Annotated in this window: 38 protein-coding genes and 1 other RNA gene; 24 read left to right on the top strand and 15 right to left on the bottom strand. The window is 44.7% G+C overall.

Annotated features, from left to right (window positions below):
* The first annotated feature begins 680 nt into the window (after positions 1 to 680).
* A complete protein-coding gene (locus F0364_RS08710; RefSeq protein WP_153797388.1) occupies positions 681 to 2,759 on the top strand; it encodes an aldehyde dehydrogenase family protein in 2,079 nt (692 codons plus the stop codon).
* Between the two features lie 276 nt (positions 2,760 to 3,035).
* Positions 3,036 to 3,536, top strand: a complete 501-nt coding sequence (locus F0364_RS08705; protein ID WP_153797387.1) for a hypothetical protein — start codon at positions 3,036 to 3,038, stop codon at positions 3,534 to 3,536.
* A gap of 44 nt (positions 3,537 to 3,580) precedes the next feature.
* Here F0364_RS08705 and F0364_RS08700 read toward each other — a convergent pair whose 3' ends face one another.
* The 3 genes from F0364_RS08700 to F0364_RS08690 all read right to left on the bottom strand — a co-directional run bounded on the left by F0364_RS08700 (position 3,581) and on the right by F0364_RS08690 (position 7,186).
* Positions 3,581 to 4,237, bottom strand: coding sequence for a protein-L-isoaspartate(D-aspartate) O-methyltransferase (locus tag F0364_RS08700; RefSeq protein ID WP_153797386.1), 657 nt, complete (start codon positions 4,235 to 4,237; stop codon positions 3,581 to 3,583).
* Between the two features lie 474 nt (positions 4,238 to 4,711).
* Positions 4,712 to 6,439: a phospho-sugar mutase gene (locus F0364_RS08695; protein ID WP_153797385.1), complete on the bottom strand. Its 1,728-nt coding sequence runs from the start codon at positions 6,437 to 6,439 to the stop codon at positions 4,712 to 4,714.
* Positions 6,440 to 6,736: 297 nt separating this feature from the next.
* Positions 6,737 to 7,186 carry a hypothetical protein gene (locus tag F0364_RS08690; protein ID WP_153797384.1) on the bottom strand — a complete coding sequence of 150 codons (450 nt, stop codon included), beginning with the start codon at positions 7,184 to 7,186 and terminating at the stop codon, positions 6,737 to 6,739.
* Positions 7,187 to 7,413: 227 nt separating this feature from the next.
* Here F0364_RS08690 and F0364_RS08685 point away from each other — a divergent pair, with 227 nt between their 5' ends.
* On the top strand, positions 7,414 to 8,100 hold the full coding sequence (locus F0364_RS08685; protein WP_153797383.1) for a hemerythrin domain-containing protein: 687 nt from the start codon (positions 7,414 to 7,416) through the stop codon (positions 8,098 to 8,100).
* Between the two features lie 312 nt (positions 8,101 to 8,412).
* On the opposite strand, the gene F0364_RS08680 is transcribed toward F0364_RS08685, so the two are convergent.
* The gene (locus tag F0364_RS08680; protein WP_153797382.1) at positions 8,413 to 9,642 is read right to left on the bottom strand and encodes an ROK family transcriptional regulator; all 1,230 of its coding nucleotides are present in this window, start codon (positions 9,640 to 9,642) and stop codon (positions 8,413 to 8,415) included.
* 491 nt (positions 9,643 to 10,133) lie between these two features.
* Here F0364_RS08680 and F0364_RS08675 point away from each other — a divergent pair, with 491 nt between their 5' ends.
* The 4 genes from F0364_RS08675 (at position 10,134) to F0364_RS08660 (ending at position 17,343) form a co-directional block, all read left to right on the top strand.
* On the top strand, positions 10,134 to 13,223 hold the full coding sequence (locus F0364_RS08675) for a SusC/RagA family TonB-linked outer membrane protein (protein WP_153797381.1): 3,090 nt from the start codon (positions 10,134 to 10,136) through the stop codon (positions 13,221 to 13,223).
* A gap of 42 nt (positions 13,224 to 13,265) precedes the next feature.
* Positions 13,266 to 14,891: a SusD/RagB family nutrient-binding outer membrane lipoprotein gene (locus F0364_RS08670; RefSeq protein ID WP_153797380.1), complete on the top strand. Its 1,626-nt coding sequence runs from the start codon at positions 13,266 to 13,268 to the stop codon at positions 14,889 to 14,891.
* Between the two features lie 197 nt (positions 14,892 to 15,088).
* Positions 15,089 to 16,408, top strand: coding sequence for a vanadium-dependent haloperoxidase (locus F0364_RS08665; RefSeq protein ID WP_153797379.1), 1,320 nt, complete (start codon positions 15,089 to 15,091; stop codon positions 16,406 to 16,408).
* A gap of 56 nt (positions 16,409 to 16,464) precedes the next feature.
* Complete coding sequence (locus F0364_RS08660; RefSeq protein WP_153797378.1) at positions 16,465 to 17,343, top strand: AraC family transcriptional regulator; 879 nt, start codon at positions 16,465 to 16,467, stop codon at positions 17,341 to 17,343.
* Between the two features lie 443 nt (positions 17,344 to 17,786).
* Here F0364_RS08660 and F0364_RS08655 read toward each other — a convergent pair whose 3' ends face one another.
* Positions 17,787 to 21,074, bottom strand: coding sequence for a VCBS repeat-containing protein (locus tag F0364_RS08655; protein ID WP_153797377.1), 3,288 nt, complete (start codon positions 21,072 to 21,074; stop codon positions 17,787 to 17,789).
* A gap of 371 nt (positions 21,075 to 21,445) precedes the next feature.
* On the opposite strand from F0364_RS08655, the gene F0364_RS08650 reads away from it, so the two are divergent.
* Positions 21,446 to 22,060, top strand: coding sequence for a hypothetical protein (locus F0364_RS08650; protein ID WP_153797376.1), 615 nt, complete (start codon positions 21,446 to 21,448; stop codon positions 22,058 to 22,060).
* A gap of 471 nt (positions 22,061 to 22,531) precedes the next feature.
* On the opposite strand, the gene F0364_RS08645 is transcribed toward F0364_RS08650, so the two are convergent.
* Positions 22,532 to 24,133, bottom strand: coding sequence for an FMN-binding glutamate synthase family protein (locus F0364_RS08645; protein ID WP_153797375.1), 1,602 nt, complete (start codon positions 24,131 to 24,133; stop codon positions 22,532 to 22,534).
* Between the two features lie 303 nt (positions 24,134 to 24,436).
* Between F0364_RS08645 and F0364_RS08640 the strand changes: the two genes are divergently transcribed.
* Both F0364_RS08640 and F0364_RS08635 read left to right on the top strand, forming a co-directional pair.
* Complete coding sequence (locus tag F0364_RS08640) at positions 24,437 to 25,201, top strand: hypothetical protein (protein ID WP_153797374.1); 765 nt, start codon at positions 24,437 to 24,439, stop codon at positions 25,199 to 25,201.
* 13 nt (positions 25,202 to 25,214) lie between these two features.
* A complete protein-coding gene (locus F0364_RS08635; RefSeq protein ID WP_153797373.1) occupies positions 25,215 to 25,496 on the top strand; it encodes a hypothetical protein in 282 nt (93 codons plus the stop codon).
* Between the two features lie 127 nt (positions 25,497 to 25,623).
* Here F0364_RS08635 and rnpB read toward each other — a convergent pair.
* An RNA gene (gene rnpB / locus F0364_RS08630) (RNase P RNA component class A) lies at positions 25,624 to 25,971 on the bottom strand.
* Positions 25,972 to 26,170: 199 nt separating this feature from the next.
* Here rnpB and F0364_RS08625 point away from each other — a divergent pair.
* Both F0364_RS08625 and F0364_RS08620 read left to right on the top strand, forming a co-directional pair.
* Positions 26,171 to 26,815, top strand: a complete 645-nt coding sequence (locus F0364_RS08625) for a DnaJ domain-containing protein (protein WP_153797372.1) — start codon at positions 26,171 to 26,173, stop codon at positions 26,813 to 26,815.
* A 59-nt stretch (positions 26,816 to 26,874) separates the two neighbouring features.
* Positions 26,875 to 27,558, top strand: coding sequence for a DUF3291 domain-containing protein (locus F0364_RS08620; protein ID WP_153797371.1), 684 nt, complete (start codon positions 26,875 to 26,877; stop codon positions 27,556 to 27,558).
* A 25-nt stretch (positions 27,559 to 27,583) separates the two neighbouring features.
* Here the strand turns inward: F0364_RS08620 and F0364_RS08615 are convergent, their stop codons facing one another.
* Positions 27,584 to 27,844 (bottom strand): hypothetical protein, encoded by a 261-nt coding sequence (locus tag F0364_RS08615; protein WP_153797370.1) that lies wholly within the window; start codon positions 27,842 to 27,844, stop codon positions 27,584 to 27,586.
* Positions 27,845 to 28,409: 565 nt separating this feature from the next.
* Between F0364_RS08615 and F0364_RS08610 the strand changes: the two genes are divergently transcribed.
* The 3 genes from F0364_RS08610 to F0364_RS08600 all read left to right on the top strand — a co-directional run bounded on the left by F0364_RS08610 (position 28,410) and on the right by F0364_RS08600 (position 31,791).
* Entirely contained in the window at positions 28,410 to 29,000 is a 591-nt protein-coding gene (locus tag F0364_RS08610; protein WP_153797369.1) for a hypothetical protein, read from the top strand.
* A gap of 258 nt (positions 29,001 to 29,258) precedes the next feature.
* Positions 29,259 to 29,912 (top strand): YceH family protein, encoded by a 654-nt coding sequence (locus tag F0364_RS08605; protein ID WP_153797368.1) that lies wholly within the window; start codon positions 29,259 to 29,261, stop codon positions 29,910 to 29,912.
* Positions 29,913 to 30,000: 88 nt separating this feature from the next.
* A complete protein-coding gene (locus F0364_RS08600) occupies positions 30,001 to 31,791 on the top strand; it encodes an ABC transporter ATP-binding protein (RefSeq protein WP_235921034.1) in 1,791 nt (596 codons plus the stop codon).
* Between the two features lie 214 nt (positions 31,792 to 32,005).
* On the opposite strand, the gene F0364_RS08595 is transcribed toward F0364_RS08600, so the two are convergent.
* On the bottom strand, positions 32,006 to 32,566 hold the full coding sequence (locus tag F0364_RS08595) for a UbiX family flavin prenyltransferase (protein ID WP_153797367.1): 561 nt from the start codon (positions 32,564 to 32,566) through the stop codon (positions 32,006 to 32,008).
* 611 nt (positions 32,567 to 33,177) lie between these two features.
* Between F0364_RS08595 and F0364_RS08590 the strand changes: the two genes are divergently transcribed.
* Together F0364_RS08590 and F0364_RS08585 are read left to right on the top strand one after the other, a co-directional pair.
* On the top strand, positions 33,178 to 33,318 hold the full coding sequence (locus F0364_RS08590) for a hypothetical protein (protein ID WP_153797366.1): 141 nt from the start codon (positions 33,178 to 33,180) through the stop codon (positions 33,316 to 33,318).
* Positions 33,319 to 33,393: 75 nt separating this feature from the next.
* Positions 33,394 to 34,665, top strand: coding sequence for an ABC transporter permease (locus F0364_RS08585; protein WP_153797365.1), 1,272 nt, complete (start codon positions 33,394 to 33,396; stop codon positions 34,663 to 34,665).
* 5 nt (positions 34,666 to 34,670) lie between these two features.
* On the opposite strand, the gene F0364_RS08580 is transcribed toward F0364_RS08585, so the two are convergent.
* Complete coding sequence (locus F0364_RS08580) at positions 34,671 to 35,141, bottom strand: RrF2 family transcriptional regulator (protein ID WP_153797364.1); 471 nt, start codon at positions 35,139 to 35,141, stop codon at positions 34,671 to 34,673.
* 361 nt (positions 35,142 to 35,502) lie between these two features.
* On the opposite strand from F0364_RS08580, the gene F0364_RS08575 reads away from it, so the two are divergent.
* From F0364_RS08575 to F0364_RS08555, 5 genes are all read left to right on the top strand, one after another.
* On the top strand, positions 35,503 to 36,537 hold the full coding sequence (locus F0364_RS08575; RefSeq protein ID WP_153797363.1) for a DUF4097 family beta strand repeat-containing protein: 1,035 nt from the start codon (positions 35,503 to 35,505) through the stop codon (positions 36,535 to 36,537).
* Positions 36,538 to 36,663: 126 nt separating this feature from the next.
* Positions 36,664 to 39,054: an ABC transporter permease gene (locus tag F0364_RS08570; protein WP_153797362.1), complete on the top strand. Its 2,391-nt coding sequence runs from the start codon at positions 36,664 to 36,666 to the stop codon at positions 39,052 to 39,054.
* Positions 39,055 to 39,448: 394 nt separating this feature from the next.
* The gene (locus F0364_RS08565; protein WP_153797361.1) at positions 39,449 to 41,878 is read left to right on the top strand and encodes an ABC transporter permease; all 2,430 of its coding nucleotides are present in this window, start codon (positions 39,449 to 39,451) and stop codon (positions 41,876 to 41,878) included.
* A gap of 87 nt (positions 41,879 to 41,965) precedes the next feature.
* On the top strand, positions 41,966 to 44,404 hold the full coding sequence (locus F0364_RS08560) for an ABC transporter permease (protein WP_153797360.1): 2,439 nt from the start codon (positions 41,966 to 41,968) through the stop codon (positions 44,402 to 44,404).
* Between the two features lie 366 nt (positions 44,405 to 44,770).
* Entirely contained in the window at positions 44,771 to 47,230 is a 2,460-nt protein-coding gene (locus tag F0364_RS08555) for an ABC transporter permease (RefSeq protein WP_153797359.1), read from the top strand.
* A gap of 96 nt (positions 47,231 to 47,326) precedes the next feature.
* On the opposite strand, the gene F0364_RS08550 is transcribed toward F0364_RS08555, so the two are convergent.
* Positions 47,327 to 47,683, bottom strand: coding sequence for a YraN family protein (locus F0364_RS08550; RefSeq protein WP_153797358.1), 357 nt, complete (start codon positions 47,681 to 47,683; stop codon positions 47,327 to 47,329).
* Positions 47,684 to 47,718: 35 nt separating this feature from the next.
* Here F0364_RS08550 and manA point away from each other — a divergent pair, with 35 nt between their 5' ends.
* Positions 47,719 to 48,933, top strand: coding sequence for a mannose-6-phosphate isomerase, class I (manA, locus tag F0364_RS08545; RefSeq protein WP_153797357.1), 1,215 nt, complete (start codon positions 47,719 to 47,721; stop codon positions 48,931 to 48,933).
* Between the two features lie 39 nt (positions 48,934 to 48,972).
* A complete protein-coding gene (locus tag F0364_RS08540) occupies positions 48,973 to 49,551 on the top strand; it encodes a DUF6580 family putative transport protein (RefSeq protein WP_153797356.1) in 579 nt (192 codons plus the stop codon).
* Positions 49,552 to 49,790: 239 nt separating this feature from the next.
* Here the strand turns inward: F0364_RS08540 and F0364_RS08535 are convergent, their stop codons facing one another.
* The 4 genes from F0364_RS08535 to F0364_RS08520 form a co-directional block, all read right to left on the bottom strand.
* Entirely contained in the window at positions 49,791 to 50,522 is a 732-nt protein-coding gene (locus F0364_RS08535; RefSeq protein ID WP_153797355.1) for a carbon-nitrogen hydrolase family protein, read from the bottom strand.
* A 498-nt stretch (positions 50,523 to 51,020) separates the two neighbouring features.
* Positions 51,021 to 53,021 carry a tetratricopeptide repeat-containing sensor histidine kinase gene (locus F0364_RS08530; RefSeq protein WP_207632576.1) on the bottom strand — a complete coding sequence of 667 codons (2,001 nt, stop codon included), beginning with the start codon at positions 53,019 to 53,021 and terminating at the stop codon, positions 51,021 to 51,023.
* Between the two features lie 47 nt (positions 53,022 to 53,068).
* Positions 53,069 to 54,250 (bottom strand): M20 metallopeptidase family protein, encoded by a 1,182-nt coding sequence (locus F0364_RS08525; protein WP_153797353.1) that lies wholly within the window; start codon positions 54,248 to 54,250, stop codon positions 53,069 to 53,071.
* A gap of 15 nt (positions 54,251 to 54,265) precedes the next feature.
* Positions 54,266 to 54,697, bottom strand: coding sequence for an SPOR domain-containing protein (locus F0364_RS08520; RefSeq protein ID WP_153797352.1), 432 nt, complete (start codon positions 54,695 to 54,697; stop codon positions 54,266 to 54,268).
* Positions 54,698 to 54,980 lie beyond the last annotated feature (283 nt).

The following is a 54,980-nucleotide window of genomic DNA, read 5'->3' as shown; positions in this document are numbered from 1 at the left end:
ATTTAAATTCAAAACGTTGCCATAAATTGCTGGCAAATCATCAGAAATGGATAAGCGTCTTTTCATCCAGTACTGTGGAGGTATCGCTATGCCGGTATTAAGCAGTGTTTTTTTGTCTGCACGGTAACAATACTGAATCTGGATAAGGCTTGTTCCGTCTCTGCGGGTTTTTCGCACATTACAAATTGGTCTGATTGGAAACAACATAATTAGTCGAATTTTTAGTCGAATAAATAGTCGCTACCCTTTGTAAAGTTACAAGGAGAAAAAAATGATAAGTGTTGCAATTATTTAAAAGTCAATCACTTATTAGTAAGATCTATAAGGTAGAGATAAGTAACGACTCGTTTGAGCTTTCCCAGAGGAACATTTTGTGCCATTCCACACATGTATAGGCACAAAGCGTTCCTCCGGAACGCAGGCAGCAGCCTGCAATCTTCTACCCATTAAGTGTTCCGCTGGAACACAGGTTGTGTAATGCGTTTATTAAGCTTGATATAATACATTTTTTAGAATGGCTTATTATTCCTGGCCGGAAAAAGCCTCAGTTCATTCCTGTATTTTTGCGGGGTTAACGGATAGATTTTGCTGCCGCATATAGCGGTGGCGTACAAGAGTGCGACGCAACGGCAGCTAAATAGTAGTAATGCAGCCGGGCCCATAAAATTCCTTTGTAAAAAATGAAGAAAAAAATAGGTATCAGCTATTCGGAAATGTTGTTTGAAAATTATGTGAACTGGTTTACTGCACAGGACCTTGCGGATGACATTGAAATAACAGTACTGTCTTACGAAAAAAACAATGTGCAGGACATCTACTCCTGCGACGGTTTTGTACTAACCGGCGGTGTGGACGTACACCCATCCTATTATAACGGCAGTGCGGATTATGTGAACAGGCCTTCTGCTTTTTCGCTGCAGCGGGACAGGTTTGAAGAAAATATTTACCGTTACTCTCAACTGCAGCAATTGCCTGTGCTTGGTATTTGCCGCGGTATGCAACTGGTAAATGTGCTGGAGGGCGGCAAACTTGTACAAGACCTTGGTAATGGCAACAGCCAGCATAAAAAAGACGTGATTGATAAACAGCATAAAGTAGCGGCAGTAAAGGAAACTTTTTTGCATACTGTTACAGGCGCTGTGGATGGTGCGGTGAACAGCGCCCACCACCAGGCTGTGCACCCGCAGGCTATTGCACCGGGCCTGTTGCCCAACGTGTACGCTGCAGATGACAAAACAATTGAAGGGTTTGAATTTGCGGACAAAACAGGCAAGGGCTTTATGCTTTGCGTGCAATGGCACCCCGAAAGAATGATTGAAAAAGAACAGAACCCTTTTTCTCAGCATATTAAAAACCAGTTTCTTTCAGCAGTAAGAAATACCAACATGAAAAAATTACAGGTAGTTAACCCCGCTACAGAAGAAATTATTACCGAACTGACACAGGACAGCAAAGAAAGCCTTGAGCAAAAATTAGCAACATTGCGTAACCATCATGCTAAATGGGGTGCAGTGGCACTGGCTGAACGGGTTAAGATAATCCAGCGGTTTTCTGAGTTGCTGGAAGAGCATAAGGAGCACCTGGCCGCTGTGCTGACATCGGAAGTAGGTAAGCCATTGCAACAATCACGCAACGAGGTGAATGGCGCCAGGGCCCGTATTAAATGGTTGGCAGGCAACGCTGAAAAATATTTAAGTGATGAAGTGATGGTTGAAGAACCCGGGCTTACGGAAAAAATATCGTATGAACCGCTGGGCGTTATTTGCAATATCTCGGCATGGAACTATCCCTACCTGGTTGGAACCAATGTGTTTATACCGGCGTTGCTGGCCGGTAATTCAGTAATGTACAAACCATCTGAATATGCGGTGCTCACCGGCCTTGAAATAGAAAAATTATTAAAGCAGGCAGGCGTTCCGGAAACGGCTTTCCAGGTGGCTGTGGGCGCCGGCGCTGTGGGCGAAGTGCTGCTGGATTTACCCTTTGACGGGTACTTTTTTACCGGCTCTTATAAAACCGGCAAATACATTTACGAAAGGGTAGCCCCAAAAATGGTGCCCTGCCAGTGCGAACTGGGCGGAAAAGACCCGTTGTATGTTGCGGATGATATTGAGGATATTAAGGGGGTAGCGGCCGCAACAGCCGATGGTGCATTTTACAACAATGGCCAAAGCTGTTGCAGCGTAGAACGTATTTATGTGCATGAAAAAGTGTATGACAGTTACGTGGACGAGTTTGTGAAAGAGGTTGCATCCTGGAAAAAAGGGCTGCCAACAGAAAGCGGCGTTTACATTGGACCGCTTACCCGGAAAGAGCAGTTAAACGTGCTGGACAACCAAATAAACGATGCTGTAGGTAAAGGCGGCAAAGTGCTTGCCGGCGGCAAGCAAATACCTGGCAAAGGATATTATTTTGAGCCTACGGTAGTGGTAAACGCCAGTCATGATATGTTGCTGATGAAGGATGAATCTTTCGGTCCTGTTATCGGCATTATGAAGGTGAACAGCGATGAAGAGGCTGTTAAACTGATGCAGGATACGGAGTATGGTCTTACCGCTTCGGTATATACCGCAAGCAGGAACAGGGCAGAGACTATATTGGGTAAAGTAGACAGTGGTACAGGCTATTGGAACTGCTGCGACTGTGTAAGCGCCGCCTTGCCGTGGAGCGGAAGAAAACATTCCGGATTTGGCTCCACGCTTTCCCATGCAGGCCTGCGAGGTTTTACCAGGCCCAAGGCATATCACTTGAGGGGGTAAAGTGCAGGTGACTGGTCACAAGTTGCAGGTTGCTGGTCTGTAAATGTGTAAGTTGATTCAATTATCACAAATACGGTAGGGTAGCAGTTGCGGGCTTGGAACATAAAAATCGATTACTAATTGATGTTAGTTTAATATATGTAACCATTTGTTTATAAGCCAAAGTAGGATTTGATACTAAACTTTTTCTTTGTGCAGAAGTTTTCAACAATACATTAAAAATGTTTTGGCTGGTTAGCAAATCTGTTTACTTTTCCGGCATAAAATCTCCATTACGTGAGTTCCAAACTTCAGTGGGCGCTAACCACCAAACGCTTCGGTTACCAGGTATATGAGCTTGCAAAAGGAAATCTAAAGCTGTTGTCTATGGCTTTCGATCCTTCCACACAAACAGCAAGGATAGATTTCGCAGAAACCAGGCGGGCCTTCCGCATAGAGAGAAAAGGTTTGCTGAAAAGCAAAATTGTAATGAAGAACGAATATGGCGTTAATATAAGTCAGTTAGACTTTGAAGCCGCCGGCGCCAACAAAGGCTATATCCACCTGGATGATAAGCGCTTTTTGTACAGCGTTGATGAAAGTGACAAGGAACAAATTACCATTTACCATTCTGAAACGGAACAGCCCCTGATAAGCTGCAGCCTTGCCAACAGGCCCGCTGAAACATCTGGCCGCAAAAATGTTGTACAAGCTTATTCTCACCTTTTAATGACGCTTTGCTGGTTTTTGTTTGCGCCGGGCAAAACTGAAAAAGAAGTGATGGAGTTTGGCTTATAATAAGCAACCTGCGCCATTTTAAACTTAATCCCGCACAGCTTTTGCTAACCGTTTTTTCCACCCAGCATGGGTACAAAAGAAAATTGGTCAAAAGCTTCTTCATGCAGTTCGCCTGTTGGCATTTTGGTAAGGCGTAACATGCGTTGTGCACTGCCTTCATCAACAGGAATAACCATATAACCGCCCGTTTTTAATTGCTGTACCAGTTTTGGGGGTATAAAAGGCGCCGCGGCTGTAATAAGAATCTTGTCGAATGGCGCATAGGTAGGCAGTCCTTCAAAGCCATCGCCATAAAAAAATTTAATATTAGGGTACCTGTTCCTTAAAATAAAATTCTTGTTTAGCTCATATAGTTTTTTCTGCCGCTCAATGGTAAAAACCCGGGCGCCCATTTCGGCCAGTATGGTAGCCTGGTAAACGCTGCCGGTACCAATTTCCAGCACTTTCTCATTACGCTTTATTTGCAGCAATTGTGTTTGATAAGCCACTGTATAAGGCTGCGATATGGTTTGCCCTTCGCCAATGGGGAAAGCCCTGTCTTCATAAGCTATCTTATCAAAAGCGGAATCTAAAAAAAAGTGGCGGGGTATCTGTTCTATGGCCTTTAAAACATCTTCATCTGTTATGCCCTTTTCCCTAAGCAGTTTTACCAACTGCATCCTTAAACCTTTGTGCCGGTAATTATCATCGTACTGCCTCATAGATGCGGCAAAGGTAAGGAAGCAAGTACGAGTTACGAAGTTTGAAGTACCTGTTTATGTAAGATGTTATATGTGGGATGTACGATGTAAGCAAGTACGAAAATTGAAGTACGAAGTACCTGTTTTTTGGATGGCTGCAGGAGGGGAGCGTGCAAAGTTCAACAAGCAGTATATTTTTACAGCACATAAAAAAGTGCGAAGCAACTTTATATTACTTCGCACTTCTGTTGAAAGCTTTCCTAAAATAAAAACGTTAAATCTGGGACTTCGTAATTCGTACTTACTTCACACCTCCATTACAGCGTTTGCTTAAAATAAAACCTGTTACACCTGGGTACTTCGTACTTCGTAACTCGTACCTGTCTTACTTCGCACTTCCATTACAGCGTTTGCTTAAAATACAAACCTGTTACACCTGGGTACTTCGTGCTTCGTAACTCGTACCTGTCTTACTTTGTACTTCGTAACTCGTACTTACTTCAGTTTCATATCCTCAATAATCCCTTTAATCCTGTTTTGCAAAAATGCCAGTGTATCATCAAAGGCTTCTTTGCTTTCCAGTTTGGTGTTAACACTAAAGTAGAACTTTATTTTAGGCTCAGTGCCAGATGGACGGGCGGAAATCTTGGAACCATCTTCCAGTATAAACTGCAGTACATTGCTTTTGGGCAGGTCAATGGCGGTGCTGGTGCCGGCTGATAAATCGCGGGCTGTTTTTAATTCGTAGTCCAACAGCTTAACCACTTTGGAGCCGTTGATAGTTGTGGGCGGGTTATCCCTGTAGCCCTGCATCATCTCAGCAATTTCTTCCTGGCCACGCATGCCTTTTTTGGTAATGCTTATCAGGCCTTCCAGGTAAAAACCGTACTGAACATACAATTCAAGCAACTTCTCATAAAGTGTTTTACCGTTGTTCTTCTCATAGGCTGCCATCTCGCACAAGAAGGCCACGGCCGAAATAGCGTCTTTATCACGCAGCTTGTCGCCCACCATCAGGCCATAACTTTCCTCACCGCCAATAACATAGTTTTCCTTGCCTTCTTTCTCTTTAATCAGTTCAGCAATCCACTTAAAGCCCGTTAATACATTGTAGCAGGCCACATTGTTCTGGCGTGCAACTTCATCAATCAGTTCAGTGGTTACAATGGTCTTAATCACCATATCATTGGGCTGGGCAATGCCCTTGGCTTTGCGTGCTTCAATCATATAAGCACAGGCCAGTACAGCAGTTTGGTTGCCATTTACAAGCACCCACTCGCCTTTATGGTTTTTAACGCCAATGCCAACACGGTCGGCATCAGGGTCTGTACCCAGCAGAATATCCGCATCCAGTTCTTTTGCTTTTTTAAGGCCAATGCTCATGGCTTCGCTTTCTTCAGGGTTGGGATATACCACCGTGGGGAAGTTGCCATCCGGTTTGCTCTGCTCATCAACAATGGTAACGTTGGTAAAGCCAAACTGTTTCAACACTTCGGGCACCAATGTAATGCCGGTGCCATGTATGGGTGTATACACTATTTTAAGGTCGTGCTGTTTGGCTATAACGTCGGGGTTAACGCTCAGGCTTTTAACCATGCTTATATAAGCGTCATCAATGTCTTTACCAATAATGGTAATGTTGGCTTCGCCGCCGCTCCATTTTACTTCACTCACACTGGTAATAGCATCCACTTCAAGAATAACATTTTTATCATGGGGCGGTACCAACTGGCCGCCATCGTTCCAATATGCTTTGTAGCCATTGTATTCTTTGGGGTTGTGAGATGCCGTACAAACCACACCGCCCTGGCATTTAAGGTGGCGTATGGTAAACGACAATTCAGGCGTAGGTCTTAAAGCTTCAAACAGGTAAACTTTTATGCCGTTGGCGGCAAACACGTTGGCCGTTGTTTCCGCGAAAAAACGGCTGTTGTTGCGGCTGTCATGCGCAATAGCCACTTTAATTTCCTGGTTGCCGTAAGTCTTTTTAAGATAGTTGGCAAAGCCCTGTGTAGCCATACCTACCGTGTATTTATTCATGCGGTTAGTGCCAACGCCCATAATGCCCCGCAGGCCGCCCGTGCCAAACTCCAGGTTGCGGTAAAACGATTCTGTTATTTCATCAGGATTCTCCTTCAGCAAGCGTTCTATTTCATTCTTCACATCCTGGTCGTAGTTACCACTTAGCCATGTATCAACTTTAGACTGAATTGCAGTTTCCATAATTAGTCGTTTTTAATTTTGGTTGACAATTTTAAGCATATTTACTCACTTTAGGCTATATAAATTACGCCGGGCAAAAAAGGCAGCCAGTTTCAGCTAAAGGATATGTTTCCACATTATTTTTTGGTGTCGGGCTACAGTGCCTTGTGGAGGCTTCGTTGCGTCGCACTACGTTCATCGTTCTGTTCTTTGTGGAGCATTTAAGCGGGTATTAGGGATTTAGTTTTTGCAAGGCGAGAAGAGTATTGGTCACCCAATCTAAATACAATGATGAGATACTGCCGCCTTCATTTCTGCTTAAAGTTTGTGTCTGTATAACGGTTCAGGTGATGACCAAAATTCGTTTTTACCCTTTTCTACAATTTTATGACAGGGTGAATCGTATGCTCCAATAAAGTCTGTTATTTCATATTCTACGGTCTCCCATTCTTCACCGTCTTCATATTTACAAGAAACACTTTTTGCATTATTCCTTTTCCATAGTATTTCTATTCTTTTTTCATCTTCTGGTACATCCCCTCCCCAATGATGCGTAAATCCTTTTCCTTCAGGTAAAAATTCTACTCCGTAGCCCCAAATTGCGTGTAAACCACTGCCGTCATCGGCACCATTTTCCCAGAAGCCAAGCAATTCATCTTTGCTTTCCTTTATCTCATCTTTAACAATGGAACTTTTTTTACTTTTTGAAGTATTATTCTTAAAAGTGTTACTCTTAACGACAAAAATTTGTTTAACGAAACGAAGCATGGCCATGGTTAATTTGCAATATTCATATCAAACGCAATAGCCAAGTTATACTAATTAATGATAGATTCAAAGCACGTGGTGCGGTCTTAGTGAGCGTGTTTTATCACTCACCCCGTCTTTTAGGTCATTAACACAGCCAATTATACAATTCATGAACAACAGGGTTTGTATTGCCTGGCTGACTGCGCAATTTTACCGGTAACATCAATAAACCTAAAAACAAACTTATGCAACAGGCTCGCTACAACATTTTCAACCAGATTCACAAAGGATTAAGGGCAATGCTTTATGATACCGCATTGTTGATACAGCAAACAGATTTTGATAACAGGGAAGACGCTTCTGCAACCATAAAGCAATTGGAAACCCTGCTGCATTACTTTGATGGCCATGCTGAACATGAGGACAAATTCATTCTGCCATGGATTGAAAAATTTGATAAAAAACTGGTGGATGATTTTGAAGCTGAACATGTAACAGACCATGCCCTGTCAAAAAATTTATTTGAATACATTGCGGACTGGAAAGCCGCCGATGACGAGCAAAAACTGGTTGATTTGGGCCGGTTGATTTTCTATGAGTTTAACTTGTTTGTGGCGTTTAACCTTAACCACATGAACAAAGAAGAACAACTGCTGAACCAGGTTTTGTGGGAACATTATACAGATGCGGAAATACTGGGTATGGAGCATGCCATTATAAGTTCTATACCGCAGGATGTATTGCTGGACGAAAGCCGCTGGATGATGCGCTCTATCAATAACGCGGAAGCTACAGCATGGCTGGCAGGCATAAGGAACAATGCACCGGCGCCGGTCTTTGATGTTTACATGGCAATGGCTGAAGAGGAGATGACTTTGCCAAGGTTTACGCAGGTTAAAGCCGGCCTTTCCGAAGGGGTGATGGTGATATGAAGATAAGTTACAGGCTTTGCCTTAAGCCGTAGTACATGCCCATATTAAAAGGTGAATAGTAAAGCGTAACCACCCGGCGGGACCAGCAGTTCTGCCAGGTGGTTACGCTGCTTATGTAAGGAAAGGAAATAATTATCTCGCAGAAGAGTTGCGGAATTCATCTTCTGTCTACCCGGGTCTGAAAAGCCGCCCAATGAACTGAACGATGAACGGATTGCGACGCAACAGCCGATGCCACAGCGTACCAAAGCTGGTATCATAAAAATGCCGCAATTAGTAACCAATAGCCAATGGAACGAACATAGCTTATTGCTATACCAATCCCAATACCTTATCTCTTACCAGCAGGCAGGAGCCCAGCAGGCCCGCCTTTTCGTTGATGGCGGAAAGTACAACCCGGGTATCGTTGCTTACAAGCCCAAGGGAAAACTGGTAGATAGATGACTGTACGGGCAACAACAGCGGGGTGCCTGCACCAGCCAAAATACCACCCAGCACAATAAGCTCGGGATTAAATAGGTTGATGGCAACGGAAAGCCCTTTGCCCAGGTTATAGGCAATGGCCGAAACGGCCTCTATAGCCAGGTTATCCCCCAGGTGAACGGCTTCAACAATATCCTCCAGCTCCAGGTAGCCCTTTTTGGAAAGCGTTTTTTGGAGGCGGCTGGAAACACCCTCCTTCATTTTAGCCGTAATATAATCTATCAGCACATAGCCCGAGGCCTCTGTTTCCATACAGCCTTTTTTACCGCAGAAGCAAATTTTTTCGTTGTTGAAAATGGGGATATGCCCAAGTTCACCGGCGTACCCGGATGCCCCATACACCGGCTTGCCATCAATAAAAATACCGAGGGCCAGGCCATAGTCAATATTAAGAATGAGGGTGGTTTTGGGAAGGCTTTCTTCGCTGAAAAAGTATTCGCCATAGGCAAGGGTGCGGCTGTCATTATCAATATATACAGGCAAATCCAGCGCCTCTTCCAGTATGGTTTTGATATTGATGGGTACATCGGCAAAGTGGTAAATGGTTAGTATCTGGCCTGTTTTTACATTAATACGCCCAGCAATGCTAAGGCCCACGCCCAGGATTTTATCTTTGGAAATGCGTGAACTGTTGAGGAACTCATGGATGTCTTTAATAATGGCATTTACAGATTCGCTGGTGCCGGAAAACGGGAAGGGTATGTTTACGGAAGAAGCGATAACGGTTTTGTCGAACCCCATTAGCGCCAGGTTAACTTTATACTTCTTTATTTCCACCCCCAGGAAGTAACAGCTTTCTTTATTGAGGCTGTACACGGCAGCCTTACGGCCAACGCCATCTGTTTTGCGGCCTGATTCTACTACCAAGCCCTCTTCCAGCAGCCCATTGATGAGTTCTGTTGTCTTGGGGATACTGATGGTTAGCATTTCCGCCAGTTCAGGAATAGCCAGTTCGCCCTTATTGCTAAGGTGGGTAATCAATTTTTTCTTACGTTGATGTTCCTTATAGGCTACTCCCGATAAGTCAGCGTTAAGATTAGAAAACACGGAATACTGCATAACGGGTTGGTTTGAACGATAAAAGATTCGAGAGTACTAATTTATTGATAATTTTTTTTACAAATTGACGTTGTAATTAAAAATTATTTTATAATTTCATCACGATAAATTAAAAATACTAACTGTAACCAAACTAATAGAAAAAATACCCCAGTCTTCATCTGCGGCCTTAATGAGTGTATATACAGAAGTTTATGGTGAGTTTGTTGCCGGTGTGGCATTTGAGTAACCGGCAAAGAATACACCTTTGATGAGCTGATATAATTTATAGTGCGAATTGCCTGATGTGAATTTGTATCCAGCGTGTAAACAAGAGGGCCCTTAACGTAAAACCCTGCTGCGTAACTGCTCAACATGATTTTTGCCTTTTTCAAGGCATAATCATTTCATCCAATATCCGGAAAGCCAAGGAATGTGTAAGCATATAAATACCTGTAACAGGGTATCATTATAGATTTTGCTGCTTATTATTAATTTTAAACTCAACGCTAATGAAAAGGCTACGACTTCTGCTTGTAGTGCTGTTGCTCCATTCTATTGCAATGGCCCAAACGAGACAGTTATCCGGTACTGTAACAGACTCCAAAACCGGGAATCCACTTATTTCAGTAACAGTTAAAGTAACCGGTAAAAACACAGCCGCGGTTACAGGCAATGATGGCAAATTCTCTTTGGCAATTCCATCAGGCGCTGTATCCCTGGAATTTTCTTATGTTGGCTATGCAACAAAAACTGTTGCTGTAGCGGAAGGAGAGACCTCAATAAATGTATCATTGGAAGAGCAGGCGGGTACTACATCTGAAGTAGTGGTAACCGCTCTTGGTATTTCCAAAGCTGCCAGGAAAGTAGGCTACGCGGTTACAACCGTAGGTGGAGACCAGCTAAATAAGGCAAGGGAAACTAACGTTGCTAACTCCCTAAGCGGCCGGGTTGCAGGCTTAAAAGTAACCGGTAGCAGTGGTGGCCCGGGTGGAACAGCTAAGGTTTTGTTACGCGGCATGCCAAGTATGAATTCAGGCGGCTCTCCCTTGTATATTATAAATGGTGTTCCTATGGATAATACCCAGAGAGGTAGTTCTGGCGAATGGGGAGGCTCTGACAATGGAGATGGCATTGGAAACCTGAACCCTGATGATATTGAAACAATGACCGTACTTAAAGGGCAATCAGCATCCGCATTGTACGGTGCAAGGGCTTCTAACGGTGTTATTATCATCACTACTAAAACTGGTAAGAAAGGCAATTTTTCTGTTGATTACAATTCCAACTTCATGGCTGATAAAGCAATGAACAATACAGACTTCCAGTATGAATACGGTCAGGGTACAGGTGGAACGAAACCTTCGGACGCATTGTCTGCCCGAAACTCTAACCGTATGAGCTGGGGTTCAAAACTTGATGGCAGCCAGGTGATTCAGTTTGATGGGAATAGTTATGCTTATTCTGCTGTTAAAGATAATATGAGCCGGTTTTATCGTACAGGTACTACCTTCACAAACACGGTTTCCCTTTCGAACGGCAGTGAATTTGGTTCTTTTAGGCTCTCTTTATCTAACATGGACAACAATTCGATCGTTAGAAACAGCGGGCTTGACAGAAAGACCATTAACCTGAATGCAGAGGCAAAAATTACCCCCAAGTTGACTGTTAACGTAAGCGCCAACTACGTTGATGAAAAATCAACCAACAGGGCCCAGTTAAGCGACGGCCCAATGAACCCCAATAACTTCCAATTCCTGGCGACAAACGTTGATCAGAAGATCTTTGCCCCGGGTTTTGATCCAGTTTCAGGTTTTGAAACACAATTTAGTGATGACGAATATGTAAGTAATCCATGGTTTGTTGTAAACCAATATGTAAACAACCTTGGCAGAAAAAGGCTTATAACTTCTTCTTCTGCACGTTATAATTTTACCGATTGGCTTTATGCGCAAGCAAGGATCGGGTATGACTTATCCAATGATGACTTGTTTAAAGTAGAACCCTGGGGAACTGCTTATACAGCAGACAAACATGGTAACCTACAGGACCTTGCAAAATCAAGCCAGTATGAATTAAATCTTGATGCCTTGGTAGGTGTAACACGTAAACTTACCCAGGATATTAACCTGGATGTTGCTCTGGGTGCCAACAAAAGGAAAAACCAATATGAAAAAACTGCAGTAGGTGGCAGTTACTTCCTTGTACCTTACCTGTACACGCTTTCTAATGTAAGAAACCCCAGAACAGATCCCAATTCCAACTATGACTTCTGGAAAACAGAAATTAACTCTGGTTACTACACTGTTGACCTTGCATACAAGAACTTCCTTACAATAAACACAACAGGCAGGTACGACGCGTATTCAACACTGCCTATTAATGACAATAAAATATTTACCCCTTCAGTTTCTGCGAGCCTGGTGTTCTCTGAGTTGACCAATATCAAGAATTTGAATTTCGGAAAACTCAGGGTTTCTTATGCGCAAACCAGTGGTGAGCTTACCGAAGCATACAAAACAGCGTTGTACTATTCTTTGGGAAGCCCCTTAGGAGGAATTCCTTTGGGTAACTTTAGTACGGATTTGCCTAACCTGTTCTTAAAACCATTCGTAACAACTGAATTTGAAATTGGTACTGAATTACGCTTCCTTAACAGCAGGCTAAACTTTGACGTTGCATGGTTCACCAAGAAAACAAAGAATGAGATCATGCCTGCAACGTACAGCCCGGCAACAGGTGCTACCAGCGGTTTTGTAGGTACTGGCTCTACACGTAACAGCGGCTTAGAAGTGCAGGTAACAGCTACGCCGGTTAAAGGCAAAGACTTTAGCTGGATATCAACAGCCAACTTTACTGCAGTTAGCAACAAGATCCTGCAAACTGATGCCGACAACAAAAATCAGAACCTGGGACAAAACAGAGGTACACTTGGAAATGCGGTTACTTCATACGTAGTAGGTTTTGCCGGCCCGCAGATATTAGCATACGACTATGCACGTTCTGCCAAAGGGGAAATGATAGTTGATGGTTCTGGCTTACCTGTAAGAGGAGACCTGGTAAAACTGGGAAGTGTATTACCGAAATATTATGGCGGTTGGAATAACGAGTTCAATTACAAAAACCTCAACCTTTCTTTCCTGGTTGACTACAATTTTGGCAATAAGATACTTTCTGCAACAGAATACTATGCTCTTAGAAGAGGCCTTCATAAAATGACCCTCGTTGGCAGGGATGGCATAACTACAGGTGTACATGCAGATGGAACCGCTAATACCACCAAAGCCAGTGCGCAAGATTATTATACAGCCCTGGCTAATAATGTAACATCCACCTCTGTGGTAAGCGGCGATTACATCAAATTAAGGCAAATAACGCTGGGCTATACAATATCTGGTGATGCCCTTAAAAATGTACCGCTCTTTAGCGCAATTCAAATATCATTTGTTGCAAGGAACCTTGCGATATTGATGAGAAAGAGCGATAACATTGATCCCGAAGCCAACTTTGCTTCCAGCATCAGGTATGCAGGTATAGAAGGTACTAGTCTTCCTTCAACAAGGTCATTCGGTATTAACGTAAATCTTAAGTTTAAGAAATAGCATTGTATTAGCGTTTGCCAAACAAAAATTAAAAAAACTTATATGAAGAAATCCTTTTTATATATGTCTTTGTGGGGCTTGCTCCTTCTGGGAAGTTGCACCAAAGACTTCGATAAAATAAATACAGATCCAACTCAGGCAAGTCCTGATCAGTTCGACGCCAACTATTTCCTTTCAAGCAGCCAGCGAAACTATGCCTCCGGCATAAGTGGTTATGCAGGCCCTATACTTTTTCAGAGCGGATGGGTGCAAATTTTCTCCATGGCAACAGTTAACGGGGATTATTATACCAATGCGGATAAATATGTAGAATCAAGCAATACCAATTCGTATGTTCAGAGTAGCTGGAATAACTGTTATCGTTCCGGAAGCCTGGCTAACGAAATCTTAGTAAACCATAAGGATGATGCAGATTGGGTAAACATTAATGCCGCAGCAACCATTATGAAAGTTTTGAATGCGCAATACATTACTGACATTTATGGTGATTGCCCCTACACTGAAGCATACAAGGCAAAAGAAGGTATAACGCTTCCGGTGTATGATAAACAACAGGCATTATACACTGCGCTACTTTCAGACTTAGATGCTGCATTAACATCCATGGACGCTTCAAAGCCCAAACCTACTGCGGATATCTCCTCACTAGGTGGTGATGTAGCAAAATGGAAAAGATTTGGTTACTCCCTTATGTTGCGTTTGGCCATGCGTTTAACCAAGGCTGATGCTGCAACAGCAAAAACCTGGGCAGAAAAAGCTGCCGCAGGCGGAACACTTGCCAGCGGAGAAGATGTGTACTTTAAAAATGATGAAGGCAATGGCTATAGCAACCCTAACGTAAGTGCATGGCTGGTTGCTACAGATTTTTACCAGGTTCGCTGGAGCAAAACAATGATTGACTACCTGAAAGCGGCTGATGACCCCCGCTTAAGTATTGTAGCAGAAGTGCCTGCAACAGGCTTGGCTAACAACAATAACCAGGCCTTGGCAGGAGACAATACGGCTAGTGAGCAAATTGGGCAGCCAAATGGTTATGATTTAATTCCCGCCTCTGCTAAAAATATCACAACAGCACCAGGCTATCCTGGCACTTCTCCTGCAGATCCTGCTATTACAGGTGATGTTGCAGCCGCTGTTGGAAAATATTCAAGGCCCAGGAAATCTGTATATGGCGAAAGAAGCAAACCCTTGTTTATTCTAACTTATGCAGAATCTGAATTACTGCTTGCTGAGGCTGCGGCCCGTGGCTACAGTGTTGGCGCTACCGCATCCCAGCACTACAAAAATGCAGTATCCGGTGCATTGCAGGCTCTGGCAGTTTATGGCTCAACAGCCGTTATCAGTGCCGCAGATGCAGATGCTTATGCAACGGCTCATCCGCTGGATGTTTCATCAACAGAAAAATCAATTGAAATGATCAGTACGCAATACTGGGCCACAACAGGTCTTGTATGGAATTTTGCTGAATCATGGAGCAACTGGAGAAGAACTGATTATCCAAAACTTACTCCTGTAAATTATACTGGTAATTTTTCTGGCGGTGCAATTCCTCGCAGGCAGCCTTATCCATCCGGCGAATCCAGCAATAATAGAGAAAACTATCAAACCGCGGTTAGTGGATTAAGTGGTGGCGACAACTGGACTTCCCGCATCTGGTGGGATAAATAAACTCTTTCTTTCGTAGCAGTTTGAGTTTCCTTTTGACAAGACCACCACCTGGTGGTCTTGTCTTTTTTACCAATTCAAATCTTACATTCACAGTAAAGCCAATACCAATGGGGCAGGAGTAAATACTATCTTTAAGCGTAAAATGTATTTGCCAGTTACCCAACCAGCAGCCCCTTTATAACCAGACAAAGCCGAGCATGAAAAAAATTAATTTGTTCATCTTACTGCTTATTGCCGCACAACTGCCAGCTCAGAAAAATTTTAAGGCCGCCGAACAAATTAAACCGGCTGTCTTTTCCCTGTCCATGGTAATGATGCATGATGTAGTTAACCCGCCCGCTGCCAGCCGGTATTATGCTTATTGCCTTATGGGCGCTTATGAAATAGCTTGTTTGCAAGACCCAAAAATGATACCGCTGTCCAGGCTGGTAAAATCTTTTCCGCAGGTTACCCTTACCGCCCCCAAAGAAAGCTACAACTACCAGGCCGCTGCCGTGTACTGCATTTACGAAACAGGCAGGCTTATGCTGCCTTCAGGGTTTACGCTTGAACAGGAGCAGGACAAATACATAAGGCTTTTACGAAAAAATAAACTACCGCAAAAAGTTATAGAGCAGTCCGTAGCAGTGGCTAAGGAAGTGGCACAACAGGTTGCAGGGTTCTCCAAAAAGGATAATTATAACCGCCTTAGCGCCAGGCTTCGTTACACACCCGTTAAAGGCGATGCTTACTGGTATCCAACGCCACCGGCTTATATGGAAGCAGTTGAGCCTAACTGGAAAACTGTAAAACCACTTTTGATTGACTCCTGCAATGAATTTATACCCATCCCGCCGGTAACATTCAGCAAGGATACCGCGAGTGAATTTTATAAGCTTGGAAAAGAAGTGTATGATGTATCATTAAAGCCAACGCAGGAGCAACTGAATATTGCCGGCTTTTGGGATTGCAATCCTTTTGCCGTAAGCAGTTCGGGCCACATGGCATTGGGCTTTAAAAAAATAAGCCCTGGCGGCCACTGGATGAACATTACGTCCATTGCTGCAGAAAAAGCGGCGCTGGATTTTAATAAATCTATTGCCGCACTTACCATAGAAGGCGCTGTTTTGATGGACGCTTTCATCAGTTGCTGGGATGAAAAATACCGCAGCAACCGCATCAGGCCGGAAACTTATATTAACCGATACATCAATCCCAAATGGCAGCCGCTGCTGCAAACGCCGCCCTTTCCTGAATATACCAGCGGCCACAGTGTTATTTCAACCGCTTCTGCGGAAGTGCTTACTTACCTGTTTGGCGATAACTTTACTTACACCGATAACTCTGAGGAAATGTTTGAGCTGGCCCCCCGAAGTTTTAGCTCCTTCAGGCATGCCGCCAACGAAGCTGCCATCTCCCGGCTTTATGGCGGCATTCACTACCGCGATGCCATTGAAAACGGCCAGCAACAGGGGCGGGCCATCGGCAACCACATAGTTACTAAAATTAAACAGGCGGGTGTTACGCCATTGCTTTAACCGGTATCAATAATTTTACGTTACTTGCAAAACTGTTTATTAAAGGAATTTGTAGCATGAAAGCCCTGCAGACAGAAATTACCAACGCATTGCATAGTTATATTGCCGTAATTGAAAGAGACGAACCTTACAGCAAAGCCCCCTTTCATTTTCACCCGGAGTTAGAACTTGTATTTATACAGGAAGGCTATGGCAAGCGCATCATTGGCGACAAGCTGGATAGTTTCAGCGCCGGAGATATGGTTTTCCTTGGCTCCAACCTGCCGCATGTGTGGCTTAACGACGAAATATTTTATAAAGGCTTTGCCAACCTGCGTGCCAAAGCCATCGTGGTTTACTTTAACAAAGAAGTGTTCTCTAAAAATTTTTACGAGCTTAAAGAAAGCAGCAAGATAAACGAGCTGTTTACCAAAGCGGGGCGGGGCATAAAAATCATCGGCAAAACACAAAAACAGGTGGCCGATAAAATGCAGAAGCTTACCAAAAAGAAAAACTTTGACCGTATCATTGGCCTGCTGGAAATTCTAAATACACTCTCTACCTCAAACGAAGTTGAATATATTACTAACCAGGGCTATGGCGGCACCATGCTGCAAAGCAAAAGCGACAGGTTATCCGAGGTTTACAAACACATCAACAACAACTACTTTAATGATATTTCGCTGGAAGATATTTCAAGAATTGCCAACCTTACGCCCACCGCTTTCTGCCGCCTGTTCAAGCAGCGCACCAACCGCCATTTTGTAGAATATTTAAACGAAGTACGCATCTCTAACGCCTGTCGTTTTTTGCAGGAAACCACATTGAATATTTCCGAAGTAGCTTTCCAGTGCGGGTATAAAACACTATCCAACTTCAATAAAATTTTCAAAAAAACCACCGGTCTCTCCCCCAAAGAATACCGTGTTAAAACCGAACCTGAAATACAGAGATAACCCCATATGGTTCCTTTTATAAACCTTCGGTTTATTTTTAGATTTTGGTGACCAGCAACGGTATTTCATGGCATCGCCTGTTGCGTCGCACTACGTTCATCGTTCGGTTCATTGGGCGGCTTTTCAGCCCAGGTACCATTGCATCTTTCCACAACATTAAACTTTCAACAAAAGAACATTGAACAGTTACAACCTGCTAAACATGTCATTAAATTAAACTGTCAGCCTGAGCTTGTCGAAGGCGTATTCGTGAAAAAGCGACTTGTATAACCCGGTTTCGATCCCGAAATTTCGGGACTCAACCTGACATTCGTTTTCTTAACAACAACAACCTGCTGCACATTGCCGCATAAAGAACAGAATGTACAAGAGTGCGACGCAAGTAAAGCCTCATAGTAGTTCACACTGCCGGGCCCATAAGTATCATTCTGCAAATAGCGCAGCTATTTGCCCTGCTTATAAAACACCAGCCCGGTATTTGATATGCCTACCGCAAGGTACTTGCTGCCATTTATATTTAACTCCTCGGCAGATTTTACATCGCCCTTTATGCTAAGGCCAGATACGGGTTGGGAAACATACGTAAAGCCACCTTTGCCATCACCGGCCAGCAGGCAACCATAGTTTGCATCAATGCTGCCCAGCTTAAGCCGGTTGTCAGTATGGTTGCCTAACAACAACACATCGGTTTTTCCATCACCGGTAAAATCGTTGGTAATGATTTTGGTAACCATAGAAAACTGTGCCTGCAAAGGCAGCAAAGTTTTTACAAATTTGCCGCCACGGTTAAGGTAGCAAACTGTACGGTTTTCAGCTACCGTAAGCTTGCCCGCTTTGCTTAATTCAGCCTCGCTGAACAACTGCTGCATGGTAGCGTCTGCATAGTCTTTATAGCTGGTAAATTTTTTACGCATGGGGTAAATCTGCTCATTCAGTTCGTCGCGGCTTACAAAAGGATAGCTTTTGCCCTGCACGTAAAAATTAAAGAAAGGATCAATAGAACCGTTGTCATCAAAATCGGCAAAATACAATTCGCCGGGCTGTTTATCCGATACCTGCACCTGCGAGTTAAGGCCCAGGTTACCGGCTATAATATCCTGCCGGCCATCACCATTCACATCAGCGAATTGCATGGCAAACCAAAAGCCGTTATCCGGCTTATCAAAGTATTCTGTAGTCCTGTCTTCAAACCCGCCGGGCAAATTGATGAATACTTTTACCGGCATAAACTCGCCGCACAGTACAAGGTCTTTGCGGCCATCATTATTAAGGTCGGCCCAGTGCGCATCCGTTACCATGCCCACCTGGTTAAAGGCGGCCGGGGTTGCAGTAAAATGGCCTTTACCATCGTTGGTAAGTAAATAGCTTATCGGCGCTACCGGGTATTTGCCAGGTACAACACGCCCTCCTATAAAAAGGTCAAGGTCGCCGTCGTTATCGTAGTCGCAAGGCTTTATGCAGCTTTTGCTGTTGGCTGTTAAATCGGGCAGGTAACTTTGGTCATATACAAAACCGCCTTTGCCGTCGCTAAGGTAAAGCTCGTCCTGCAATGCTGCCATGCCCGGCTCCCACAAAGCGTAACCGCCTTTGGCCAGGTAAAGGTCTTGCCAGCCATCGCCGTTGGCATCAAAGAAGGCAGCCGCGGCAACGGTGGATACATTTTCATCCACAAAATTCAAATCCAGCGGGGCGAATTTGCCGCCTGCCTGCTGCAAATAAATTTTACCGGCTTTATTTTTATCACCACTTATAAAAATATCATCCAGCCCATCTTTATTGATGTCGCCTTTGGCCATAATGGGCGCCGTTTTGGAATACATGAACAGCATGAGCAACTGGCGTTTAAAATCATTCTCCGTAAACTCTTCATGTTTATACTCAATAATGGCTGGCGCAGGCGTAAAATAGCTTTTGCCGGCGGTTGCTTCAACGGCAGCAGCAGGTGCGTTGCCTTGTTTTTCAACCTCCAGTAACTGGTTGGTCTGCACGGCCGTAAGCAGTTGACTGGACTGATCTGGCCACACGATTTTTACAGAATCAATTTTCTGCATGTTGCCAAGGCCAAAATGCAAAAGTGTAGATACGGAAGAAAGGTAACCACGGTTGGGGTTAACCTCCTGGTATTGCACCATGCCACCGGCATACAAATAAGCCTTGGCGCCAAGGGCGGCGGTATTAGGGGTATTATTTTTTAAACGTAAAGACAGGTAAGCGCTGTTATTTTGCTCCCGGCTGTTATTGCGGTACACAAAAGCTTCCTGGTTAATGTTGTTAATAATAAGGTCTAGGTCGCCATCTTTATCCAGGTCGGCAAAAACGGCCCCGCTGGAAATTTTCGGCTGCTCAAACCCCCATTCTTTTTGTTTGTTGGAAAAAGTAAGGTCGTGGTTGTTTCTGAAAATATAGTTGGGGTAACGCGTAACAGGCATGGCCTTAATCAGGTCCATCAATTGTATGGGCTCACGGTCAACAACTTTTCTCACTTTGTAGTCGCCCCAATACTTCAAAAAATCTTTGTTGGTATAGTCACGCAGGTAACCGTTGGTAACAAACAAGTCTTTATAACCATCGTTGTCAAAATCCGCGAACAAAGGCGCCCAGCTCCAGTCGGTGTTGGAAATACCGGCCACCTGCGCTATCTCGCTAAAGGTACCATCGCCATTGTTCAGTTGCAGCATGTTGCGCATGTATTGCTTCTGCAGGTCCTGGTCAATCATAAGCTGGTATATCTCGTAGTTTTCCTGCAACTGCAACAGTTTTTGCCGGCGGTTATCCTCGGGCAGCATATCCAGCGTAAGAATATCAGGTAAGGCGTCGTTGTTAAAGTCTGCAATATCAACGCCCATGGAAAACTGGGCCAGGTGGCGAAAACAGTCTTTTGTTTTATCGGAGAAAGTACCGTTCTTATTGTTGATGTAGATATAATCCTGCTCCGTATAGTCATTGGTTACATAAATGTCCTGCCAGCCATCCTGGTTAATGTCCGCCGTGGCTACACCCAGCCCAAACGTGAGCGGGTTTTGATGAATGCCCGCTTTTTTAGACACATCCTCAAACCGGCTGCCCTTATTTTCAAAAAGCTTATCACCAGCCAGTTCATCCACATCCCCCCGGTATTTGGCAAGTTCCAGGTTGCTTACTTTAATAACATTGTGGTTAAGCAAAAACATGTCCAGGTCGCCGTCGTTATCCATATCAAAGAATACAGCTTTGGTACCATATCCTGGGTCATCAAGGCCGTATTCCTTTGCTTTTTCCGTAAACTTTAAATTACCCTGGTTAATAAAAAGCTGGTTGCGGCGGGTATCGGCATCTACTTTGCCGGAATAGCAAATGTAAATATCCAGTAGCCCATCGCCGTTTACATCAGCCATGGTTACGCCGGTTTTCCAGCCGCCTTTACGGCCCTGCAATTCCCTGCCTGTTTCTTTGGTAATATCTTTAAACTTAAGGCTGCCCTGGTTAAGGTAAAGTTTGTTTTCGCCCATGTTGGCGGTAAAAAAAACATCTTCCAGGCCATCGTTGTTTACATCGCCAACGGCAACGCCGCCACCGTTATAAAAGTACTCGTAGGCCAGTACGTTCAGGTTCTCTGTTTCATTAATGTTGTTGCTGAAGGTGATGCCTGTTTCACTACCATTAAGCAATTGGAAAAGGGGCTGCTGCGCTATTGTTTTAACCGGGTTACACAACCATACCGCAGCGCAGAACATAACGATGGATAACTTCATTGTAAGGTTACTTGGTATCAAACTGCAATATCGTTTAAAGATAAGCAGCTACCCGAATAATACGGTTAAAAATATTGCGGCTGCCTGCGTTTTTCAACCATAGGCAGTCAGGGTTACCATCAATTTTTTTGGTGACCAGCAACGGTATTTCATGGCATCGCCTGTTGCGTCGCACTACGTTCATCGTTCGGTTCATTGGGCGGCTTTTCAGGCCCGGGTAGAAAATATCGAACAAGGAACAAGGAATGATGAAGTATGAAGCGGATGCCATTTGCACTGGATAGGCTTTAAAATGTCATGAAAACATTGCGGATAAGCTTTATTTTCCCGTTCTATAATATATTGCGTTCATACAAATAAACCCGTATAGTTTGAGAAATATCCTTCCCCTTCTGCTTTTTGCATTTAGCTGTTGTACTACGGCACATGTAAATACAACTTCTAAAATTCCTGTAGACGAACCTTTCCAAAAAATATTTACCCTATTTGTAAAGGGAAATTTTGATTTGCACCGCTTTAATGAAGATGCGTGGCACATGTTTATCAAAAGCTATTTATTGGAAGCTGATAATCTTGATGAGCGTAAACAGGTGGAGGGAATGTTATCTGGTAGGCTTTCTGCTTATGGTACTGCATATAAATCTTCTGACATTGAGGGCATTGAGAAAATGAGCTACAAAGATTTTATGAAAATGGTTACTGAACTGAAGATAGATGCAATACTTCTTGTTGACCTTAGCAAGTACACTTATAATGAACGATATGTTTACTCCCGAAATTCAACCACAAGCGTAAGAATTCCTGACGCATTATTTAAGTATTACCTTATTAAGCCGGAAAGTAAAGAGCCGGTCTGGTCTGCCTTAAGTGAAATAAAAAATAAAAGCATCTACAGTGGCAAGGCTGCGCTGAAAAGGAAAATGGCAGATGAATTAACCAGCAGCCTTGAGCAAGCTGGCTATATTAAACCAATTTCGCAATATTAATTCTACTGCTAAAATAACGTGAGTTTTGGATCTTTTATACTGATATTCAGCTATATACAACTAAAAATCAGGCAGGGCCATTCATTTTAAATGCATCATCAAGTTTAGTATGCCTTGTATAAGAAAATTCTACTGCTGAAATTACAGTAGTACAAAAGCTTAATCAAGGCGAGTGGAAGAAACGTGCTGTATATCGTTTCTTCCTTGACTTTTTTTGTTACTTTTTTGTGTCAAGACAAAAAAGTAAATAACGTTATCCAATACAGGTATGTGCGACACCCAAAGCTCACGTTGAAATAATTCTACTCTTTATCCGGGCCTGTAGATAAGGGCTGCAAAGGCGCCCAATGAACCAACCGTACACGCTGTGCGACGCAAGAGGCGAAGCCATAAAAAACAAAAGCCGGGCTCATAAAGTCCGGCTTTTTACATTTCTGCCGCCGCAGGTGCCAGAAATATCAACCCACACTGTTAGGCCACCGCGTCAAACTTTTCGGCGCAGGATTGCTGCAGGTGTGCTTTATAATCCTGCGGAATACTTTCTTCTGTCAAAAAGCTGCCGTTTGGCACGGTGGGGAATATTTCTTCGTAGCTCTTTACAGAGTTCATAAAAATGCGGCGGTAAATATGCGAACGCCGTATTTTGGAAGGGGAGTCAATACCGGCAGCGCCAATAAGCTCAACAAAACTTTCTACCGTGTTTTTGTGGTAGTTGGCTACACGTACTTTTTTGTCATCTACCACCAGGCCCTTTACCAGGTGCGGGTCCTGCGTGGCCACGCCGGTAGGGCAATTGTTTTTATTACAACGCAAAGCCTGTATGCAGCCCAGCGCCATCATCATGGCACGGGCGCTGTTGCAGGCATCGGCACCCAGGGCAATGGCCCTGACAATATGAAAGCCGGTAAACACTTTGCCGGAAGCAATTAGTTTTATTTTACCGCGTATGCCAAAACCGCGTAAGGCATTATCCGCAAAGGCCAGCGCATCCAGCAGGGGCATGCCCACAAAGTTGGAAAACTCGGGTGGCGCAGCGCCGGTACCGCCTTCAGCGCCATCAATGGTAATAAAATCGGTATAGCTGTTAAGCTCATGCATGGCTTTGCAAATGGCCAGGAACTCGCTTTTAATACCCATGCATATTTTAAAGCCAACGGGTTTGCCGCCGGAAAGTTCACGCAGCTTTTCAATAAACTTTATAAGTTCTACCGGCGTTGAAAAAGCGCTGTGCGAAGGCGGTGAAAAAACCGTAGTACCTGCTTTTACCAAACGTATGGCCGCAACTTCCGGTGTGTTTTTTACGGCGGGTAAAATACCGCCATGGCCTGGCTTGGCGCCCTGCGAAAGTTTTATCTCAATCATCTTTACGCTGGGCTGCCGGGCATTCTTGCTAAAGGCTTCGTCGGAGAAATTTCCATCTTCATTTCTTGCGCCAAAATAACCGGTGCCTATTTGCCATATTAAATCGCCGCCTTGTTTAAGGTGGTGCGGACTTATACCGCCTTCGCCGGTGTTGTGGGCAAAGCCGCCTATTTTAGCGCCGCCGTTTAAAGCCTCAATGGCATTCTGGCTAAGCGAACCAAAACTCATGGCAGACACATTCAGCACGCTTAACAGGTAAGGCTGGCTGCAGCGCCCGTCGCCCACCAGCACACGTGGGTGGTGGTCGGTCATTTTAGTAAAATCAATAGGCTGCAGGGAGTGTGTCATCCATTCATAACCTTCTGTATAAACATTTAGCTGGGTGCCAAAAGGCGTGGTATCTATCTGCTTTTTTGCACGCTGGTAAATAACCGCCCTGTCGTTGCGGCTAATGGGTGTGCCATCCGTGTCAGACTCAATAAAGTACTGGTAAATTTCCGGCCTAATCATTTCCAGCACGTAACGCATACGGCCAATAAGCGGGAAGTTTCGTTTGATGGATTGTTTCTTCTGCAGCATGTCTTTAAAACCCATGAGCATCAGCGGCCCAAACAATACAAATGCGGTAAGCCAGTAAGGGGAAAAGAAATAAGCAAGGGAAATAAACAGTAACGTAATCACAATAGATACGGAAATAAAAATCTGTCGCATACTAAGCAATTTATATGAAAGAATAAGTCACAGCTTAGTTACTATGATAGCTACAGGCAGGCCTTAATGCATACGCCGGCATGTTATATAATTGGTTTCTTATGCGCAGTTAACGGTAATGAAGTTTTACGTGTAAGCTAATGGTACGGCTTCTCGGTAAAATTCTGTATTCAAAAGCCAGCAGCAATCGTTAGTAACACTTGCAAGTTCAGCATTATTTGCAATTTCAAAAAATATTTTACCGGCTGGTGGCTTTGCAAGTGCAGGTTTGGGTTTATCATTTACCTGCTATCTTTAACGGTTATGAAAGCGTTGCTTACCATAGCCATTTTATTTATAGCCGGCATTGCCTTTGGGCAGGATACCGCGATGGTAAACCTGGGCGATTCCTCTGTGCAGGTATTAACGCGGCTTTACCCCGCTGCGGATAGCAACGGGCACAAAGGCATTTATTTTATCCACCTTCACCAGGATGAAACTACGGCACTGCAGGTTGCCCAAAGCCATTTGCAAAGCCGTTATGGCATGTTGGTTACATTGTGGCAAAGCGGGGGCCGGTTTATTTATTTTTCCGTAGGTGGTAAAACCTACATGGTTGACCCTAACCGTATTTTCTCCATGGCCGGGGCCCGCAAAAACATGAGCAAGCTGGCTTATTATAACAGCGCCGCGGGCCGGCAGGTAAAAAAACTGGCAGATACCATTTTGAATAAACTGCATAAGCCCCGCCTTGTAATTGCCATGCACAACAATAAAGATGGCAAACCGCTATCCACCCGCAACTACATTGGCCGTAAAATGTTTAGAACCCATATTAACAAAAGCATGGATAGCGATGATTTTGTGCTTACTACTGAAAGAAAAGTTTTTAATTACCTCAAAGCAAAAAACATCAGCGTTATACTGGAACTGCCCGGCGCCGGTTTTGATGATGGATCACTCTCCGCCTATTGCAACCGCAGAAAAATACCGTACATAAACATTGAGGCCCAGGAAGGCCATGCTGCCGAGCAAGCAGCTATGCTGCAGGCGCTGGATGAATTAATAGCAACTTACAACCAACATTAAAACAGCAGGGTGTATGTTGTTTATTTTTTGGGGTGTCCCCAAGCTGCGCAAGGGGTCGGGCTTTCCGCTCATACTCCGGCACAGAAGCCCTGCTGCGATGGCCTCACCGGGGTATCCGCTGCAATCCCTCACCCGAAAGACAGTTGCCGGTTACAGGTTGCAGGTTGCCGGTCTGTTGATGGGTAAAATGCTTGTAATGTGCTTGAATGATGAAGTGCAGAAGCTCTTCGATACCGCTGCTACATTAAACAGTTACCGGTTACAGGTTGCAGGTTACCGGTCTGTTGAAGTGTAAAAGGTTGATAATTTGTTTAGCTGATGAAGCTGAGGAAAACTTAGTACCTGCTGCATACATTAAACATTGAACAAAAGAACATTGAACAAAACAAAAAACCCGGCACACATTGCTGCATGGCCGGGAATAAGCTGCAAACCCCGTAAGCCGGATTCTGTTTTAAACTATCATTTATCTGGGATAAACATTGCTGTTTACCTCCTGCTGCCTACCCTGGCTCATCGAACGGGCCGTTCTCAGGCGAGCCTATACATGGCATTACAGCACCCAGGGTTTACCCATGCACTGCATTGCTGCCGTGCATCGTGAGCTCTTACCTCACATTTTCACCCTTGTTAAGCCTTGCGGCAAAACGGTTATTTTCTGTGGCACTATCCCGCAGCCTTGCGGCCGGCCGGCTCTTCACCGGTGGGTTGCCCTGTACTGTCCGGACTTTCCTCTCCGCCATAAGCGGAACGATAGCTCAGGCCCGCAGCCGCGCAAAATTAGGCTTAAATGTTTGTTTGATAACCGGGTCTGAAAAGATGCCATAAAAAAGGGGCGATGAACGTAGTGCGACGCAACAGAAGATGCCATGAAACGCTACTGTCCGTACAAAAAAAATACAATGTATGATGAAGGTAATTGGGGTTTTAAGCGATGCGCTTTAATTTCGTTGCAATAGAGCAGCGCCGATGCAGATAAAAGATTACTATGATATTTTGAAGGTTAACCCCAAGGCTTCGGGGATGGATATTAAGAAGGCTTACCGTAAACTGGCCCTGCAGTTTCACCCGGATACCAATGGCAACAGCAGGATAAGTGAGCTGCAGTTTAAAGAAATTAAAGAAGCCTACGAAGTGCTGAGCGACAAAGGCAAACGGGAAGCTTACAATTATGAGCGTTACTTTAAACAGGCTGGCGGCAGAAAAACGGAAAACAATGATGTAACCCCGGCATGGATACTGCAGCAAAGCCAGGAGCTGCAAACCAGGGTAAGCCGCACAGACCCTTTTAGAATTGACCGAGATGCCTTGCAATACCAGGTGCAGCACTTATTGTCAGAGTACAACCAACTTATGCTGCAACAGGCGGATGACAGCGCTAAAACCGCGGTAACAGAAGCGTTGCTGGCTGCCACAAAACCGCTGCTGCCGCAACAAATGAACGTTGTTGCATTACTGCTTGTTAAGGTGGCTGGCAGTAACAACGAACTGATAAAAAAAATACATGCGGAAGTTACTGAAAGAAAATGGGGCCATCTCTGGCAAAAGTATAAGCTGTGGGTTGCCTTATTCTTCGCCATACTGATAAGCTGGATGATTTACCGGTTAAAGTAGCCACATAAGCAATTCAAGCCAACAGCAATACAATCATTGCCCTCACCAATATTTTATTCATGTACTGCATCATTACTATTGTGCGTTACCCTGCATGGTTTGGCTGGGCCGGTTTTTTGTCCATGGCTTTGTTTCGTTTACCGTTATGGCTTAATAAGCAGTTTAGCTTTTATAAGCTGCTGGGCTGTGGCAAAAACGGAACATTTGATATACGGCCCGATTGGCGCCAGTGGGCGGTACTTACTGTTGGTAAGGAAAAATCCCCTGCCGGTTGCCGGCATGTTTACGGGCCACTTATTTACAATTGGTGGCGGCTGTTTAAGTGCACTGCCAGCACTATTGTGCTTGAGCCTATAGAAGGCCACGGAACATGGGATGGCAAAGCCTGTTTTGGCATACTGCCAAGGCAAACCGGTTATGATGGACGCATTGCGGTGCTTACAAGGGCAACGATAAGGTTATCACGTTTAAGAAATTTCTGGAAACATGTGGATGCGGTAGCCGGCCGTATGCGCAAAGCCGAAGGTTTTATAACATCCGCAGGTATTGGAGAAGCGCCCTGGATAAGGCAGGCAACCTTAAGCATCTGGCAGAACAAAACAGCCATGAAAAACTTTGCCTACCAAATACAGGAACATGCTGAAGTTGTGCGCAAAACAAAAAAAGAAAACTGGTATAGTGAAGAGATGTTTGTAAGGTTTAAGATTGTATCGGGCAATATGGATGAATTTGTGCTGCTATAACGGAAAGCTTTAAATATGCCGCCTCTTAACCCAACGTAAGTATACGCAATGTTTTAATGCGTAAAGCCACCTGTTTATTCCTTTCATCCTCACTTTTTCCGGCAAGGTCAAGATATTTTTGGTAAAGTCCAATGGCTTCTTCATAACGGCCATTGCTTTCCCTGGTCATTGCATCATGATAAAGATGTTCGGCTGATTTTTTTCTGCGGTAAAATATAAGTAACAAGAAAAGGGCAAGCAGTAAGGTTGAAGCAGCACTGATATAAATTACGAACGGCTGTTGCATAAAGACGGTTTATGAAGTGTCTCTTAAAATTACAAACCAAACGCAGAAGTAGGTAGGCCTCTACGCGTATAGTTATTCACATTAATCTTTTTTTATCCAGTTTGATGCCAATTTTTGTGAAATTAATAAAAGCTGACTGATTATCGGTTAGACATTGTAATGGTGCTGCCGCAAATTCATACCCCCAACCTTAAGTCTGCCATTAAAGTGTGATTAATAAAGCGGCGCTTCTTAAAACAAGTTGAAAGATGCTGTAATTGCGCATTAAATAGGTGCCGTGCGGTTCTTATTATGTTTATTGCTGCTTTACTTTGTTGCATTGTTTAAATGTTTCCCCTATCCAATATCCTTTAATTCGCAACATGTAATCCCCAATAGCAGTGTTCAACAAAGTCGCCGGTGTAGTAACCGGCGATTTTATTTTGAATAAAACATATAAAAACCAATGCGTAATAATTTCCATTACCTGTTTAAAATAATGCAGCTTTCCTTCCCCAGCACTTATAACATGATACGTATTATAACAATGGCATAATTTTTTTACTGCTATGGCAAAACAATGTTTATGAAAAAGATTATGATGCTCGCTTCAGCAGTTATTGTTTTGAATGTTGGAATAAGCCATGCCCAGATACAACAAGGTAACTGGATGGTGGGCGGCGACCTTATGGGAATGCAGTTCGGCCTTAACAAAGGTGGTGGCTACAACATACAGATTACGCCAAAACTCGCCTATTTTATACGGGATAACGTGGCTTTAGGCGGCTATACCAACCTGGGTGTTGATGGTGTAAAGGGTGGCCCCAATACCTGGACCTATCAACTGGGTTTGCTGGGCCGTTATTATGCAAACCAGGGACAGGTAGATAACCTGTTGAAGCATGGCCGTTTCTTCCTGGAAGGTAATTTTGGTTTTGGAGGCGTTTCCATTACACAGGGTGGCTCATCCAGCAATGGTGTTAATATACAGGCCGGGCCGGGATATGCGTATTTTATTACCCAAAATGTGGGTTTAGAGGCACTGTTGAAGTACGACGGCAACTTTGGTTTTGGTAATGGCGGTACTGTAAGCAGGCTTTTGTTTGGTGTGGGCTTTCAATTGTACCTGCCCTCATCCCGCGTAAAACAAATGGTAAACGAGCCGAAGAATTTATAACAACCGGTTCTTATACATAACTAATTATAAACACGACATGCATAAGCATGCCGTGTTTATAAGTACCACTATTATAATAGCCGCTTAAGTATGTCATGGGGACTTCGTTGCGTCGCAAAGCGACGAAGGAGGTTCGCCAGCGCCAAAATAAATAACAAAGCTGGCTGGCAACCACTCATCATCTGTTATTTGGGCGGCTTTTCAGGCCCTTATATAACTTCATTGCCGCGATTCATTCCCAGAATTTATCTTTAGCCCATGGAAACCAACAAAACTTTACCCATATTAAATGCAGTTGAAGTAAGGGTGCTGGGCTCCTTAATGGAGAAAAGCAAAACTACCCCGGATTATTATCCTATGACCATTAACGCCCTTACCGCCGCCTGCAACCAAAAAACCTCCCGCAAGCCTGTGGTTGATTACGATGAAACCACGGTAATGGACGGCATTAATTCCCTTAAGCAGAGAGGCTATGTTTCAACCGCTACGGGCGGGTTTAGCCGGGCCACCAAATACAAACACAACCTGGCCATAGTTTTTCCTTTTACGCCAGATGAAGTTGCCGTTATTTGTTTGTTACTGCTGCGTGGGCCTTTAACGCCCGGCGAAATAAACAGCAACTCTGGCAGGCTGTACGAGTTTGACTCACTGGAAGAAGTACAGACCGTTTTGGATAAACTCTCAACCGGCGATATAGCTTTTGTGATGCAGTTGCCAAGAAGGCCGGGACAAAAAGAAACCCGTTATGTACACCTGTTTGCCGGCACTCCTGATATAGCTGCCCTGGAAGCCGAGGAAGAACAGCATACGGCAGGCAAAAGCCCGTTGGAAGAACGTGTAACTATATTGGAAAAAGAACTGGCTGATCTGAAAGAATCTTTCAACAAACTAATGAAGGAACTGATGGGCTAAACAGGTTGCGTTAAACAATTGGCAGTGCATTCATCAAGCCTGCAACCATTTCACCGGCTTGCTGTAATTTCGTTTTTAGTTGCGCCTTATGGCACCCAACACTATGGCAAATCCCTATATATCGTTACTGCGTACCGCCTGGAAGTATGCAAGGCGTGAAAGAAAAAAATATGTACTGGTATACGGTATGTTTATACTGGCCAACATCATCTTTTCATTAAATCCTATTTTATTCGGCTGGTTTATTGGCAAAGTGCAAAACGATACGCAACGCGTATTTTATTATACCATGTTATACGTTAGCGGGTATTTTTTACTTAAGTTTTTTGAGTGGTGCCTGCATGGCCCGGCCCGCATTATGGAACGCAATATGGCGTTTCATCTCAGCCGTAACTTTTTACAGGAACGTTACCACCAGCTATTGCACCTGCCTGCCAAATGGCACCAGGACCATCATAGCGGTTCTACCATTAACCGCATAAGAAAGGCTTACGAAGCGTTGAGGGAGTTTTTCGACAAAGGTTTCCTGTACCTGTATGCCATTACCAAGTTTACTTTTTCGGTAGTGGCCATTGTATATTTCTCACCTTTATTTGGCAGTATTGCGGTAGCGCTGGGCATATCAACCGTGCTGGTAATTATGCGGTTTGATAAACCATTTATTAAGTCGTTGAACGAAGTGAATGAAAAGGAACATGCGGTATCATCTACGCTGTTTGACAGCCTCAGCAACATTATGACTGTTATTACTTTAAGGCTGGAAAAAAGCATGGAGAGCGGGCTGCTTAATAAGGTGCAGCAAATATTGAAACCTTTTCGCAAAAACGCGGTGATTAACGAGTGGAAATGGTTTGTGGCCGAAATGATGATTACACTTATCTACTGCGTGGTGGCTGCCGGCTATATTTACCAGCACTGGCAGCCTGGCCAGGTATTTCTTGTGGCCGGCCTGGTAACATTGCTGGGCTATGTAAACCAGTTTACCAGCGTATTTCAAACGGTGGCCTGGCAATATACTGAACTGGTGCAGTATCATACACATTTGCAAACTGCGGCAGGCATAAGTGAAGCCTATAATGAAAAACACAGACCGGAACTGCCCGCCGACCTTCCAACCGACTGGCGGCTGATTGAAATAAAAAAACTCAGCTTTTCGCACCGTTTAACTTATGATGATGCCTATGCGCCGCAAAGCCTGCACAACCTGAACATACGTATAGAGCGTGGTAAAAAGATTGCGTTGATTGGGGAAAGCGGCAGCGGCAAAAGCACTTTGCTTTCTTTGCTGCGCGGCCTGTACATGGCTGAACAACAAATTGAAATGCTGGTGGATGGAAAAAAATTTACACTGGACACGCTTAATGAATCTGTAACGCTGTTCCCGCAGGAACCTGAAATATTTGAGAACACCATTGAATACAACATAACGCTGGGCCTGCCTTTTAGCGAGGCTGATATTATGCAGGTTTGTGAACATGCACATTTTACCGATGTAGTAAAACAGTTACCCGAGGGCCTGGCATCTGACATACGGGAGAAAGGCGTAAACCTTTCCGGTGGGCAAAAGCAACGGCTGGCACTTGCACGTGGCATACTGGCCGCCAGGGATAGTGATGTAGTACTGCTGGATGAACCTACCAGCAGCGTTGACCCTAAAACAGAAGCGCTTATTTACCGCAAACTGTTTAACGCATTTGCGGACAAAGCCATCATTTCATCCATGCACCGCCTGCATTTACTGGAGCATTTTGATTACGTGTACATTTTGCAGCAGGGACGTATTATTGATGAAGGAAATTTTCATTACCTCCGCAACAACAGCCCGCTGTTTATGGAGTTGTGGAAACACCAGGAAAAAACAGAAAAGCAACCCCGGTAAGAGGTTGAGTTGTAAGATTTAAACAAGTACGATTTACGAAGTACTTTTTTTATGTAAGGTGTTAGATGTGGGATGTACGGTGCAAACAAGTACGATTTACCAAGTACGAAGTACTTGTTTCATGTAAGATACAATACAAGTTTGTACCCACTCACCATTCACCACTCACCATTCACCATTCACCATTCACGATTCACCACTCACTACTCACCACTCACTCCCCCCAACGGCTGGTGGAAATATCCAGTCCGGCCAGGTCCAGCATGCGGTCAACAACAGTTAAAGCTACGTCTTCAATGGTTTTAGGTTTGCTGTAAAAAGAAGGTGTGGCAGGGCATATAATTCCCCCGGCAAGGGTAACCGTTTCCATATTGCGCAGGTGTATAAGGTTGTAAGGCGTGTCCCTTACCATCAATAACAGCTTACGCCGTTCTTTCAATATTACATCCGCAGCACGTATTACCAGGTCGTCGCTGGTTCCCGCGGCAATGCGGCCCAGGGTGCCCATGCTGCAGGGTACTACCATCATAATGTTATACTTAGCTGAGCCCGAAGCAAAAGGTGCGGAAAAATCTGTTTTCTCAAAATACCGTACAGGGTAGTTTTTGTAATCCTCATTGCCCAGTTCTGTACGCCAAACTTCTTTGGCATTATTGCTCATTACCACGCTAAGTTCCTGCCACTGGGCTTGTAGCTGCAGCAGCTTTTCAATCAGCAGCTTCGCGTAAATTGAGCCGCTTGCACCTGTTATTGCTATTACAATCTTATTTGCCATACCATTAATTACAAACAAAAGTAATAACCAAATGTTGAAGCGCTGTTTGAAGAATGCCAATAAAGCTGCGGGCCTTTAACCACGGGCCAGGCAGCATTGTGCATTTGCTATAATAAGATTTCTTAGGGGGTGCCCCCAAGCTGCGCAAGGGGTCGGGCTTTCCGCTATTACTCCGGCACAAGGCCCCACTGCGAAGGCCTCACCGGGGTAACCGCTTCAATCCCTCACCCGCCGGTGCAGCCTGTTGTTTTTTTGAAGGCAGGTTGTATGCCTGATGGATAAGAACATGGCCGCCCTGCGTTTATTATGGGCAGGTAATTTAGACATGCCTCGTAGAGGCTACCTGTTTGTAGCTTAATTAAACCCAACGCATTTTATTGCCCTGTAGGGGCTGCCCTTTTTAAGCCAGGATAGCCCCTGCGGGGCAAAACATGCCACATTTTATACCTTTACAAACAGGCTATGCCTATGGCACAATAAACAGCAACCTGCCTGACTAATAGCAGCGTGTTTTTAGCCGAGATTAACCTGGCTTAATGCTTTTACAAACTTTAAAATACCAATGCAACCATACAGCTATCCATTTTTCCGGTTGTATTTTAAAATAACTTATGAAACTTAACTGGTTTATCTTTAATGCGGATTATCAAAAGCAGGGTGGTTGTAAAAAATTACGCTGTGTCACCACCGCGCCAGGGATAGAAGCGGATACCCCGCTGAAGGCATTGTGCAGGGGCTTTGTGGCGGAGTAGCAGCGGATAGCCCGGCCCGACGATAGGAGGGGGCGCCCTGAAAAAAATCAACACTATTAACTGATAAGTTTTTTTATGACAATAGGCGACTCTTTTTCACTGGCTTACCGCACCGTAAAAAGTAACAAGCTGCGTACTGCCATTACTGTGGCCATTATTGCTTTGGGCATTGCGGCGCTTATAGGCATTATAACCGCTATTGACGCTATGAACGGCAGCCTGAGGGAAAGCTTTGCTACCATGGGGGCCAACGGTTTTAGCATTGCCTACAAAGAGCGCTTTAGGTTTGATGACAATAACCGGGTGGAAAAAGAAAAAAGGGGCAAAAAACAAAAGAAGTCTAACCTGGATAAGCCTATACTGAATACCGAGGCGGAAATGTTTAAGCAAAATTTTGATTTTCCGAATGTAAAAGTGGCTATTGCCCTAAGCGGGCAGGGCGGCAACGAAATACGATACAAAGATAAAAAGACCAACCCCAACGTTAATATACGCGGCGGCGACGAAAATTTTTTGGAAGTAAACGCTTTTAAAGTTGAGGCTGGCCGCAACCTGAATAACCTGGATATACAAAGCGGACGTAATGTGTGCCTGGTGGGCAGTGATGTGGCTACCCGTTTATTTGGTGAAGGTAACGCGGCCAAAGGCGTAGATAAAGTAATTGTGGTGGGCGCCATGCCTTACCGCGTAGTGGGTGTTTTAAAAAGCAAGGGTTCCAGCGCTTTGATGAGGGCGGATAATGTTATTATTACCTCTTACAACAATGTGCGGCGCATGCAGAATGCCGCGCCATCTTTTACCCTTGGCGTACTGGCCGGCGATGTGCAGCAGATAGACGCGGCCGTTGCTGAAGCTACAGCCCGCTTTAGGGCCATACGCAAGCTGCACCCTACTGAAGATGATAATTTTGTTGTGGAAAAAAGTGATAAACTGGCCGCTACTTTTATTGGCCTGCTGGGCAGCATAACAGGGGCGGCGGCCGCCATTGGCATGATTACACTGATAGGTGCAGCGATTGGCTTAATGAACATTATGCTGGTGGCCGTAAATGAAAGAACCAGGGAGGTGGGGCTTATTAAAGCAATCGGCGGTAAAAGAAAAAATATACGTGCCCAGTTTTTGTTTGAATCTACCATTATAAGCCTGCTGGGCGCTTTAATAGGAATATTTTTAGGTGTATTGCTGGGTAACCTTTTTTCAATAGTGCTGGGCACAGGCTTTGTGGTGCCCTGGTTGTGGGTGGCCATAGGTATAATTATATGCAGCGGGGTTGGTTTGCTGGCTGGTTTATGGCCTGCCATCAAGGCATCCCGGCTTAATCCTATCGTGGCGTTGCGTTACGAGTAGCAGGCCTACTTTTTGTCAATCTCCGTTTTTTTGCCCGCCGCCATCAGCAGGTTGCTGCGGTTCATAATTTCAGTAAGCGTAGCGTTTTTTAACAGGGCTACCGTTTGGTTGCGCACATCGGCAAATACGTCTCGTATGCCGCAGGTGGCTTCGTCTTTGCATTCGTCGCAGCGTTCGTAGTAACGGTAGGTAACGCAGGGCAGCAGGGCTATGGCGCCATCAAAGAGGCGCATTACTTCCGCAATGTTTATCTCATCCGGTGTTTTGTGCAGGTAATAGCCGCCCATTTTACCTTTTTTACTGCTGAGCATGCCTGCATTGCGAAGGTCAAGCAGGATGGCTTCCAAAAACTTACGCGGTATATTCTCGCTTTCGGCAATGCGGCTTATCTGAACAGGCTCCCTTTTGTTATCCGTGTATTCCTTGGCCAGGAACACAAGGGCGTTGATGGCATATTTAGTTTTCTTAGATATCATTGGGCGTAAAAATAAGTAATCCGAACCACGATTTTAGCCTGATGTTCAAGACCATGATTTTATCCACACTAAGCTGGTTAACGGGGAGGAATGCCGGTAAGAGGCAGACGGCTTTGGTAGAAACCTGTTGTTGTTGGCATTAAACGCTAAAAACATTCCGTCCCGTTCACAACCGAACATAGAACTGTCCGTTTTCGCACACTTTTTAAAGCCCGGTACGCTAAAAGCCTTGTTATCAGTTGCTTTTGCAGTTGGCATGGCTGTTGGTTTTGCTGTAATGCAGAATAATTATTAATTGGTTACCGGCGTAACTTTTTTATAACTGGAACGTACCACTGCATAAAAGCATAAAAACACATTTATGAAAAAACATTTTCTCTTTGCGGCAATAGCCCTTATGAGTGTAAGCCTGAAGGCGCAATCAACTAACGAAGAACCTTATCTTACAAAGTCGCTTGCCAATCAAACAGTATCCAACGTTAAAGTAGAAACCAGCGGCGGCAGCATTTCAGTTAGCGGCGTGGCAACGGGGGAAGCCCGCCTTGAAATGTATGTACGCGGTAATAACGGCAACGATAAATTATCCAAAGAAGAAATTAAAGAAAGGTTGGAAGAGTATTATGATGTAAACATCAACTTTAGCGGTAACAAACTTTCTGCTATTGCAAAGAACAAGCATTCTAATATGAACTGGAAGAAATCGCTGAGCATTTCCTTCAGGATATATGTGCCGAAAAATGTTTCTACCAACCTTGCAACCAGCGGCGGCAGCATTAAGCTGCTTAACCTTTCCGGTACACAGGAATTTGCAACCAGCGGCGGCAGCCTTCATGTAGATGGCGTTAGTGGTAAAATTGATGGCGCTACCAGCGGTGGCAGCATTAAAGTGCTTAACAGCCAGGATGATATTGAACTGGCTACCAGTGGCGGCAGCATAGAAGCCTCAGATTGTAAGGGCACCCTTAAGCTGGCTACCAGCGGCGGCTCGCTTAAACTGAATAACCTGAGCGGCACCATTGAAGCCGGCACCAGTGGCGGCAGTGTAAGTGGGGGCAACATAAGCGGCAAGCTTTCTGCACATACCAGCGGTGGCAGCATAAGGCTGTCTGACCTGGCCTGCAGCCTTGAAACTGCTACCAGCGGCGGCCACATAACCGTTGGCATTAAACAACTGGGCGAGTATGTAAAAATCAGCAACTCCGGTGGCAATGTAGATGTAACGCTTCCTAAAGACAAAGGCCTAGACCTTGCACTGCGTGGCGACAAAATAAAAGTATCGCCAATGAACAATTTCAGCGGGTCTACAGATGACGACAGGATTGACGGTAAATTGAACGGTGGCGGTGTTCCTGTATCTATAAAAGCAGACGGAAGGGTAAGTATTACGCTGGAGTAAATCTGCCCTGCCTGTAAGTAATACAACAAACATTGAATGGTCAATGGTGATGGCGCTGTTGCCATTTGTCCATTGACCATTCATTATTACCATTGATTTATCATTGACCATTCATCATTCACCAACATGCTAAAGACTTATTTTAAGATAGCCTGGAGAAACATCAGCAAAAACAAACTCTATTCTGCCATCAACATATTAGGGCTTACCATTGGTATTGCCGCATCTATACTTATTGGTGTTTATATTTTAAATGAGCTTAGCTACGACAGGTTTAATGTTAATGCCAACCGCATAGCACTGGTTACTATGGAATATGGTGGCAATGGTGAAGTAAATACCGCGGTTACTACCGGTACAAAAGTAGGCCCACAGTTTAAGAGAAGTTTCCCGGCTGTAGAAGATTATGTACGTACCATGAAGGGCCAGGCTGTTCTTAAGTACGGAGATAAGCAGTTTGAAGAAAATGAATTTCTTTACGCGGATGCTTCGCTGTTCAATATTTTTTCTTTCGGTTTTATAAAGGGTAACAAGGCAACAGCGCTGGATGCGCCGGATAAAATAGTTGTTACCCAAACCCTTGCCCGTAAATATTTTGGTAACGAAGATGCCTTGAACAAATCAATAACCATCAGGGAAAAAGCATATACCGTTTCTGCCATTGTAAAAGATATCCCTCAAAACTCGCAGTTGCGTTTTGACTGTGCGGTGGCTTTTGACAACCTGGGTAAAAGCGTAGTGGAAGAGCAGTGGTGGACAGCCAACTATCTTACCTACCTGCTTTTAAACAATGGGCAACAGTTGCCCGTTTTGCAAAACCAGGTAGAGGCTTTTATGAAAACATCCCAGGTTCGCCAGGAAGCGGGGCTTGATGACGGCTCTTACCTAACCTACCACCTGGAACCGTTAACCCGTGTGCACCTCTACTCATCCTTTAGCCCGGATGGCAGCATTACCTATGTGTACATGTTTGGTGTAGTGGCCTTGCTGATATTGCTGATAGCCTGTGTAAACTATACCAACCTGGCTACCGCGCAATCTGCCGGCCGCAGCGGCGAGGTTGGCATGCGCAAAGTAATGGGGGCCTCTAAAAAACAATTGTTCTGGCAGTTTATAGGAGAGTCTCTGGCGCTTACTGTTATAGCCACGCTGCTGGCTTACATGCTTAGTGTTTTGCTGTTGCCTTATTTTAACCAGGTTACAGGCAAGCAGTTTGAAACCGCTGATTTGCTGCAGCCGGCAATAATGCTGGTAGTTGTATTGGTAGTGTTGCTGGTTAGTGCACTGGCAGGCGCTTATCCCGCCTTGGTGCTGGCCGGCGCCGGCGTAATAGATGTTTTAAAGAAAGGGTTTAATTTCTCAGGGGGTAGTTCGGTTTTCAGAAAGTCGTTGATTGTTGTGCAGTTTGCCATATCGGTATTTCTTATAGCTTACACAGTTATCATATTGCAGCAGATGCGCTATATACGCGGCAAAAACCTGGGCTATAATAAAGAGCATGTATTGATATTGCCGGTAGATGGTAAAATGCGCAGCGACTATGCATCGCTTAAGCAGGCCATTGCTTTGCAGCCGGGCGTGCAAAGTGTAAGCGGCGGCTATGAATCTCCGGCATACATTAACTGGGGCGACGGCATTACCTCAGACGAAGGCGCCGGTAAAAAAGGGATTACCATAACTGCTTTGCCGGTAGAGCTGGATTTTATAAAAACGCTGGATATGAAGCTGGTGGCCGGCCGTGATTTTCAGCAAAACGATTTCGCTTTGATGGATACATCCAATAACGGCGCAAATTACCAGTATAGTTTTGTGTTAAATGAAGCCGCTGTTAAGGCCCTGGGCTTTACGCCCGGCGAGGCTTTGGGCAAACGTATATTCAAGGGCGCACCCGGCATTATTACAGGTGTGGTTAAAGATTTTCATTTCCAATCCCTTCACCAGCAAATTACCCCGCTGGTTATGTTTTTAAGTAACGATTTTGTGCGTGAGTTTTACATACGCCTTAAGCCGGGTAATGTAAGCAATATCATTACAGGTCTTGAGCAACTATGGAAACAGCGTGTGCCACACCGCCCGTTTGAATACCATTTTCTTGATGAAGATTACAACAACTTATATACCGCCGAGCAAAGAACATCTTTATTGTTCAGTATAGCTGCGGGCCTTGCCATAGTGCTTGCTTGTCTTGGCCTCTTTGGTCTTGCCGCTTTCAATACCATTAAACGCACAAAAGAAATAGGTATAAGAAAAGTGCTGGGTGCTAACATGGTTAACATAGCATGGTTGCTGTCTACAGACTTTGTAAAACTGGTAGCGATAGCCATTGTAATAGCCTTGCCTGTTTCCTGGTATGTTGCCGGTAAATGGCTGCAGGATTTTGCTTTTCGCATATCAATGCAGCCATGGGTGTTTATCATAACGGCGGCGGCCTGCGTATTAATTGCTTTGGCAACAGTAAGCTATCATGCCGTTAAAGCATCTTTAATGAACCCGGTGAACAGTTTAAAAGACGAGTAAGCGTACAGGTAGTGTAATGTTCTTTTGTTTGCGGTTTGATGTTGTGAGGATTTTTTTGGACCCGGGCTTGGTTGCTACTATTAAGCCCCGGTTGTGTCACTCACTTGTACTGAGGCAATTCTATTCAGCAATTGCCGCAGTAGCCTGCCCTGAGCAAAACGAAGGGCCTTGTACGCTATGCAGCAATGTGCAGCAGGCTGGTGAGGTTTAAAGTTCCGTCTTAAAATCTATCCGGGCTGAAAAGTTGCCCAATGAACAGAACGATGAAGTGCTTGCGACGCAACAGCCGATCCCATAAAATACTGTCGCTGGTATCATAGTCTGAATAGTCATTAAACAAGATGTTTGATGAACATTGAATATTAAACTTTGAACAATCAAACAATATTCCCTCATGATAAAGAACTATTTGAAAATCGCGTTCAGGAATTTGATGAAGTACAAATTCATATCCTTCATTAACCTTTTTGGGTTAACGGTTGGGCTTACCTGCTGCTTGCTCATTTCAACTTATATCATCAATGAGTTGAGCTATGATAAATACAACAACAAAGCTGAAAACATTTACCGCTTTACCCGCATTTTCAGGAACTCGGAAACGGGCGTTGTGTCGCTGCATTTAGGAACATTGGCACCGCCCTTTGGGCCGCTGCTGAAGAATGATTTTCCGCAGATACAAAAGATGACGGTGCTGCTTCCTTCTGGTACAACCACGCTGCAGTATGGCGACAAAATATTTAATGAGCGTAACAGTTATTTTGCAGATGAGAATTTCTTTGGCGTTTTTAAACTGAATATGCTCAAGGGAAATTCCGCCACAGCACTTAAGGAGCCCTACAGCGTTATGCTTAACGAGGAAATGGCCCGGAAATACTTCGGTAACGAAGAGCCTCTGAACAAGATGGTGAAATTTGATAATACGCAAAGACCGTTCAGGGTAACAGGTGTGTATGAATCTTTCCCGGCTAATTCGCATATTCATCCGTCTATCATGTTCTCGTTTAACACTCTTAGGGATACGGCCATATACGGAGAGGAAAATCTTCGTACCAACTGGGGCAACAATTCTTTTCTTACCTACGCCGTGTTGCCGGATAATGTTGATGTGCAAAAAATGGAAGCACAGTTTCCCGCTTTTCTTGACAAGGTAATGACACAACCCGGCGATAAAGTAAAACCCTCCAAGTGGACAGCGCTTACTTTGCAAAAGCTTACTGACATTCACCTCAAGTCGCACCTGGATTATGAAGCAGAAGAAAACGGCGACATTAAACGGGTATATATTTTTTCTGCCATCGCACTTTTTATATTGCTGATTGCCTGCATTAATTATATGAACCTTTCAACGGCACGCTCTGCCTTAAGGGCCAGGGAAATTGGCATACGTAAAGTAGTGGGTGCGGAAAGAAAAGAAATAATTGCACAGTTTTTAAGCGAGTCTGTTATTATATCTTTTATAGCTATGCTGCTTGCATTGGCATTAACGTACTTTGCATTGCCCTGGCTTAATAAAGTATCTGGTCAAACACTTTCATTTGCTGTATTGTTTAAAGGGTTTATTCTTTTATGCCTTTTGCTTGTACCGGTTGTTGTTGGCTTTGTTTCCGGTATTTATCCCGCGGTATTTATGTCATCCTTTCAGCCGGTAAAAGTTTTAAAGGGGATGATGAAGATAGGTGGCTCCACTGTTTCCTTCAGAAAGGTTTTGGTTACCGTGCAGTTTGCCGTATCTATTATTCTTATTATCAGTACAGGTGTTGTTTTTCAGCAGTTGAAGTACATGCAGCAAACATCGCTTGGGCTGGATAAGGACCATGTGCTTACAATAAGTTACAATACGCGGCTGGATAATGCTTATGAATCTTTCCGCACATCATTGCTGGCAGATGCCCGTGTTACCAATGTAACCCGCTCATCCCGCATACCTTCCGGCCGTTTGCTGGATGCACAGGGTTCTGAAATGAGCCGCGGCGATTCACTGGCACCAACCAACGCAGACATTAAATACGTAGCAGTTGACCAGGATTTTATCAAAACCTACAACATCAAAATGGTGGAGGGCCGTAGTTTTTCCCGGTCATATGGCACAGACAGCTCTTCGTTTATATTGAATGAAGCGGCGGTAAAAGCATTGGGCTTAAAATCTGCTTCAGAAGCCGTAGGCAAAGATTTTCGTTATGCCGATGTAAGAGGAAAAGTGGTGGGCATTATGAAAGATTTTCACTTTGAATCCATGCGGCAGGCAATAGTTCCATTAATACTGATTGTACCCGCAGGCAACGGGAATTACGGAAGCATCTCGGTTAAAATTTCAGGGGGCAACATTGCAGGCGCCATTAATCATATTGAAAAAGTATGGAAGCAGTTTTTGCCTGAAGCGCCGTTTGATTACAGTTTTGTAGACGAGCGTTACGACCGCCTGTACGAATCTGAGCAAAGGCAGGGCACCATCTTCACCGTTTTTGCAGGCATTGCTATTTTTATTGCATGCCTTGGGTTGTTCGGTCTTTCTTCCTTTACCATTACACAGCGCATAAAAGAAATAGGCATACGCAAGGTACTGGGTGCAAGTGTTGGCAGCATCGTTCAATTGTTATCAAAAGACTTTTTAAAGCTGGTAGCAATCGCCGCTGTAATAGCGTTTCCTGTGGCGTGGTATGCCATGCACCAGTGGTTGCTTGATTTTGCGTACCGCATCAGTATCCCCTGGTGGATGTTTGTTGTAGCTGGCATAATTGCGGCGTTGATAGCATTGGTTACAATTAGTTTGTTAACGGTTAAAGCTGCAATGGCAAATCCCGTAAAGAGTTTGAGAACGGAATGATGTACCGGTAATGCAAGGTAGACAGTTCATTAGTACGGCGGAAACAATGCGTTAGGGAAACAACATTTAAAATATCAACTGAATTGTATGAGCGCTTATTTCAAAACCGGCATTCGCAACCTGATTAAAAGAAAAGAGTACTCTCTGTTGAATATTGCGGGCCTCTCAATTGGTATTATCTGTTGCCTGCTTATATTTCATTATGTGTCTTACGAGAGAAGTTTTGAAAACTTTAACCCCAATGCTTCACAAATAGTGCGTGTACGGTTAGATGCATACCAGAAAGGAAAGTTGTCCTGGCAATCGGCCACAAGCTACCCGGCCATAGCGCCTACCCTCAAAAAAGATTTCCCGGAAGTAGAAGACTACTGCCGCCTGATGGATGCAGAAGGCCTTTTAGCCAATGAAGAACGCAATATAAAGTTCAATGAAACAAAAGGTTATTTCGCTGATTCCTCAGCCATCGGCATGCTGAATGTTTCGTTTGTAAAGGGCAATCCTGTTACCGCACTGAATGCGCCGTATAAAATGATTGTTTCCGAATCAATGGCAAAAAAATATTTTGGTTCGGCAAACGCTGTTGGCAAAACGCTGGTGTCTAAAGGAAATTCTGTACAGGTGTATGAAGTAAGCGGTGTGTTTAAAGACTACCCGGTAAACTCCCACCTGGTAATCAATTACCTTATTTCTTTCAGCACCCTAAGGCAGGAGCTTGTAAAGCAGGGTGATAAAGATAACTCGGCACAAACAAGTTGGGGCTGGTATGATTTCTATTCATACATAAAATTAAAACCCGGTACAGATGTAAAAACTTTCGAGGCTAAACTGCCGGCATTTTCGGATAAGTACATGAATAATGATCCTGCTTACAAAAATGCGGGCATGCGCAACGAGCTTTACCTTATCCCGGAGAAAGACATCCATCTGTATTCCAACTACAACCAGGAAGCAGAGGTTAATGGTGATGGACAGTCTGTTTCCTTCCTGTACATGATTGCCTTTTTCATCATTGGTATTGCCTGGATAAACTATATTAACCTTGCTACGGCCCGCTCAATTGAAAGGGCCAAAGAAGTAGGAGTTAGAAAAGTAATGGGCGCCAGCCGCCACAGCCTGGTAATGCAGTTTATGAGTGAGAGTTTATTGCTTAATCTGGTTGCCCTGCTTATCGCCGCCCTGCTGGTATGGGCTTTGATGCCTGCTTTTCACAATCTTACCGGTATTGAAATTAAGCGCAGTTTTATATTGCCTGGCAGTTACTGGATGGTCTTTTTAGTTATGTTCCTGGCAGGTACTGTTTTATCAGGTATTTACCCCGCCCTGGTATTATCTGCCTTTAAGCCAATCGTTGTGCTAAAGGGTATGTTTAAGAATTCCGGCAAGGGCGTATTCCTGCGCAAGGGTTTAATTGTGGGGCAGTTTGCCACATCGGTAATCTTAATTGCGGGAACAATCATTGTGTACAGGCAGGTTAATTTTATGCGTAGCCAGAAGTTAGGTGTAAATATCAATCAAACGTTGGTAATGGATGGCGCCGGCAGCGTGATTGATTCTTTGTATAGCGGCGCATACCAGTCTTTTAAAAACCAACTGCTTAAAATGCCGGTTGTTAAAACTGTTACCGCTTCCTCCAGTGTAATGGGGCGTGAAATTTACTGGACCAACGGGGCAAGAAAGCTGGAAGATGCCAAAGGAGAGCGTGTTACCTTATATAACATGGGTATTGATTATGATTTTATACCTGCTTATGAATTAAGCATTAAGGCCGGCCGCAATTTTTCTAAAGATTTTCCTGCTGATCGAAAGTCTATCCTGCTTAACGAAAGGGCCATAGAAGTATTAGGGTTTAAAAGCGCTGAAGAGGCTGTAAACAAAAAGATATTAAGCGGCGGCGATACAGCTTTCATTGCCGGGGTAGTGGCCAACTATCACCACCAGGGTTTGCAAAGGCCCATAGATCCCATGGTCTTCCGGTTAACCCCGGGGGTGCGTAGTGCTTATGCCATCAAAATGCAGTCTGGTAATATGCAGTCAGCCGTGGCATCCATACAACGTACCTGGAACAAGTATTTTCCTGCCGATCCATTTAACTATTATTTTCTTGATGAACTATACGATAAACAATACAAATCCAGCGAACAGTTTGGAAAAGTATTTGGTTTGTTTGCATTCCTGGCCATACTTATTGCATGCTTTGGTTTACTCGGCTTATCGGCCTATAATGTATTGCAGCGTACCAAAGAAATAGGCATTCGCAAGGTCTTAGGAGCTTCGGTATCTAACCTGTTGTATTTGTTATCTAAAGAGTTTCTGTTGCTGGTGGCCATATCGTTTATTATGGCAGTTCCGTTAACCTGGCTGGCCATGAATAACTGGCTGCAGGATTTTGCTTACCGCATCCACATACAGTGGTGGATATTTCTTATAGCAGGCATTATTGCCTTGCTGATAGCCATGTTAACGGTAAGCATACAATCCATTAAGGCGGCAATGGCCAACCCGGTAAAATCATTACGTAATGAGTAGGGTTGTGAGAGTATAGAAAAGCATGCTATTAACCCGGCGACAGTAGTACTATTGAGCATCGTTGCGTCGCACTACGTTCATCGTCCGGTTCATTGGGCAGCTTTTCAGACCCGGGTAGGATAGTAACTTGTGCATGTAAATATCTCCAGGGAATGAAGTAAAATGTATCCGCCATTGACCATTTAAAATACAATGTCGTTTGATTAAGGATGTCAGCCTGAGCTTGTCGAAGGCGTATCGTGAAACGAAAAGTACATATAACGGTTTCGATAATGCTTCGATAAACTCAGCATGACTATGCTTAACCTGGCATGTATTCCTTAACTAATTGCATTCAAAATACACCATTCACTAAAAACATAACCCGTGTTAAAGAACCATTTTCTTGCCGCATGGCGCAACCTGACAAAGAACAAAGCATTTTCGGCTATTAATATAGCGGGCCTGGCCATTGGCATGGCTGCCTGCCTGCTTATTATGCAGTATGTAAGCTTTGAACTAAGCTATGACCGGTTTAACAAAAACGTGGCCGACCTGTACCGCGTTACCAACGACAGGTACCAAAACGGCAAGCTGGTGCAGCATGGCACTATTACTTATTCGGCCATTGGCAAAGCCATGAAGAACGATTATGCCGAAGTGCTGGAAAACACAAGGGTTGAGCCCTTTAGCGAACTGGTGGTTAGTTACAATGATAAGAAAATAGGCGACCAGAAAGCGCTGGCGGTTGACAACAGTTTCCTGCGTATGTTCTCTTACCCTTTTACCACCGGCGATGCCAATACCGGCCTGGTTAACCCCAACTCTGTTATTCTAACAGAAACACTGGCACGTAAGATGTTTGATATAAGCAACGATAATTTCAATGCTGTTGTGGGCAAGGCTGTGGTAATATTGCGGGATTCGTTGCCGTATAAGATAACTGCTGTCTGCAAAGATGCGCCGGAAAATTCCCATCTGCAGTTTGACATGCTGGTATCTTACAATACTTTATACAGCGGCAATGGGCAATGGAAAGAAGCTGATTACGATTTTACTGACTCTGATTTCTGGCATTACATACAACTAAAATCTGGCACAGATTACAAAGCACTGGAAGCTAAACTGGATGCGTTCAGCCAAAAGTATTTCCAGGGTGCAAAAGTATCTGGCAGTGTAGAGAAATTCTACCTGCAGCCACTTGCCAAAGCGCACCTGCATTCAGATTACGAGTACGAAATTGGTAAAACCGGTAATGCTACGGTAGTATGGGGCTTATTGGTAATCGCCGTACTTATCATCCTGATTGCCTGGGTTAATTATATCAACCTTTCTACCGCAAAGTCAATGGACAGGGCTAAGGAAGTGGGTGTGCGTAAAGTGGCCGGCGCCACCAGGCAGCAATTGATAAGGCAATTTTTAACAGAGTCGCTGGTTATTAATATCATGGCTTTGGTTATTGCACTGGGCCTGGTGCTTTTGGTGCAGGATGGTTTCAATAACCTGGTAGGTCACAAGCTTTCCATAGCCAGTGTATTGGGCAAAGGCGTCAGCGTTTACGGGGTTGGTGTTGTAGTAGCAGCGCTGCTGGTGGTGGGCATATTAGGCTCCGGGTTTTACCCCGCTTTTGTATTGTCTGCTTTTAAGCCTATGATGGTCTTAAAGGGCCGCTTCAGCACTTCCGGTAAAGGCATACTCTTAAGAAAGGTTTTAGTTACCGGCCAGTTTGCTGTAACGGTAATACTGATTATCGGCTCAATAGTTGTTTACCGGCAGGTAAGGTTTTTAAGCAGTCAAAGCCTTGGCTTTAACCTGTCGCAGGTACTGGTGGTAAAGCCGCCAATATTAACCCGGTGGGATTCCAGCTTTATTGATAAAGAAAACAGTTTTAAAAACGAACTGAAGCAAATACCCCATGTGTACGGCGCATCCGTTATCGGCAGAACAGCCGGTACTGAGCTGGCAAGGGCTTTTGATGTAAGGCGTACGGATAAGAACACAGAAAGCAAAGTATCTATGCGGCGCAGCAGTGTAGATGCTGATTTCATCCATGTATTTGATGTAAAGTTGCTGGCCGGCAGAAACTTTACAGCCAGTGATTACAGCCCCGATTACAATAAGCTGCACAATGTAATGCTGAATGAATCTGCGGTTAAACTGTTGGGCTTTGCTTCCAGTGAGGAAGCTGTAACCAAAAAGATAAAACTCTTTGGCCGGGAGTGGGATATTGTGGGCGTGGTTAACGATTTTCACCAGAAATCATTACGCTACCCGGTTGAGCCGGTTATACTGCAACCCAGCTATGGTACGGATAACCCCATTTGTGTAAAGGTGGATGCAAAAGATATTTCAGCCACCGTTAACGCCATCAAAACAAAATACGCATCTTTCTTCCCCGGCAATTTTTTCGATTATTACTTTCTTGACGAAAAGTTTAACCGCCAATACAGCGATGACCAGTTGTTCGGTAAAATATTTGGCATTTTTGCCGGGTTTGCCATCTTTATAGCCTGCCTTGGTCTGCTGGGGCTTTCACTGTTTGCAACGGCGCAACGCACCAAAGAGATTGGGGTACGTAAGGTATTGGGTGCTTCGGTATCCAATATTGTGTTGCTCCTGTCCAAAGATTTCGTTAAGCTGGTGCTGGTTGCCTTTGTAATAGCTTCGCCTTTTGCTTGGCTTTTGATGCGCCGCTGGCTACAGGATTTTGCTTACCGTATTAACCTAAGCTGGTGGTTTTTTGCTCTGGCAGGTGTAACCGCGGTTGTTGTGGCGCTGGCCACTATCAGCTTCCAGGCGGTTAAGGCCGCATTAAGAAATCCTGTAAAGAGTTTGAAAACTGAATAGTACTTATTGCAGCGTTTTCTCCGCCAACAGGAAAAGGTGCGGGCTACGATGTAAGTGCAAAAAACATTCAACTTCACACAATCAAACTTCGCCCCATTAGAAATACACGTCTTCTATTAAAAAATACTCTACGGGTTTTTCATAGTACATGCTGATGGCCAGCATATCAAACTGAACATATTTCCAGTGGGGGTACAGGTACAAATATTGCTCCGCCGCGTTGCGCAGGTTTTGCATTTTCTTTTTGCCAATGCTTTCTTCCGGCTTGCCAAACTTGTCGGATGTGCGTGTTTTAATTTCTATAAAGTGCAGCCTGTTTTCTTTGGAGGCAATAATGTCTACCTCCCAGTGGCTGTATCGCCAGTTAGTTTCCTTTATGGTGTAACCGGATTGTTGCAGCCAGGCAGCGGCCATTTGTTCGCCCTTGTTGCCTGTGGCCTTATTATTGTGCATTGTGATGTATATTGCCTGCCTTAAAATAAAGAATAATGAGCTTTTTACAAGATAAAATTTTTCCGCTAAAAGGTAAGGTGCAGCATTATGCATGGGGGGGCTTTCAGTTTATACCCGCATGGCTGGGTATTGATAACAGCGAAGAGAAAAAGCCTTACGCCGAATACTGGATGGGGGCGCATGCTTCTGCTTCATCAAACATTGTTACACCCAACGGAGACCTTTCTTTAAACCAACTGGTAACAGATTACCCGCAGGAATTTATTGGTGAAAAAGTACAGCAGCAGTTTGGCGAACTGCCCTACCTGTTTAAAATTCTGGACGTAAAAGACATGCTTAGCATACAGGTGCACCCTACCAAAGCCGAAGCAGAAAAGGGGTTTGCCGCTGAAGAGGCCGCCGGCGTAGCCATTGGCGCTGCCAACCGCAATTACAAGGATAAAAACCATAAACCCGAAGTAATGGTGGCACTGAGCGAATTTTGGTTGCTGCACGGCTTTAAACAAAAAGATGAGCTGTTGCTGGTGCTGAAAACTATTCCGGAATTCGCTGGCCTTGATGAGTTGTTTTTGGAGAAAGGTTACAAGGGCTTGTACCAGTATGTAATGGAACTGCCGCAGCAACAGGTAAACGAACTGCTGGCGCCGCTCGTGGCGAGGGAGCTGGAACGAAAAGAGGCTGATGGCCTGTCTAAAGACCAGCCTGGCTGGTGGGTAGGCAAACTTTTTGAAGGCGGTGCAAAACCGGTTGACCTTGACCGGGGCATTTTCTCTATCTATTTTTTCAATATTGTAAAGGCTGAACCCGGCGAAGCTGTGTTCCAGGGTGCTGGCATACCGCATGCTTACCTGGAAGGCCAGAACGTAGAGCTGATGGCCAACAGCGATAATGTGCTGCGTGGCGGCCTTACACCCAAGCATGTGGACGTGCCGGAACTGCTGAAGCATACGTGGTTTGAAGGCATAAAACCCAACATCATGGCCGGCGAGGAACAAACAAACGGGGAAAGGGTGTACAACTGCCCGGTGCCGGATTTTGGTATCAGTAAAATTGAACTTGGTGCGGCCCAGACTTATCATGCCACTGCTTCATCGCTGGAGATTATCGTGGTGATAAAAGGTGACATGGAAATTAAGGGTGGCAACACTGTTCAGGTGCAAAAAGGGCAGGCAGTAGCTGTCTTAAAAGATGAAGCCTATACTATATCCGCTAACGCCGGCGTATTGGCCTATAAAGCTTTTGTTCCATAATAATTTCCACTTACATTTGTTACAAGAATTCTTCAATTAATGAAAATTACAAAGTCTGTTGTTCTCGCATTGGTTTTATTAGTGTTGGTTGCTGCCTTGTACAGGGTATTTCCCGGCAGGCCCCTTGGTTTTGCCCCGCAGTACGCCATGGCTATTTTTGGTGGCGCCGTTTTTATCAAAAACAAAAAATGGGCGTTTGTATTGCCGGTACTTTCTATGTTCCTTAGCGATTTGTTGTACCAGGCATTGTACAATGCCGGCCTTTCCAGCATGCAGGGTTTTTACGAAGGCCAGTGGCAGAACTACCTTATGTTCGCAGTGTTAACCACTATCGGTTTCCTGGTAAGGAAAATAAACGTGCCCAATGTGCTGGCGGCTTCTTTGGCAGCGCCTACTGTTTACTTTATTCTGTCAAATTTTGTGGTATGGGCAGGCTGGCAGGGCACCCGCGGTTTAAACAGGCCCAAAACCTTCAACGGGCTAATGATGGCTTACAGCGATGCATTGCCATTTTACCCCGGCAGCTTATACGGAACATTATTTTTCTCAACAATATTGTTTGGTGGATTTTATCTTATCAAAAATTACTGGTTCACAAAAGACCATCAGCTTGCTTAAGATAAAAACTCTGTGAAACACACAAACTCTGTGAAGCAACAAATCCCGGGCATCGCCCCGGGATTTTTTTTACAAATTTCGTTAGATAGCTAACATCTTAAATTCTCTTGATACCAGCTACATAGTTTCATGGCATCGCCTGTTGCGTCGCAATCCTTTCATCGGTTGGTTTTTCATGGCATCTGTTCAGGCCCGGATAGATATGTTTCCGCCAATACTGGTGCCAGAAACAAAGCTGCTTATCCCAACAACTGCACATCAGCAATACCGGTTGCGGTATTCAATACCAGTATGCCTTCGCTATGGCCATCCAGTTGGGCGGCCAAACTGCCGTTGCTAAGCCATGCGGATGATTTTCCGCCGCAGTCAAAGTCGTCGCAACGGCCTGTGCAATTGCTCATTAATACGGGCACTGCATATTGCTTGGCCGTGCCTGCCAAAGTGCTTAATGCTTTTTCTACACCCGTTACAGATTTTGCTACGCTGGTAATATAAACGGCGGGGTGGTTTTCAAAAGCTTTTTCGGTATGCGCCGCAACAGAAAGCTCGTAGCAAATAGCAAAGGCGATGGTTTGCCCATTTACCGTAATGCCCCCTTGCGGCGGGGCTGCAGCAAAGTAGGGCAATTCATCCGGGTGAAGGTATTGTTTGCAGTAAGTAGTGCGTTGCTGTTGTGGCTGAAAGATAACCATGCCAATTAATACACCGTTGCCGCTTTGCAATGGCATGCCGGCGCAGATAACCATATTGTTCTCATCGCTAAGCTGTTGAAAAACCTGCAGCCTGCTGTCAAATGGCGAAATGGCCAGTTCTTTGGCTAAAGTGGGTTCATAGCCGGTAACCGACAATTCGGGAAAAACAATAATAGCTGCACCCCGGCCCGCAGCAAGCCGTATTAATTGCACATGGGCCTTTATGTTTTTCTCTATATTACCTTTAACAGGGTTGGTTTGTGCTACACATACTTTCATAACTGGTGTTAAGTTTAATGTTCAATATTGGCTTAGGCAGAATAAACGTAAGGTGTTACTACGTAACGGAGGAACATTTTGGTTTCATCCCCGCTGATACAAGCACAAAGCGTTCCTCTGGAACGCAGGCTAACACCCTGTAATGTTCTACCCACAAATTGTTCCGTAGGAACACCTGTTGCATAATGCGCTTGTTCTGCCTGGTCCTATGTTCAATATTGGTTGATGCCGTGGTTAAAACTTATCTGCTAGGCTAATCAGCAAAATCAGTAAAGAATCCCGGTTAAGACTTACTGCCCGGGTCTGAAAAGATGCCATAAAAACCGAACGATGAAAGGATTGCGACGCAACGAAGTCCCCATGAAATACTATCGCCGGTAGCCAAATCGTGGATAGTGAATGGTGAATCGTGAATGGTCAACTTTTTTCCACCGTGCATCACACATCTAACATCTTACATAAAAAAGTTACTTCGTAACCCATACTTAAACACAGGGCTCATTTCTCCAGCAGCATATTTACCGTGGTGCCGCCACCTTCTTTGCTTTCCAGCCAAAAGGGCGCCTCCATCCTGTCCATCATTTCTTTGGTTATCTTAAGGCCGAGGCCGGCCCCTTTTTCGCTATGCGTGCCGGTTGTTGAGTTAACCTGGCTGGTAAAAAGCCGGCTTAGCTGTGTGGCGGACAGCCCCATGCCTTTGTCTGTTACCTGCACCAATACTTTGCCGTCCCGCTCTTTGGCCGTAATATGAATAAGGCCATAGGGCAAGGAAAATTTTACCGCGTTGCTAATGGCATTGCGCAGGGCCAGTCGCAGTATGTTTTCATCGGCGGTAACTTCTATGGTCTCTGGTATTTCTTCGCAAAAGCTAATGTGCTTGCGGCCGGCGATGGATTGAAACAGGTGCGTATTTTCTTCTACTATATACTTAAGCCCTATTTTCTTTTTGTGCAGTACAATGCCTTCCATCTGGCTTTTGGCCCAGTTAAGCATATTATCCAGCAACTCGTTGTTGTGTACCAGGTCATCTTCCAGCAGGTCTGCCATTTGGCGGAACTGTTCAAAAGTAACTTCTCCTCTTTTTGTAAGCTTGAGCATGTGCAGCGTATTGCTCATGGGAGACCGCAAGTCGTGGGCCAGTATGGAAAATAACTGGTTTTTTACATGGTTGGATTGTTCCAGTTCTTTATTTATCTGTTCGGTGCGTTGCGTGGTTTCTGCCAGGCGGCGGTTCATTTTTTGTTTCTGGTAATACATAGCCAGCGTTACCGCAAGTGCCAGGAAAAGAAATACGCCTGCCACCGTAAAAAGAAGCTGCCGGTTATTGGCGTCAATATTTTGCTCCCGCAGCCGCTGGTTTTCTTTTTCCTTATTTACCAGTTCATACTCCATCAGCATCTGGTGTGCCTGCTGCTCCTGTTTGCGGCGGTTAACTTCTTCGCTCAGGTGCTGGTAGTTTTTAAGGTATTCGTAAGCCTGTGTATTTAAACCCAGGGCAGAGTCTGTTTTGGCCAGGTACAACAAGGCATTAAGTTGCAGTTCTACCGCATCGCTGGTTTTAAAGTACCGCATGGCGGCATCTAATAATTTACGGGCGCCGGCGTACTTTTTTTGCAGAAAACTGTTATTTGCCATAGCCATGTACACACGGTATTTGTCTTCTTCAAGGCCATTGCGTTCATATACGCTAAGCGATTGCTGCAAATGGGCAGCGGCCTGTTCCAGATTGCCTTCTGTCATATCAAGTTCGGCATACAGTTCGTTGGCTTCAGCAATTTGTATGGGCTCGCTCAAATCGCTGAAAATCAGGGTGGCGGTATCCAGCATCCGCCTTGCCTCAGCATCGCGGCCGGTAGCAATGTACAGCCTGCCAATATCCATATAACAGGTGGCTACCCTGTCTGGATCTTTGTATTTTTTAAACAAGTCAAGCGCCAGCCGGGTATAACGTTCTGCTTCGCCAAAGTTTCTCAGGCCTTTGTAAACAGCCGAAATAGAGTGATAGGCAAACATAGCCTGTTTATTATCCTTTTCCTGCTGGCTTATATCAAGGGCCATACGGCTAAATTTCAGGGCCTGGTCAAGCGATCCGGTTTCTGTATATAAATCCGCAATGCCGTCGTATATGTAAGACAACTGCTTTTGCAGTTTGTTTTTTTTAACCACATCCACGGCCTGGAAAAAAAGCTGCAGGGCAGAGTCGTAGTTGTTTTTCCAAACGTAGTTGCTGGCTTGCTGGCTAAGGGCTTCGGCATGCAGGCTTTTATAAGGCAAATCTTCCGCGATGGTAATTGACTGGCCTGCATAATAAATGGCGCGGTCAAGGTCTTCTACCTGCAAAAAATTAGAGAGTTTGGTAAGCTGGTAACTTTTAAGTGAATCGTTGTTTGTATTGTGTTCAATTTTTAAGAGAAGGGAATCTATCTGGCTGTTTTGGGCAAACAGCGGTACAACCTGTATAAGCAGTAAACACAGCGTAAACAGTGTAATTCTTTTCATATCAACTTTTTCAAAAGGGTAAGGGGGAACAAGCAGAGGCATGTCCATCAGGTACGGATAGTTGCACCCAGCGTTGCCATAATGCCGGCGCCCTTTTCGATAGAATTTTCGTCAATATCAAAATTAGGGGTATGTACATTATGAACAATACCTTTTCCTTCGTTTCGTACGCCCAGCCTGAAAAAACAGCCTGGAACCTGTTGCGTATAATAGCCAAAATCTTCGGCGCCCATACGCATTTCTGTTTCAGAAACATTTTCGCTGCCAATAAAATCCTCCGCTATTTTCCATGCGGCTGCGGTAAGTAATGGTTCGTTGTCAACCGTTGGATAGCCTACATCAATATGCAGGTCAATTTCAGCGCCGGTAGCTTCTGCCAGCCCGCTGGCCTGCCTGCGTATCAGCTCATGCGCTTTAAACCGCCAGGTTTCATCCATAGCCCTAAAAGTACCCATCAGCTTTACCTCGCTGGGTATAACATTGGTGGTATGGCCCCCGTTAATAGCGCAGATACTCAATACTGAAGGTTGCAGCGGGTTATTGTTCCTGCTTATTACCTGTTGCAGGCTAACAATCAGTTGCGAAGCCACCAGTATAGTGTCAACGGTAAGATGTGGTGCAGCCGCATGTCCTCCCTTACCTTTAATAGTTACGTAAATTTCATCGGCACTGGCCATTACCCTGCCGCTTCTAAAGCTAAGTTTCCCCACCTCCAGCGATGGGTTTACGTGCAAAGCCACAATACCCTGGGGTTTGGGGTTCTCCAGCACGCCTTCTTTTATCAGCAGGCTGGCGCCGCCGGGGTTGCGTTCTTCCCCGGGCTGAAAAATTAGTTTTACCGTGCCTTCCCATTCTTGCTTCAATTGCTGTAAAATTTTAGCCGCTCCCAGCAGGCAGGTAGTGTGCACATCGTGCCCGCAGGCATGCATAATGCCTGCGTTTTGCGATTTATAAGGCACTTCATTAGCCTCCGTAATAGGCAGGGCATCCATATCAGCACGCAGCGCTATAACGCGGCTGCCAGGGTTTTTCCCTTCAATAAGGCCTATAACGCCGGTTTCTGCCATTACAGTAAAGGGTATGTTCCATTCAGCCAGCTTGCTTTGCACAAAAGCCGATGTTTCAAATTCTTTATAGCTCAGTTCCGGGTGCGCATGCAGGTGATGGCGTATATCTGTAAGCTCGCCGGCAAAAGCCGACGCCAGTTGTTTAATTTTTTCTGTAATCATAAGAATAGTTAACGCTCAATTGTCGCTGGTGCTGTCGGCTTCGGGCGGCGTATACTCAATGCCATCTTCTATTACATAAATACCCTGCGGGTATAAAAGGCTCAATTCTTTTTTGTAACGTTCGGCTTCAGCACGTTCAGGAAAATTGCCAAACCTTATTTTAAAATAAGGAGACTGAAATATGGTATAGGTTTTATGATTTGGGTATTGCCTCAGCAGGTCGGCTTTCATTTTAAAAGCTTCTTCCCGGTTGCGGGTATTAAGCACCTGCAGGCGGTAGCCTTTGTACAGGCCGGAACTCGTCATGCGGGAAGTTATTTTGTTGATAGCGGCCTGTTTGGCGGTTAAAACATCCAGCCGCGGGTCTTTCTTTACGCTGATGGTATCCGTGGCAAGGGCCGCGGAGCTGAGTAAAACGCAGCAGATAATAAAGGCTGTAACTCTCATTCCGGTTAAATCATTTTGGGCAATATAGTTAAATATGCCGCTGTATGGTGCAAAGAAAACAATAAAAACGCCAGTGCGGCAATGATTGTTGCAGAGAAAATAAATATGGGGGTGTCCCCAAGCTGCGCAAGGGGTCGGGCTTTACGCTACTACTCCGGCACAAGGCTTTGCTGCCATGGCCTCACCGGGGTATCCGCTTCAATCCCTCACCCGAAAGCCGGTTGCCGGTTACAGGTAGCTGGTTACCGGTCTGTTGAAGTTTAAAAGGCTGATAATTTGTTTT

It is taken from the genome of Foetidibacter luteolus, from assembly GCF_009650435.1.
In the GTDB taxonomy this organism is placed as follows: Bacteria; Bacteroidota; Bacteroidia; order Chitinophagales; family Chitinophagaceae; genus Foetidibacter; species Foetidibacter luteolus.
The sequence above is the reverse complement of the archived record's forward strand: the minus strand, read 5'-3'. Positions and strand labels throughout refer to the sequence as shown.

Excerpts from the sequence above, each read along its gene's own strand:
- F0364_RS08695 (WP_153797385.1), bottom strand. The coding sequence starts at position 6,439 with ATGGAAACTGCAATTCAGTCTAAAGTTGATACATGGCTAAGTGGTAAC.
- F0364_RS08530 (WP_207632576.1), bottom strand. The coding sequence starts at position 53,021 with ATGAAAAGAATTACACTGTTTACGCTGTGTTTACTGCTTATACAGGTT.
- F0364_RS08585 (WP_153797365.1), top strand. The coding sequence starts at position 33,394 with ATGACAATAGGCGACTCTTTTTCACTGGCTTACCGCACCGTAAAAAGT.
- F0364_RS08670 (WP_153797380.1), top strand. The coding sequence starts at position 13,266 with ATGAAGAAATCCTTTTTATATATGTCTTTGTGGGGCTTGCTCCTTCTG.
- F0364_RS08600 (WP_235921034.1), top strand. The coding sequence starts at position 30,001 with ATGGCACCCAACACTATGGCAAATCCCTATATATCGTTACTGCGTACC.
- F0364_RS08625 (WP_153797372.1), top strand. The coding sequence starts at position 26,171 with ATGCAGATAAAAGATTACTATGATATTTTGAAGGTTAACCCCAAGGCT.
- F0364_RS08680 (WP_153797382.1), bottom strand. The coding sequence starts at position 9,642 with ATGCAGTATTCCGTGTTTTCTAATCTTAACGCTGACTTATCGGGAGTA.
- F0364_RS08535 (WP_153797355.1), bottom strand. The coding sequence starts at position 50,522 with ATGAAAGTATGTGTAGCACAAACCAACCCTGTTAAAGGTAATATAGAG.
- F0364_RS08645 (WP_153797375.1), bottom strand. The coding sequence starts at position 24,133 with ATGCGACAGATTTTTATTTCCGTATCTATTGTGATTACGTTACTGTTT.
- F0364_RS08560 (WP_153797360.1), top strand. The coding sequence starts at position 41,966 with ATGAGCGCTTATTTCAAAACCGGCATTCGCAACCTGATTAAAAGAAAA.
- F0364_RS08580 (WP_153797364.1), bottom strand. The coding sequence starts at position 35,141 with ATGATATCTAAGAAAACTAAATATGCCATCAACGCCCTTGTGTTCCTG.
- F0364_RS08595 (WP_153797367.1), bottom strand. The coding sequence starts at position 32,566 with ATGGCAAATAAGATTGTAATAGCAATAACAGGTGCAAGCGGCTCAATT.
- F0364_RS08565 (WP_153797361.1), top strand. The coding sequence starts at position 39,449 with ATGATAAAGAACTATTTGAAAATCGCGTTCAGGAATTTGATGAAGTAC.
- F0364_RS08635 (WP_153797373.1), top strand. The coding sequence starts at position 25,215 with ATGTTGTTTATTTTTTGGGGTGTCCCCAAGCTGCGCAAGGGGTCGGGC.
- F0364_RS08610 (WP_153797369.1), top strand. The coding sequence starts at position 28,410 with ATGAAAAAGATTATGATGCTCGCTTCAGCAGTTATTGTTTTGAATGTT.
- F0364_RS08665 (WP_153797379.1), top strand. The coding sequence starts at position 15,089 with ATGAAAAAAATTAATTTGTTCATCTTACTGCTTATTGCCGCACAACTG.
- F0364_RS08710 (WP_153797388.1), top strand. The coding sequence starts at position 681 with ATGAAGAAAAAAATAGGTATCAGCTATTCGGAAATGTTGTTTGAAAAT.
- F0364_RS08550 (WP_153797358.1), bottom strand. The coding sequence starts at position 47,683 with ATGCACAATAATAAGGCCACAGGCAACAAGGGCGAACAAATGGCCGCT.
- F0364_RS08520 (WP_153797352.1), bottom strand. The coding sequence starts at position 54,697 with ATGAGAGTTACAGCCTTTATTATCTGCTGCGTTTTACTCAGCTCCGCG.
- F0364_RS08655 (WP_153797377.1), bottom strand. The coding sequence starts at position 21,074 with ATGAAGTTATCCATCGTTATGTTCTGCGCTGCGGTATGGTTGTGTAAC.
- F0364_RS08685 (WP_153797383.1), top strand. The coding sequence starts at position 7,414 with ATGCAACAGGCTCGCTACAACATTTTCAACCAGATTCACAAAGGATTA.
- F0364_RS08590 (WP_153797366.1), top strand. The coding sequence starts at position 33,178 with ATGAAACTTAACTGGTTTATCTTTAATGCGGATTATCAAAAGCAGGGT.
- F0364_RS08570 (WP_153797362.1), top strand. The coding sequence starts at position 36,664 with ATGCTAAAGACTTATTTTAAGATAGCCTGGAGAAACATCAGCAAAAAC.
- F0364_RS08605 (WP_153797368.1), top strand. The coding sequence starts at position 29,259 with ATGGAAACCAACAAAACTTTACCCATATTAAATGCAGTTGAAGTAAGG.
- F0364_RS08700 (WP_153797386.1), bottom strand. The coding sequence starts at position 4,237 with ATGAGGCAGTACGATGATAATTACCGGCACAAAGGTTTAAGGATGCAG.
- F0364_RS08690 (WP_153797384.1), bottom strand. The coding sequence starts at position 7,186 with ATGCTTCGTTTCGTTAAACAAATTTTTGTCGTTAAGAGTAACACTTTT.
- F0364_RS08660 (WP_153797378.1), top strand. The coding sequence starts at position 16,465 with ATGAAAGCCCTGCAGACAGAAATTACCAACGCATTGCATAGTTATATT.
- F0364_RS08640 (WP_153797374.1), top strand. The coding sequence starts at position 24,437 with ATGAAAGCGTTGCTTACCATAGCCATTTTATTTATAGCCGGCATTGCC.
- F0364_RS08575 (WP_153797363.1), top strand. The coding sequence starts at position 35,503 with ATGAAAAAACATTTTCTCTTTGCGGCAATAGCCCTTATGAGTGTAAGC.
- F0364_RS08615 (WP_153797370.1), bottom strand. The coding sequence starts at position 27,844 with ATGCAACAGCCGTTCGTAATTTATATCAGTGCTGCTTCAACCTTACTG.
- F0364_RS08675 (WP_153797381.1), top strand. The coding sequence starts at position 10,134 with ATGAAAAGGCTACGACTTCTGCTTGTAGTGCTGTTGCTCCATTCTATT.
- manA (WP_153797357.1), top strand. The coding sequence starts at position 47,719 with ATGAGCTTTTTACAAGATAAAATTTTTCCGCTAAAAGGTAAGGTGCAG.
- F0364_RS08525 (WP_153797353.1), bottom strand. The coding sequence starts at position 54,250 with ATGATTACAGAAAAAATTAAACAACTGGCGTCGGCTTTTGCCGGCGAG.
- F0364_RS08620 (WP_153797371.1), top strand. The coding sequence starts at position 26,875 with ATGTACTGCATCATTACTATTGTGCGTTACCCTGCATGGTTTGGCTGG.
- F0364_RS08540 (WP_153797356.1), top strand. The coding sequence starts at position 48,973 with ATGAAAATTACAAAGTCTGTTGTTCTCGCATTGGTTTTATTAGTGTTG.